This is a genomic window from Moritella sp. JT01 (genome assembly GCF_001574435.1).
Lineage (GTDB): Bacteria > Pseudomonadota > Gammaproteobacteria > Enterobacterales > Moritellaceae > Moritella.
Genome location: NZ_LOCN01000040.1, coordinates 1 through 43,653 on the forward strand (window position 1 = coordinate 1; position 43,653 = coordinate 43,653).

Consider the following 43,653-nt stretch of genomic DNA (forward strand, 5'->3'; position numbering starts at 1 on the left):
TAAGCCGTTGACGACAAGAATCCCCTTCCTTCCCCGACTTGTCGGGCGCGAAGCGAGGTAGGGGAGCTTCAAAATCGATTTTGGTTATTATTTTTAGTTATAGATGTCGTGATATGAACATCGTTTATGCGTTATAACTGGTTGAATGTAGCGGTGAAAATAATTATGAAATCACTTATTAGCATAATGCTTTGTTTTTCTATTAAGTGGTAGTTTACGGTTGCTGAATACTCGATTTAATTTAGAATACTTAATGTGATTTAACATTTATTTCACATTTTTTTGGATTAATTAGTTAGCTGGAGGTACACATGAAAAATTTAAATCTTGTTCAATATGTTTGTGTATCTTTTGATCATACCAGTCTCATGATGGCCGTTCATCACGCCTTCGTGATCTGTTCCGATCGAAATCCGGGCACCAATAACTAACGAATCCGTACCCTTAAAGGCTGCGGGAAAATGGCAGCTTGATAGGGTGATAACCTCATTAAAATCTCTAGATAGCCGAATCACTTCACGCCATTTTTCCCAGTATTTTTATATATCAAAACTATATGCTGGAGAATTATTATGCGTCACTCACTTTATTTACACCTTGCTGTTTTTTTTGTTCGAGCCGATATACGTCGTGAAGAACGCGTGTGGCTAGCAAAAGTTCGTCGTACGACTAAAGAGATTCCATTGGGTAATGCTTATCTGTTAAAGGATATTGGACTTAATGCCGATGGTCGTCCACTTTGCAGTGCGGAACCACGTAATGTAACCGCTAAACGTCAAGTGCGTCATCTACGCCGCGCTTGCCGATTGAAAAGAGCAACGTAATGATAGGGGCTAGGCTGTGTGTGCAGTTTAGCCCCGCACCTTTATTGAAGATTTACTTCGAATAGAAATAACAAAATATAATTTATTGAGGCCTGTTAGTGTTCAATCGCTGCCGAACCATCTTCGTTGATATACAGTTTTGCTTTACACTGATTTATTAACTGTGCGGCATAAGAAGGTGAAACTGAGCGTAAGCTGCCTTTTCCTGTGTGGAATGAAGGTTCCCAAACTCTGTCCTTGTATCGACCTGTTTCCATAAACTCCACTACTACTTTCATAACGTACCTCTATATTGTTGGTCTTACTGGTTCCCAATTACGAAGCGATTATCGTCTGGTAATGGTTACTCAGATAACTAGTAATATAATAAATACGCGAAAACTTCAAATATAATTAGCTCTTATTTCAAATGAAACTAATGGCTTTTTTCTTATACTTTTATTGATATATACAGTCGTCATTATTTTATATTAATGACGGAAATAATTATGTTGTCATTACAACTCGCTAGCCTCTGCTGACTGACACAAGAGAAATTAGCAACTAAACTATTAGAAATATACCCATTACGATCACAATTTACCGTTCCTGATACGTGTTAATGCAACACATTCGGGAGGAGGGTTAGTATGAGAGATAATTCTGCCATCGAAGCGTATCGTAAAGACCATGGACTGGAAAAACTCACTTATCACACGGTTGAAGAGATTCAGTCAGGGCATTTTGACTTAGACAAAGCGCAAGCTTTTCTGGCCTTTCAATCCCGTATCAACAACGAATTACTTAATCACAAAGTCATTATTGCAAATCCCTATACTCAGTGGTTTTGCGATGCGTCACTCAATGATGCACAGATTAAACAGTTAATCGTGCAATTCTCGGTTTTTTCCAATCAGTTTTTGGTCGCACAACTGGAAAAAATGCTGAATGCCGAAACCATTGAAGAGATGCGAGCCTCGAAAGAAATTTTAGCCAATGAAATTGGGGTTGTGTATAAAAATCCAAAGCGAAACCGGGCTACGAAATTAACGCAGGATGAACGTGATTTTGGTGATATCGAAGGCAGTATTGATGGTGGCGCTTTCCATTTTAAAGCCGCGCATTTTGAGCTGTTAAATCAATTAGCTGATTATTTTGGTATCGCTTTTAATCAAATTGGACGACGCCAGTTTGGTTCTGCCAAGACTTTATTCTTTTGTGATGAATTGGTGCGACTTTACGGTTCGGCAAGTTACGCCACGTCAACGGCCGCTTCTTATGCGGTAGAGAACTGGGCTGCAGCAGGGTTTTGGGATGAACTGGTCTCTGGGTTTAATCATTATCGCCAAACGAGAAACTTGAAAGGTTTACCGCTGACCTTTTTTACCTGGCATGCAAAACTTGAAGCCAATCATGCCAATCATACTCAGGAGGAACTCGAGGCTTATTACTTTAATAATGACGTTGATGAAGACCATTTTATCGTTAGTGGTAACGAAATGCTTGATGGTGTGTATACGTTTTGGCAAGGACTTGATGAAGAAAGAAAACGTATTCATTAAGGCGTCTAATTTGGACGTTAGTCTGCGTCGGGCTATTTGTCTGCATCAGGCTGTAGTTCTGGCGCGGCGTCGCTAAATGCAGGCAATTGAATACAGTGCTGATAGATACGGTTGATTGCGGGATAGGGTGCCATATCAAGTTTAAAACGCTGTGCATTGTAAACTTGGGGTATCAAATAGACATCTGCCATGGTGATTTGGTCGTTGTAGCAATAGTGAGTACTATCTTTTTTTGTTAGTAATGTTTCGACGGCTGCGAATCCTTTTGCCAACCAGTGATGATACCAAGTCATTTTTTCTGAACCATCGCAGTCGAAAGTGTTCTCGATATACTGTAATACCCGCAAGTTATTCAGTGGGTGCATATCGCAAGCAATTATCTGCATCAATGTACGCACATAGGCCCGTTCTATTGGGCTTGTTGGTAACAAAGCTGGTTGCGGAAAAGACTCTTCCAGATATTCGATAATGGCTCCTGACTGGGTGATTATTTGTGATTTATGTTCTGCCTCCGCGATATCAAGGCTTGGAACCAGACCTTGTGGATTAATATTAAGATATTCGGCTGAGTGCTGCTCTCCACCATGACGAACTAAATGGATAGGCACAGTGGTATAACTAATTTTCTTTAAATTTAATACGATCCTAACGCGGTAAGCTGCAGATGAACGGAAATAGCTATAAAGCTTCATCTTGCCTCACCACCATTTGTTCTATTGCGCCGAAAATGGATTGCCCGGCCTGATCACGCATTTCAATTTTTACTCTGTCGCCATTCTGTAGAAAGGGGGTGGTGATTTCACCTGTGGTTATTTTTTCCAGCATTCTTTTTTCTGCTAGGCAGGATGATCCTACCGTTCGGTCACAATTAGACACGGTGCCCGAACCAATAATAGTTCCCGCTGTTAAGGTTCTGGTTTTTGCTGCGTGAGCAATTAAACGGGGGAAATCAAATGTCATATCCGTGCCCGCATCGGGCGAGCCGAATAATGCATCATTGAGATAAGTGTACAAAGGTAAATGTAACTTGGCCCCGTCCCAAGCATCGCCGAGTTCATCAGGGGTAACTGCAACGGGAGAAAATGCGGTGGAGGGCTTGCTGTGAAAAAATCCAAACCCCTTAGCTAATTCACTGGGGATCAAGTTACGCAGTGATACATCGTTGACTAAAGTAATTAATAAAATGGTATTACTGGCCGCGGAGGTATTTACGCCCATGTCCACGTCGCTAGTGATCACCGCTACCTCACCTTCAAAATCCAATCCCCAAGCAGGGTCTATCAGTGGGATATTGTCATTGGGGCCTAAAAAACTGTCGCTGCCGCCTTGGTACATTAACGGATCAGACCAAAACGATGCCGGCATTTCAGCCCCTCTGGCTTTACGCACTAACTCGACATGATTGACGTAAGCGCTGCCGTCAATCCACTGATATGCTCTGGGCAATGGCGATTCTAATGGGCAATTTGAGAACCGAATAATATCGTCTAATACCCTGTTATTTAATCGCGTATATTGTGCTTGCAGTTGGGGCTCGACAGCTGGCCAGTTTTCTAACGCCCATTGTAAATTTGTCGCTATCGATGAAATACACACCGCAGTTTGTAAGTCTTTACTTACTAGGTGTAGGCTGCCATCTCTAGTTCCATCTCTTAATGTTGCTAATTTCATCCCTGCCTCTCGCTAATGTGTTCGCTAAATTTTTAATTTTTTATAACGTTATTCTTTCCAGCTATCGATATAACCGTGCCATTCTACATCTTGCATCAGAGAGCCAATATCTAAACCATCGCGAGTATCAATCATCACTGCTACTTCATCTGTTTCTTTTCGCTGAGTCTTACAACCTGCGCGATAGGCTTTGGGGTGAGGGCCGTGGGTAAAACCACAAGGGTGGAAGGTCAACATGCCTGGTTCAATATTGTCGCGGCTAAAGAACTCGCCTTGGTGGTAAAAGATAACTTCATCAAAGTCATCATTACTGTGGTAAAAGGGCACTTTCAATGCGCCAGGATCGCTTTCCATCGGTCTGGGCACGAAAGTACAAACAACAAACCGGCTGGAAACAAAAGTCGAATGCGCGGAGGGTGGCAGGTGATAACGGTGGCTCATTAACGGGCGAATATCTTGCCAATTAACCCTGACGACGGAGACATCACCGTGCCAGCCCACCACATCGAGGGGGTTGAAAGGGTACTCAATAATCGACAGTTCATTAAAACGTTTAAGCACCACTTGCCACGAATCTTCATTTTGTTGTTGCAGGTAGGCGGCGTCTATTTCTGGGGTATCCAGTACCGCTTGATCAAATATAGCATGCTGGCCGACGATAGTTTTATCAGGTAAACCATAATAATCATTGGTGGCTTCGATCATCAGTAATGTGATGGGTTCGGCAGGTTCTAAACGCCATAAGCAAGCGCGCGGAATTAATATGTAATCGCCTTGTTTGACACTTAAATGACCGTAATCACAAAACAATTCGCCGTGGCCTTGGTGGATAAATAACAGATCATCACCATCTGCATTTCTGACTAAGGTTTGCATGTTTTCGTTACATTTCCAGAAGCGGATCTGACAATGGGCATTATGTAACAGTAGTGGTGCATCCCAAGGCGATATTTGCGAGTAGGACAGTTTTAATAGGTTATATGCCCTTGGCCTATGATTACCTGACCATGCATTCCAGCCCGTCGGCGGATGTTTATGATGCAGGTGCGTTGCGGGTCCATAGAAACCTTCCCGACTGACTTCTCGCTCAAATATACCTTGTTCAGGCAGGTCTGCATGCGCCTGCCGAGAATAAGTGCCTTTGCGTAGTGGGAAGCTAATTCTACGGATCATATTTTTTCCTCTTGATCTCTGTGTTTATGTACCTTTCGTCGAAAGTACACCGCGTGCGAGCTGGTCTCTTTCAATGGATTCGAACAAGGCTTGAAAATTACCTTCGCCAAATCCTTCATCGCCTTTACGTTGAATAATTTCGAAGAAGATAGGGCCGATTAACGTTTTGGTGAAAATTTGCAGCAGCAGGACTAATTCTCCTGATTCCATATGACCATCAATCAGAATACGATTTTTTCTTAGTTGCTCAATCGCCTCATGATGACCGGGTAAGCGTTCTGCGATCATGTCGTAATAAGTGTCGGGTATATCCATAAACTCGATACCATTCGCTCTTAACATCGAGACAGTTTGATAAATATCATCTGTGCCTAAGGCGATATGCTGGATCCCTTCGCCGTGGTATTCCTGCAAGAACTCTTCAATCTGCGACTTATCATCACTGCTTTCATTGATGGGAATGCGGAGGTTGCCGCAAGGGCTGGTCATGGCACGGCTACGTAAACCCGTCATCGTGCCCTTAATATCAAAATAACGAATTTCTCGAAAGTTAAAGATACGCTCATAAAATTCTGCCCACGGATCCATATGCCCGCAATGCACATTGTGAGTCAGGTGGTCGATATAAGTGAGTCCTGCCGATTTAGATGCATCTTCAGTTTCGCCTGTTAATTTAAATTGTTCCTGATACAGCCGTTTTCGTACATCATCATCGACTAAATACAGCAGGCTTTCGCCAATGCCATAAATTGCAGGTACACCGAACTCGAGAATTTTACGTTTACAAGGTTTGGCTTTACGGCTTAACGCATGTTGATAGGCTTTATCAGCATCAGTGACTTTAAAGCCCATTGCACAGGCGGAAGGACCATGTTGTTTAGCAAATTCAGAGGCGAAACCGCGACCTTCTGTACTGACTAAAAAATGGATATCACCTTGTTTAAACCAAGTTAACGGGCGTGTTTGATGTTGGGCATGAGGATGAAACCCCAACTGCTGGAAAAGCATGGCAAGCTGCTTTGGTTCGGGAGACGAGAATTCGACAAATTCGAAGCCTTCGGTCCCCGCAGGATTACTAAACTGCTGTTTAGTATAATCATACGCGTGGTCCATTTTGACCTCCTTTGCAGACGATAGAGTTGCAAATAAGCCTACAAATTTAAAAGGAACTTAGAGGTAGTATGGACGATTTATCGTGATTTTGCTTTAGTGAGGCCTTAAAAGAAAAGAAAGTTTTCGATTAAGGCATCGCTATATTTATTGAATTGCTTAGGCGGTCGTTGGTGTTGTATTGGCTGTTACTTTTAATAGTTTCGCTGTGTACAGGCTGGTCCAGATAAGACCTAAAATTTGTGAGGGTAAGATAGTAATAATAATATTGGGTGTGCCATTCAAATAATGTGAATAATAACTGACAAATAAGGTAAGTAATAATGGAGTGATAACTGACGCTGGAATCATAATAAATCGCGGCGTTCGTTTACTCGCACAGATCTGGTCCATAATAAACGTCATGAAAAATCCCAGTAAAGCACTACAGATAAACTGCACTGCTGCAGCTTGGGATGCAATTATAATCCCGTCGGCATAATTGGCATATAACGCCCAGCTGCCATATAGCAACCCCGCGATAATACCTGTCACAACCGCTGCTTTTGTGATTCTATTTTTGATTGCATTCATTTTAAAATCCATTTTAAATCCGTCTGTGAATGGAGTACGTGATCAGTGATGTTATTTCTTTTTTGGAATCCATGCCCAAATGAATTCAGCATCAACAGGATTATTACCAGCACTATCTGTAATGACGACTTTTACAGAGGTTTCTCCTTTTTCTGTATTTTTTATATCTGACATTTGCGTTTCCGTTAAGCTTGCAATCGCCTTTAAATCACCATCTGCGCGACGGATATAATTAATATTCATCGATTTTAGTAAAGGAATACGATCATCAGGAACGTGCATGCCAACTAGAAAACCAGTAGCCGATTCGCCCAGTAATGCCGTTGCTGCAGCATGAATGCCACCAATATGATTTTGTACCATTTCGTTATTTTCGAGTCTTAGTACTGCATTGTTAATATTAAGTGATTCAACTTGAATACCTGCTCGGCCAAAAAATTTAATGGTTTCACCAAACATTGACGATAGCTGTAGTGAACTGATTTCTTTTGGTTGTGTAGAAATTTTATTTACAATTGAACTCAAACTGTTAGTAGTCATTGATTCGATTCCTTATTTTTATATCGTTATATGCGTATCAAAATATCAACTGCGCTGGTTAACTTTGTCAGAGGTAATTTAATTAAAATCAGTGGTTTAATCTAATTTCAATTTAAAGGGGAATCAATGTTTATCAATTGCTTGGTATATCGGGTTACACCTATTTAGGGATGCGTTTGATTTGTTGAATTTAATTGTGATGAATGTCTCAAATGAAGTGAACTTGGCATGGATAAACTGATATGCGTATTGGTATGAAGTAGTAACACTCTACATTGCTAAATCCTTAATGAATGATCTTTCAAGTCGTGCAATATTTTCATGGGAGGTCCATAAATTGTATTGATGATTCAGTGATAAAATAATTAATACAACCTGAAAGTTGTTTAAATGATTTTTAACAACTACTATGTTGTATAAGGTTTGATTTACAACGTTGATGTTGTTTGAGGTTATAATGGATAAGATTGAGAATATTACTAAGCTACTTAGCGATAGACGTAAAGAACTCGGTATGGAGCAGGCTGATATGTATATGCGTATTGGTATGAAGCAGCAGCAGTACCAGCGTATTGAAGCAGGCAGTGATATTAAGCTTTCAACATTATTACGTGTATTGGAAGGACTTGATCTTGAACTTTCAATTACTCCGAAGAATAAATCAAAGCACCTTCAGCAAACTAAATTAGAAAATATTGATAGTATTCAGTCATTAGAAGATGATACCGATGATCTAGATTTCTGGTTTGGCTCTGAGGATAACAAATGAGCAAACAAATAGAGCAGGTCGAAGGATTAAATATTAGTTTGCACGGCGTTAATATTGCGGTTATTGCGCATTATGCAGGAGGTAAAAACATCCTCAGTTTTAATCCTGAATTTGTGGCTACATCAGAAAGTGAAAGACCTGTATTTACCTTACGCCAAATGATAGATCCTAATTATTTATCTAAGCTGCAAATTAGAACTGAAAAAATACCACCAGTATTATCAAATTTACTTCCCGAAGGTATTCTACGAGATTTGACGGCTAAGTCGTTAAATTGTCATCCGAATAATGAATTCTCTATTTTAGCCTATTTAGGATTGAACCTACCCGGTGCCATTATCGCTACACCAATCAAAGCTGGTAATTTACCGCATTGGGCATTAGACCATCGTTTGTCTACTGAGCCATTACAAATAGAAGTTAAGCATGCTGATACTAAGTTTTCTTTAGCTGGTGTACAAATGAAGTTTTCCTCATCTCATCTGGATGGTCGTTATCATATTGATAAGGCAATAACGGGTGATATGTGGATCATTAAAACACCTTCTACTATTCATAAAGGTGTGCCCGTTAATGAATATTCATGTATGAAATTGGCTGAGTCTGCCGGTGTAATTGTTTCTGAAATACGGCTAATTAAATTAGATGAATTAGATGGTTTACCTAGTATTCGATTACCTGATGAAGAATTTGCTTATGGTATTAAGCGTTTTGATCGGGGTGATGAGGGGCGAATTCATACTGAAGATTTTGCGCAAGTATTTGGCTTGTACCCATCTGATAAATACCAAAAAGTGAATTGCGAGTTACTAGCTAGTGCTTTATATAAAACGAGTCATGAGCGATTACGTGATATTCAAGAGATGGCTCGCAGGTTGTTGGTTAACATATTATTGGGTAATGGCGATGCACACTTAAAAAACTGGACCATGATTTATCCTGATGGACGTACGCCGCGGTTATCGCCGTTATACGATGTGGTTTTCACTATTCCCTATATTACAGATGATAAGTTAGCGTTAAATATGTCAAGTTCCAAGCAATGGTATGAGATGACGCTAGCGCATTTTGAGCGCTGGGCTAAAGATGCAAAATTACCTTGGTCTGCGATCAAACCGCATTTACTTGAGACGATTAAACTGGCGAGAGCCACATGGCCTGAAATGCTAGACAATTTGCCTATGCAGGATGAGCATAAGGATGCATTGAGGGATCATTGGTTGAATTTACAGCCTGATTTTCGTATTTATAAAAATGAAAAGCCTCGATAGACGAGGCTCAATTTTATTTATATATGCTACTTAGTCAATATCGAATCTATTACTCAATATTTTGTAACTGCTCGCGCATCTGCTCGATTAAAACTTTAAGCTCTACCGCAGACTTAGTGATGTCTGTGCTGATCGATTTAGAACCTAAGGTATTTGATTCGCGATTGAATTCTTGCATCATAAAATCAAGACGACGGCCACAAGCGCCACCTTTCTTCAAGATACTGTGCGTTTCTGTTACGTGGGCATTTAAGCGATCAATTTCTTCGGCAACATCTAATTTCTGTGCCATTAAGATAAGTTCTTGCTCAACGCGGGTTTCATCTAATTCGATTTTCGCATCGGCAAATTTCTTTTGAATGCGCTCACGTTGCCATTCGATGATTTCTGGCATTTTACTGTGCACAAACGCAGCTTGCTCAGTGATACCCGCTAAACGTTGTTCTAGCATTGCTTGCAGTTTTTCACCTTCTGAAGCGCGAGACTCTAAAAATTCACCCAGCGTTTCGTTGAAAAAGCTGAGTAGGTCAGTTGATAATTCGCCCATGTCTTTTTCTGCTGCTTCCATTACGCCAGGCCAGCGTAGAATATCAACCGGATTTAGTTTCGCTTTACCGGCTTTTTTCGATACCCAGTTTGCGCTTTCAATTAATTTTTCGGCTAATGCTTCATTTAATTGTAATGCACCGCTGTTTGTTGCACTTGCTTCAAAACGCAGGTTACATTCAACTTTGCCGCGTTGTAATTGTTTACGGAAACGTTCACGTAATACCGCTTCTAAACCACGAAATTGCTCTGGTAATCGGATGTACGTTTCGAGGTAACGTTGGTTAACCGAACGGATCTCCCATACTGCTGTACCCCAATCGCCTTTAAACTCTTTACGGGCATATGCCGTCATACTATGAATCATGTTAAATCCGTTAATTAAAATAAATTAAGCTAATTATACCTGCAGGTTATTACAACTTGCTATAGCGATAGTTTAGCTTAGCTCATATAATATTGGACTATCATCCTTGAAGAGTAAAAATAATGCGTCCAAGCCAAAGAACTGTAGACCAAGTTCGTCCTGTTACTATCACTCGTAGCTTTACTGCTCATGCAGAAGGTTCTGTATTAGTTGAATTTGGCGACACCAAAGTATTATGTACAGCGACAGTTGAAAATGGTGTGCCACGTTTTTTAAAAGGTAAAGGTCAAGGTTGGATCACTGCTGAATACGGCATGTTACCGCGCTCGACGCACAAACGAATGCATCGTGAAGCGGCACGTGGTAAACAAAGTGGACGCACGATGGAAATTCAACGTCTGATTGCGCGTTCATTACGTGCGTGTGTCGATCTTGAAGCATTAGGTGAACACACGATTTTAATCGATTGTGATGTCATTCAGGCAGACGGTGGTACCCGTACGGCTGCTATTACAGGCGCTTGTGTGGCACTGGCAGATGCGGTTGAATTTCTGATCCGTAAAGGAAAATTAAAAGTTAGCCCAATTAAATTTATGATCGCAGCGGTATCTGTGGGCATCTATAAAGGTGAAGCCGTTTGCGATTTAGATTACCCAGAAGATTCAGATGCTGAAACAGACATGAATGTGGTGATGACTGAAACCGGTAAATTTATCGAGATCCAAGGAACTGCGGAAGGCGAACCGTTTAGTCATGAAGAAATGCTAAGCATGCTCGCATTAGCGAAAAATGGTATCGAGCAGATCATTGTAGAACAAAAGAAAGCACTCGGTGATAGCTTGATTAAAGCGTAAAGCTTGTTAGAATAACGGCGCTTATCGTTAGCCGTTCAACGCTAACAATATTAATTGCCTAATAATATGCCCCATATTATTAGGCTTTTTAGGTGAAGTGGCTTTTAGCTAACAACATTTAATTAATCATAATAGGGGAAAACGATGAAAGATTACCAACGCGAATTTATTGAGTTTGCTTTAGAAAAAGAAGTACTTAAGTTTGGTGAATTCACACTAAAGTCTGGTCGTACTAGCCCTTATTTCTTCAATGCCGGTTTGTTTAACACAGGTCGTGACTTATCACGTCTAGGTCGTTTCTATGCCGCTGCTTTAGTTGATTCTGGTATTGAATACGATGTCGTATTTGGTCCTGCCTATAAAGGTATCCCAATTGCGACAACAACGGTTGTTGCACTGAATGATCATCATGATATTGATGCACCTTATTGCTTTAACCGCAAAGAGAAAAAAGACCACGGTGAAGGTGGTACATTAGTCGGCGCTGCGCTTGAAGGTCGTATTATGTTAGTTGATGACGTGATCACTGCGGGTACGGCAATCCGTGAGTCAATGGATATCATCCAAGCAAATAACGCTGAACTATCGGGTGTGTTAATTGCGCTAGACCGCCAAGAAAAAGGCAAAGGCGAATTATCTGCAATTCAAGAAATCGAACGTGATTATGGCTGTAAAGTATTATCAATCGTGACGTTAGGTGATCTTGTTTCTTTCTTAGCAGATAAGCCAGAAATGCAACAGCACCTTGAAAACGTAAAAACATACCGTGAAAACTACGGTATCTAATTAGCAGTGATAGATATACCGCTGTTATAAAAAATAAAAAGGCTACCTCGGTAGCCTTTTTTGTTTTTACACTTTGAGTAATTAAATATTAACTCTGCAATAGCTGCTTGTGTAAGAAGTTCCACTGTTGATCAAAATTAGTCGTTGGTTTTAATGCAAAGCGGGTGCGCACGTATTGATTAATACGCCCTTCTGCATACGCCAGTAATAAATTGGCTAACGTACCTTCGTCTAAACTAAAACCTGTGCCTTCGCGCATTTTCTTTTCACGTAGTACTTGTTTAAAGTGTGTTTCAATCTTTGCATACAAGGCGCTGATTTGCTCACCGAGACGTTCGTGCTCACCTTGTAGTGCATCGCCAGTCATAATACGGGTGATGCCTGGGTTTCGCTCGGTAAAGACCAACAGCAGATGCAGGATGTGATGACAACGAGTAATGGTATCTTTTTCTTCGTTTAAGATTTGATTAATACCCGCTAATATTGAATCTTCGATAAAGGTAATTAAACCTTCAAACATACGCGCTTTACTTGGGAAGTGACGATAGAGGGCTGCCTCTGAAACGCCGACTTCTTTAGCGAGTTTTGCGGTCGTGATACGTTGACCTGGATGGGTCTCCAGCATATGCGCTAACGCTTGTAAAATTTGTTCTCGACGATTTTTTTTAGTGCTTGTTGACATCTTTTTCATCCTAGAATGGTGTTAACCGTTATTGCTTACCCGAATGGCCAAAGCCACCTTCGCCACGTTCACTGCTATCAAACTCTTCAACGATGGTTAATTGTGCTTGTATTACGGGCACTATCATCATTTGAGCGATACGATCGCCCGGTTGAATACTGAAGCTGTCTTGACCTCGATTCCAACATGAGATCATTAACTCACCTTGATAATCAGAGTCGATTAAACCCACTAAGTTACCCAATACGATACCGTGTTTATGACCTAAGCCTGAACGCGGTAAAATGGTTGCTGCCATCGTAGGGTCTGCAATATGAATGGCAATACCCGTTGGGATCAAATGCGTTTCACCTGGATTAACCGTGAGTGGTTGTTCAAGGCAAGCGCGTAGGTCCAAACCTGCCGAACCTGGCGTTGCATAACTTGGTAATGGGAATTCTTTACCCACGCGTGGATTTAATATTTTTACTTCTATTTGCTTCATTATTTTTTTCACTGAATATATCAATTGATAGATCTACAATGCATTGCGTTAGCGCAAGACAAGGTAGAGTGTTGAATGTAATTTTAGTTATCGTTATGTATTGGCATTGAACTGGGTTGCAATTAACTGCAGTAATTGTGCTGCTACATCTTGCTTGTTAGCTAATGCTATTTGTGCAGTGCCTTGTGGCCAGAATACGGTCAATGCATTGTCTTCGGCATTGAAGCCTTGGCCGGATTGTGACACGTCATTTGCAGCGATCATAGCAAGATTTTTACGTTGCATTTTGTCGCGTGCATAATGCTCAACATTTTGTGTTTCTGCAGCAAAACCGACAGTAAAAGGAGAGTTTTTGAGCGCTGCAACGCTGGCAACGATATCGGGATTCTTGACCATACGAACGATCATTTCGTCGCTATTGGTCTTTTTAATTTTTTGTTCAGCAATAGTTTCAGGGCGATAATCAGCAACGGCTGCACAGGCAATAAAAATATCTTGTTGGTTAATATCAGACATAACGGCATCGTGCATATCAAGTGCGCTGGTGACGTTGACCATATGACAATCTGCGGGTGCTGCTAGTGCAACTGGGCCGCTAACGATGGTGACATTTGCGCCGAGTGAACGAGCTGCTTGGGCGAGGGCATAGCCCATTTTACCTGAACTGTGATTACTGATGTAGCGTACCGGATCAATCGCCTCGCGAGTTGGTCCTGCTGTGATCATGATATTTTTACCCGCGAGCACTTGTGGTTGTGCTGCAGCGGTAAAGAAATCGACAATGGCGGTGACGAGTTCATCGGGATTAACCATTCGACCTGGGCCCACATCACCACAAGCTTGGGCGCCTGAAGCAGGTCCCCATAGTGGTACTGCGCGCTGTTTAAGTGTCGCTAAGTTCGCCTGCGTTGCGGGCGCTTGGTACATGACTTGATTCATCGCTGGTGCAATGGCAATCGGTGCGGGTGTGGCTAAACACACTGTCGAGAGTAAATCATCGGCTATACCGGCAGTGAACTTGGCAATGAAATTAGCGGTTGCTGGGGCGATTAACACCAAGTCGGCCCACTTAGCTAATTCAATGTGACCCATGCCTGCTTCGGCTGCAGGGTCTAATAAACTGTGGGAAACGGGGAATCCAGAGACTGCTTGCAGGGTGAGCGGTGTAATGAACTCTTGCGCTGATTGGGTCATCACGACGCGTACTTCTGCGCCTTGTTCCGTTAAGCGACGCGTTAATTCTGCACATTTATAAGCAGCGATGCCGCCCGTAATACCGAGCAAAATGCGTTTATTGGCAATTACAGTCATTGTGTATTCCACGTTAAAATCTGAAAGGTTATTCTAATAACGTAATAACAATACCATAATTAAATTATCAGATGCTAAGGTTTGTTATTAATTTTATACACGTCATTATCAAATCTATAAATTTGAACTATTTCACTGTTTTATCATTATCTAGCTCTTTTATTCATCGAATTACTAAGCTAACAGGATGTTATGTTAAATGGTGAAACAGATGAAATTAAAAGCATTACCCAGAGATGAGATGCCCCGAGAGAAGTTGGTTAAGTTTGGCCCTCAATCACTATCCGATGCCGAGTTATTGGCTATTTTTCTACGTACTGGTATTAAAGGGACGAATGTGGTGATGTTGGCTCGGCATATTTTAGCTGAATTTGGCACGTTAAGATCCTTGTTTGCTGCGAGTGAACATGAATTCTGTCAAACGAAGGGATTAGGCGTGGCGAAATATGTACAATTACAAGCCACAGTTGAGATGTCTAGGCGCTTTTTAGCCGAAAAATTAGAGCGCGGTGATGCGTTAACGAACCCCCAAGAAAGTCGAGATTATATACGCGCAAAATTACGCGATCAGCCTCATGAAGTCTTTGCGGTATTATTTTTAGACAATAAGCACCGAGTTATTCGCTTTGAAGAGCTGTTTTATGGCACAATAGACAGTGCTAGTGTTTATCCTAGAGTTGTGGTTAAAAAAGCGTTAGAAAGAAATGCTGCGGCAGTAATATTTGCCCATAATCATCCTTCTGGCATTGCTGAACCCAGCCGTGCAGATCGTATGATCACAGATAAACTTATTTCAGCCTTACAATTAATTGATGTTAAAGTCCTCGATCATTTTGTTATAGGTGACAGCGACATAGCGAGCTTTGCAGAGCGAGGGTGGGTATAAATTTGATATTTATCACTACCTGAGAAATATAAAAAGCTTGCTCTATGTTTTAATTTACTGTATAAAATGCCGCCTTTAGCACGCGTCTTGGGCGACGGCCAACAAGACGCTGTATATTTGCTCGAGCAAGAAAATATTTGGAGAAGACGACATGTCTAAAGTATGCCAAGTCACTGGTAAAAAACCAGCTGTTGGTAATAACGTTTCTCACGCAAAAAACCGCACTCGTCGCCGTTTTTTGCCAAACCTACATACACACCGTTTTTGGGTTGAGAGCGAAAACCGCTTTGTAAAGTTACGCCTTACTTGTAAAGGTATGCGTATTATTGATAAAAAGGGTATCGATTCAGTTCTTGCTGAAATGCGTGCCCGTGGTGAGAAGGTTTAAGGAACTCTATTATGCGCGATAAAATTCGTCTGAATTCATCAGCTGGTACTGGTCACTTCTATACCACTACTAAAAACAAAAAAAACATGCCTGAGAAAATGGAGATCAAAAAGTTTGATCCTGTAGTTCGCAAGCACGTTATGTACAAAGAAGGTAAAATCAAGTAATCCTTGGTTTTATGTTCACATATTTAAAACTCAGCTTTTGCTGGGTTTTTTTTTGCCTAAAATTCCTTGTTTCTATCTTGCCCAATCCGACGTTTTCACGTAATTTGCATATACTTATGGCTAAATCAATGACTAGATGAGAAGGGTTAACGTGTGCAGTTATCACGACGAGGTTGGAATAACGTATTGATATTTTCGGTGCTGGCGATGATGCTGGTATTTCAATATTCAGGAAAAAAAATAAAGGGCGATGAGCCTGCTGGTCAATATCAAGCGGCGTTGCCTGCTCATGCTGTGGTATTGTCGATGCAGTTTGATAATATCCAGATCCAGCGTGTCGGTAGCCAACTTACTACATTGCCGGCGTCAGGACTTTCACAACCGCAACTTAAACAAATTATTAAAGCGTGGGAAACTGGCACCTTTAAACCTGTGATTAACGATATTGTGATTGCTAATCTGGCCTATGGCATTAATATATCTTTCGAACTGGCGAACTTATCTGAGCCGATTACACTGATCTTATACCAAATTGATGGCGGCTATCTGCTACAAAATTGGCAGAATAAGTTATTGCAAATCGATGAGTCTGAGTTACAAGTTTTATTACCTCGCTAGCTATCTTGTTTATTTCCCTTTTTTACCATCAACAGATTAAGTTCTCATATACTGGATTTACACATGCCTGAATTACCGGAAGTTGAAGTAAGCCGTCAAGGCATTGCCCCTTATCTCGAAAATGCACAAATCACTAAGATAGTTGTGCGTAATGCACAATTACGTTGGCCAGTGCCAATCGCGATACAGGATGCAGTGGGCTGTACAGTGACAAGCGTACGTCGCCGAGCCAAATATTTATTACTCGAGACTGAAAAAGGCACAATCATCATTCATCTGGGTATGTCTGGTAGCTTAAGGGTGCTTGATTCGACCGTGACAGTCGAAAAACATGATCATGTAGACATAGTGTTGAATTCAGGTAAATGTCTTCGCCTGAACGATCCTAGGCGATTTGGCTCGGTGTTGTGGCAAGTCGGGGATGTGCTTGAGCATAAATTATTAGCCAGTTTAGGACCCGAGCCGTTGACCGATGCGTTTACAGCACAACGTTTATTTGAGCGATCGCGAGCACGAAAAGTGCCGATTAAGTCATTTCTAATGGATAACCATATCGTGGTGGGAGTGGGTAATATTTATGCCAATGAAGCGTTATTTTCTGCTGGGATTAGTCCAAAACGTGCCGCGGGCAAGGTGTCTTTACAGCGTTATAAAGTTCTCGTGGAAGAAGTCAAACAAGTATTAGCGAAAGCCATTGAGCAAGGCGGTACGACACTGAAAGATTTTACTCAGACGGATGGTAAACCGGGTTACTTTGTGCAGGAACTGCAAGTGTATGGTAAGGCTGGGAAGCCGTGCCCGAAATGTGGTGAAGTATTACAAGCGATGAAGATCGGCCAGCGCAACACGATTTATTGTAATCAATGCCAACGCTAACCTAAGCTTTTTAACGGGCTATTTTTCTGCAATTTTATCTAAAATAGCCTGGCAAACAATCGGTGCAACAAACTGTGCGACATCGCCGTTGTGGATGGCTACTTCTTTAACCAGTGTTGAAGAGATAAATGAATTTTCTTCAGACGGTGTTAGGAATACGCTTTCTAAATCAGGACTTAAGCGACGATTCATATTCGCAAGTTGGAATTCATACTCAAAATCAGATACCGCACGTAAGCCTCGAATTAATACGGATGCATTATATTCTTTAGCAAAATCAACTAATAAACCGCTAAATCCTACCACTTCCACATTATTCAAATGTGTTGTTACGGTTTTTGCTAACTGCACGCGTTCATCAAGATTAAAGAACGGCTTTTTGGTTGGGTTAAAGGCCACGCCAACAATAACGTGATCAAACAATTTTGCGGCGCGCTCGATTAGATCCGTATGGCCATTGGTGATGGGATCAAATGTACCTGGGTAAATTACTTTTACTGTCATGATAGTTTCCAGTATCCTAATTTTTTTCTTAATTTCAGTTGGCGTAATAGGTTTAATGGCTTAGCCTTTAATGAGTCAAAAGTGAAGTTATCAACTGCATCTAATACTCTGGCACTTGAATTACCATCTGTATACGCATGAATATATTTTATGTAATCATCAATGTGTCGCATGAGTTCATCTGGCTGTGTTAACGCTTCTGTTAACGCTGATTCAATTTGCTCTGGTGTACTCACATTGATGAGGTGTTCTCCTTGCTGGTTACCTTTAAAAGTAACCACTGGTTTTCTTTGTAGTAAGAACATCAATAATACTGATGACGTATCACAAAGCATCACGTCGGCAGTTTGTAATATCGGAATGACGTTATCGGTCTCAATAAATTGTAAATTATCACTGCCCAATGCTTTATATTTTTCAACAATTTCGCTATCCATTTTAGGATGAAATTGTACTAACCAGCGCCACTTACCTGTTTTTGATAAGCGTGCGATCGTATCATAAACGTGAGGTGCGCAAGTTAAATTACGAGAAAATGTTGAGCATAATAATACAGTCTTACGATTATCGTTGAGAGCGTGATAAGGATTATTGGCTGGTGCTAATGAAAATAGCGGGTCGACAGCTGGCCAGCCCGTATCTGTAATTTTAAAGGTTTGCTCTGATTTAGCCAACTTAGAAAATTGCTGAGTTACTTTATGCCCAAATGTACAATATAAGTCAAAGCATCCTCGGATTTGATAATGATCTTCTTCACCTCGACGATTCAATTTTCCAGCATCAAAGCCATGGAAAATACCCACTTTAATACCCGGTATGAAACTAGGTACAACGTTACCTGGTACAAATACAGCAAAAGGGTTAAAGACTTGTATTGCTTCCACTGTGGTTAACTGTTCTTCATCGGCAGCTAAATAACTCGCGTTCACATTTGGTTCTAGGAACCACTTTACATTACCGCCTAGACGTTTAATCTCGGACTGTAAAGGCCTTAATATTGCGAAACTATAGTTTTGGCTAATGTAAAAAAGATATTTTTTGGGCATGGTCACATGACTCGTATTCAGGTTGTTATTTATGAATAATATAGAAACACGATTGTAGTCCAATATTACTTGAATTTAAATTGTGCTTTTAAAGCCATTTTTGTAGGCTCGACTTTACTTGTTCAACTGAAATATCATTCATTAAGTCAGGTCCTTTCGCGCGTTGTCCCCATTCACTGTTTGGTAAATGTTGATGGTAAACTTCAGCGACATCGTTAAGGTTATTATAAGGCCCTGTACGCCCCGGGTTACTGTGAGCGTATAAGCCAACAACGGGAGTCCCTACAGTGGTACTCATATGCGCAGGACCAGTATCGGGTGCTAATACAAGATCAGCATGTTTTAAAATAGCGAGCAATTGTTTCAAGGATGTTTCACCAACAAGGTTATTAATTGGCGCGGTGGTGAGCTGCATTATATCTTTGGCGAGTTGCTTTTCGCTTTCTGTCGGGCCACCACATATTGATACTTGATAGTCTTGCTCATGCATATAATTGGCTATTTCAGCATACCCTTCTGTCGACCAATTACGTTCTGCTTTACTTGCTGATGGGCAAATAATAAAATTTTTCTTTTCGTGGCTTAATTGTGAATGCGCCCATAAGTTATCTTGGGTTGAAAGTGGGATATCCCATTGTGGAGGTGCAACGGGTACGCCAATCGCTTCGGCAAACGCCATAAAACCATCGAGTACATGGGGTTGTGATTGCGGCTTAATTTTATGATTAGTGAACAACCACTGGCCTTCTTTGGCTCTTGTTTTATCAAATCCCCAGCGCTGTTTGGCTTTAATACATAAACTCGCGACGCTAGCTCGGAGTGCAACTTGCATATGCAGTAATACATCAAACTGACGGTTATTTAATTTTTTGCGTAGGTCTGAATAGCCTTTTAATCCGGCTTTTTTATCAAAAATAATGAATTCAACATTACTGATGTCCCCAACTAACATGGCTTCTATTTTTCCGATCACCCAAGTAATCTTTACATTTGGGTATTGTCGCTGAATTGCTTGTACAACAGAAACAGCATGGCAAACATCACCAATTGCGGAAAAACGTAAAATACAGATACTCTGTGGAGGGGTCATATTCATTATTTCTAGCTGTTGAATGTAAAAGGCTATTATGCAAATCGTTTGAGGTAATGTAAAATTTATCGACGAAGTTTTTTTGGAGATCACATGTTAATAGAGACACAAGGCGCTAGAGTCTTATTTTTTCAGGACGAATTAAAAGGCGAAATCACCCCTGAATATTTTGATGGGACATATTGGCAACGTAATAATGCGATTATTGGTTCAGCGTTTGGTCGCGGTATTACCTGGTTTTTTAAAATAAACGATAATGAATTTGTGTTACGTCATTATCATCGTGGTGGTTTGATTGCGAAGTTAATTAAAGATGCCTATTTTTATACTGGGTTAAAGAATACCCGTGCTTACCAAGAGTTTGTGGTGACTCAGCAACTTGTGGATAAAAACTTACCAGCACCAAAACCGATTGCAGGACAGATTATTAAACAAGGATTGTTTTATCATGCTGATTTGATTACCGAGAAGATTGCAGGTGCCAACGATTTAGTTGCGGTATTAAAAGATCGTGCGTTAAAACCTGATGATTATAGACAAATTGGCGCAATGATAAAACGTTTCCATGATGTTGATTTATGGCATGCGGATTTAAATACCCATAATATTATTCTCGATGGGGAGGGCAAGTGGTGGTTGATCGATTTTGATCGCTGTAAATTCAAACCCGCTGCAGAAGCGTGGAAAAAAGATAATCTAGCACGGTTAAAGCGCTCTTTTGTTAAAGAGCAAACGAAAGATGCGGCGTTCAAATGGCAAGTGACAGATTGGGATTTATTATTCGCGGGTTATCATCATTGAGTGAACATTCTAATAATGAGATATTACACTGTGTCATTTAGCTGTAAATGTGCGAGTATTGCATATTCCATTATAAATCAAAGCGGTCGTTTTCATGAAAACCAGAGATAAGATCATTCATACTGCACTTGAGCTGTTTAATGAATGTGGTGAGCGTAACGTGACCACCAATCATATTGCCGCACATTTAGGTATTAGTCCTGGCAATCTTTATTATCATTTTCGTAATAAAGAAGACATTATTGACTCTATTTTTGATCAATATGTGAATTATTTAGCGGACCATTTCCAACCTCACAGTGAAGGCGACGTGACGTTAGAAGTGATGATGAGTTATTTAGATTCGATGTTTGAAACGATGTGGCGTTTTCGATTTTTGTATTACAGTTTACCGACCCTGTTATCTCGAGATCCAAACTTACATAAAAAATATTTAAAATTCCAAGAAGTGTCAGCACAGCGTGAAGTTGATTTATTATACTCTTTACAGAAAAATAAAGTGGTGAATATTCCAATGGAAGATCTGGATGAATTAGCCAACTCTATTAAGGTTGTGCTTGTGTCTTGGGTAAGCTATCGCACCACAATCAGTAAAGATGCAAAAGTATATAAGACGGATATTTATCGTGGCATTCTAAAATCGCTCTTCATGATGAAACCTTACTTCACTGAACAAGCCCTTGTCGATTATCAGCATATGCGTGAATATTATTTACGTTTAGCGACGGCTGAAACGGTTATTCCTGAGACAAACAGCTAGTTGTATTGATTCTTATTGACGGTGTAGGTATGCAATATGGTTTTTCTTTATCGCTGATCTTTAGTGAACAAGATAAACCATATTGACGATACAGACTATTTTGTATGGGCTTGATCGAGCGTTTGGTCGATGTAAAAGGTTAGTTTTTGCATAATTTTGGTTAATGCGCCTTTGTTCTTTTCCACGACACTCTTTGCTTGTTGTCCCATGACCACTGCAATCTCTGGTTGTGACATCAATTCATTTATCTTATGGGCTAATTCAAGCTCATTACTGACGACCGCAACCCCATCACATGCAAGTAATTGGGCTGTTACGTCCGCAAAATTATAATAACTTGGACCTGTGATACACGCTTTTGATAATGCGGCTGGTTCTAATAAGTTATGTCCACCGACTTTATCTCCAATTAAACTTCCGCCCATAAAGCAAATATCACTGGCGGCAAGTAGTATTGGCATCTCACCCATACAGTCCCCTAAATAAACATCAATGTTACTTAGGTTGTCTGTCGTTTTAGTTTGGCTGCGTCGTTGTGTGTGAGGGAATTTTTCTAAGCAGCGTGTCGCCACATCATCAAAACGTTCTGGATGGCGAGGTACTAGTATTAACAGCGCATTCGTATGTTGTTGTTTTACTATCTCGAATGCCGCGAGCACGATCTCATCTTCACCTTTATGTGTACTTGAGGCGATGACGACAGGACGTTGTTTGCCAAACTGTTGGCGCAGTGATAAACCGTGATTGATGATGGTGTCCGAGAATTGAATATCAAATTTTACGGTACCTGTGACAGAAAGTTGCGATTGCCTTAACCCTAACGTTTTAAAACGACGTAGAGCATTTTCATCCTGACATAAGATATGGGTCAATTTTTGTAACGGCGCTGAAAACAATGATTCAAATCGTTGGTATTTTTGTTGCGATTTTTCAGACAACCGAGCATTGACTACTATGGTGGGAATATTTTCATTTTTACAAATAGTCAGCATATTCGGCCATAACTCGGTTTCCATGATTAAACAAAGTGCTGGTTTCATACGGCTAATAAATTGCTTTACCGCACAAGGGTAATCTGCAGGAAAGTATCTGTGTTCGATGTTACCTGTTAAGGCAGCGACACGCTCTGCACCAGTACTCGTTGTCGTCGTAATGAGTAGCGGTTGTTCAGGATAGTGTTGTTGCAAGGCATTGATAATGGGGGTAGCTGCAATTACCTCTCCCACCGAAACTGCATGGATCCAAATCGGCGGCTGTGATTGCGCTAATTCCGGTGCGATACCTACAAACTCTTTCCAGCGCTGCCCAACAGGTGGCTTACCTTTTTTTGTCTTTAACAGTAGAGAAAATATCAACGGTGAAGTTGCATAAAGTAACGCGGTGTAAAGTGAGCGGCTAAGCATCAGGTATTCCCTTCTGTATCAATATGAGCAATGTGATAATATCATCATAAACTAATAGTTCGTTCGTGAATCATTAAATTCAATCTTTAATGTGGACATCATCGAACGAAAAAAATTATATTTAAGGTGTAGCATGGATAGTTTTAAACATATTTCAATTAATGAGGTCCAACAATTAATCAGCAATAGTACAGGCGTTAAAATTGTCGATATTCGCGATCCTCAATCATTTACAGATGCACATATTGAAGATTCATTGCATCTCACTGACTCAGCGTTAGGTAACTTCATGCAGCAAACGGACTTTGATGTGCCTGTTGTTGTTGTTTGTTACCATGGCCGTAGTAGCCAAGGGGCTGCACAATATTTAGTGGAACAAGGTTTTGAAAACGTGTACAGCATGGACGGCGGGTTTGAAGCTTGGCGTCGAGAATGTGCGTTTGTGACAAAATAGGTAATAGCATGATTGAGATTGGCGTAATTAATAATCCGCGTATGGCGCAGGCTTTTGTGGATTATTTAGCAGTGCAAAAAATTGATGCGAAAGTCGCACAAACAGAAGACGGGTTTGCGATTTGTTTACCCGCGATGACCCATGTTGAAGTTGCATCACAAGAACTCGATATCTTTTTGGCTGACCCTTATCAAGATAAATACCAAGCTGCGTCTTGGGATGTTGCTGATACGCGTACGGTAAATTTCAGTTATGGTTCGGGTAATATGTTGTCCAACTTTTTGATGCATGCAGGTAAAGTGACCCTCACTATTTTTGCCTTGAGTGTGATTGTCTTTGTGGCAATGTACTTTAGCATGTTGACACAAAATGAGTTTATCTATGCTGCGCTGCATTTTCCTTTTGATTTAAGTGTTACATCTCTGAGTGAGGTTTGGCGTTTATTTACCCCTGCGATTATTCATTTTTCAGTTTTACACCTGGTCTTTAATTTATTATGGTGGTGGTATCTTGGCGGCCAAATTGAAAATAAGCTGGGCAGTAAAAAGTTATTACTGTTGTTTTTAGTTGCTGCGTTAATACCCAATATCGGTCAGTTTTTATTAACCGGGCCTAACTTCGGTGGTTTATCGGGTGTGGTTTATGCCTTGGTCGGTTATATTTGGTGGACAGGTTGGTTAGCGCCAACACAGGGTATTAGTTTACCCAAGCCTTATGTTGGTTTTATGCTGGTTTGGCTTGTGCTCGGCTTTTTCCCAATATTTGGTCTCAATGTTGCTAACGCTGCACATGTACTTGGTTTAATGGTTGGTTGTGGCCAAGCATTTTTAGACTATAAATTTAAATCTTCTAATTAGAAGTTATCGAGAGAATAATGGAAATCATTTTACCTGACTTTAACAATGCAAAAATATTAGTCGTTGGCGATGTAATGTTAGATCGTTATTGGACGGGCGATTCGAGTCGTATTTCTCCAGAGGCACCAGTCCCAATTGTTAAAGTGAACAATGTTGAAGATCGCCCTGGTGGCGCCGCTAACGTTGCGCTTAACCTTGCGGCTTTAGGCGCGAGTGCAAAACTTTTAGGCTTAACGGGTAATGATGAAGCTGCACAAGCGCTATGCGGTAAAATGAATGCTGTCGATGTTATTTGTGATTTTTTGCAATTAGATGATTACCCAACAATCACTAAATTACGTGTATTAAGCCGTGGCCAGCAAGTGATTAGATTAGATTTTGAAGAATCTGTTGCGGCAGTAGATACCCAACCTTTAGTAGTCAAAACGATTGATAATTTTTCGGATTATTCAGTCATGATCGTATCTGACTATAACAAAGGCGCCTTGGTTGAAGTGCAACAAATGATCCAAGCAGCAAAACAACAAGGCGTTAAAGTTTTTGTTGATCCAAAAGGCTGTGATTTTGAAAAATACCGTGGTGCGACCTTGTTAACGCCAAATTTATCGGAGTTTGAAGCGGTTGTTGGACATTGCAAGAATGAACAAGACCTGATTGATAAAGGTCGAAAATTAATTGTTGAATATGATCTCGAAGCATTATTAGTTACGCGTAGTGAAAAAGGCATGACCTTAATTCGAGTGGAACAAGAGGAATTTCATCTTCCAGCATTAGCACAAGAAGTGTATGACGTGACCGGTGCGGGTGATACGGTTATTTCTGTATTAGCGGCGGCTGTATCAGCGGGTTCATTACTCGAAGAAGCTTGCGCATTGGCTAACGCGGGAGCAAGTGTTGTGGTCGCTAAAATTGGTACGTCGACGGTAAGCCCGATGGAATTAGCGAACTCTGTCTACGGCTCTCATGAAAGCGGGTTTGGTGTATTAAGCGAAGAACAGTTAAAAATTGCGGTTAAATCGGCTAAGTTACGTGGTGAAGAGATTGTCATGACTAATGGTTGTTTTGATATTCTGCATGCGGGCCACGTGTCTTATTTAAATTCGGCACGTAAATTAGGGCAACGTTTAATTTTGGCGGTGAATTCGGATGCTTCTGTACGTGGGTTGAAAGGCTCAGGCCGTCCGATTAATACTTGTGACCGCCGTATGACGGTACTTGCTGCCTTAGGTGCAGTTGATTGGGTTGTGGAGTTTGTTGAAGAAACACCAGAGCGTTTAATCTCTGAATTGCTACCTGATGTATTAGTTAAAGGTGGCGATTACAAAGTGGAAGAGATCGCTGGGCATAAACAAGTTCTGGCGAATGGTGGCAAGGTTAATATCTTACAATTTGAAGATGGTTGTTCCACGACGGCGATCATTAATGCGATTAAACGTTAATGCTATTAAGATAATGAGTGACTAGCTGATTGTATTAGTGATGTGAATTGATAAAGGAGTAGGCTTAGCGGCTTACTCCTTTTTTTGATTACATTAATATATATTTGGTAAATAATAGGTTCTCAATAACGGCTTCACCACTTTCTTGTTTGAGTAAGCCGTTCACTTCATTTTGGATCATTTTTCTGACTTCTTCGCGGCCAGTGAGAGAGCGTAAATGTTGTGGTGATTGCTGACCGAGTAATGAAATTATTTTATCTCTGATCAAGGGCTCGTGTTTTTCTATCACCGCTAAGCTTTTTTTATCTGCCAGCATAAATTCTATAGAGACACTGATGAAACCAATTTTGTTTGTTTCACTGGTATAGTTGGTAATAATATCCGGCTCTAAGCCGAAATAAATATACACAGGCTTGTGGTCGTTAGCAGATACGGCAGTGGAAGAGACTGAGGCCGTGATCATACACAAGAGCCAGAATAATTTTTTCATTTACCGTATCCTTAGTTAAATGAGTCGTTAAAGTAGGTTGGTTGTGAGTCAGTATACTCACTTTCAAATGATTAATTAAATAAATCAGTTAACAACTTGTGTCCCTGCTTACAATCTTGGTCTGAATAGCAGATAATTATGCCTGATTCCGTTGTTGAAAAAGTAATTTATAATATGTCAGATAATATAAATAATACGCGTACTAGTGAGCAGACATTACCAAGCTATCCCATAGGCTGTGATTCGAAGTGGTTGTGGCCAACTATATTAGAAGAAAAATTATCTGCGAATCTTTATGATTGGCTCGTTGATACGGGGTCATTAACAGCTAGATTGAAGCAGCATTGTCAGACATTTACGGTTGAAATATTAGCGGAAGGCCATTATCAATTATCCGATGATGAAAAGATAAAATTAAACCTAACGGATAACTTAGGGTTTGTTCGTGAAGTACTATTAAAACTTGATGGCGTACCTTGGGTCTTTGCGCGTAGCGTTATACCGTTAAATACGCTAACTGCACCAGGCGGTGAACTGGAAAAACTGGGGAACCGTTCATTAGGTAGCGTATTGTTTAACGCACCTGATATGCAACGTAGTGAAATTGAAATTGCTGAATTTTATTCACACAGTAAAGTATATTCATTATCTCATCTGTTCTCATCAGCCCCTAAAGCATCGTTGTTCGGGCGTCGCTCGTGTTTTCTATTAGGCGGGCAGTCATTACTTGTTTCTGAAGTGTTTTTACCTGATGCCTTAGCGTATAAATAATAAAAGGACGTTAACTCTATGTCGTTCATGACATCAAAAATGAAAGATTACATACAGCTTACTCGTATGGATAAGCCTATTGGCACCTTGCTGTTATTGTGGCCAACACTGTGGGCGCTGTGGATTGCTGCTGAAGGGGTCCCTAAATTAGATGTACTCCTCGTTTTTACATTAGGGGTTATTTTAATGCGTGCGGCGGGATGTGTGATTAATGATTTTGCTGACCGTCATGTTGATGGGCATGTAAAACGCACTGAAAATAGGCCTCTGGCTGCAGGGCGTATATCAAGTCGTGCCGCGTTGACGTTTTTCTTTGGTTTAACTTTGTTAGCATTTTTACTGGTGTTAACCATGAATACATTAACGATACTATTATCGTTTGTTGCTGTTGGTCTTGCTGCATGCTATCCCTTTATGAAGCGTTATACTCATCTACCGCAAGTGGTATTAGGGATGGCGTTTGGTTGGGCTATTCCGATGGGATTTGCAGCGCAATTAGATACAGTACCGAGTTATGCATGGTTATTATTTGTGGCTAACATCTTATGGACCGTGGCTTATGACACCTTATATGCCATGGTTGATCGGGACGATGATGTAAAAATTGGTATTAAATCAACGGCTATTTTATTTGGTGAGAAAGATAAGTTGATCGTGGGATTACTGCAGTTAGCGTCGTTGTTGTGCCTCGTTATATTAGGTTGGTTACTTGTATTACCAAGTGTGTACTTTATTGGCCTAATCATTGTTGCAGGGTTATTTGTGTATCAACAAATCTTGATTAAGGATCGTGATAGAGACGCTTGTTTTAAAGCGTTTTTACATAATAATTATGTTGGTATGGTTATTTTTGCGAGCCTATTTTTAAGTTATGTATAAATACTGAATGGATGTCATTCACAAGTAATAAAAAAGGAGCGTTAGCTCCTTTTTTATTACTTCCAATGTGTAATGCCCGGAAGGCAATATCATTATAGTAACGACATCACCTCAAGTATGATGCTACTTGTTGTCACTAGACTGCTGACTAAGCATTACATCCGAGATTGTTTGCTTCACTTCAAGCGTGGTTAAGCTTCTGACTATATTCGCTAACTGACTAATTTTATCGGATTTAGCTGTGCCTGTATCAGATAAGTAATGCAGATCTTGGAGTTTATTAATAAAGATAGCGAGCACTTTCTTATCAAAAAACTCTGGCGCACTCACCCCGTTTAGCGATGATAAACGTTCGGCAATTAACTGACTACGATCTTCGAGTTGGCTTTTTTCAATGACTTGGTTATGCTCTAATACGGTCAGTACAATCGCATAACGTTGTAGTGTTTCTTGGATGCTTGCAGCAAGTAGTCTCAGTGACATTAAGTGTTCGTTAACCGGTATAATGACACTGTCACTGTTGACGATTAATCCCTGTGTTTGCATCTCAGTTAACGTGTCAGTGATACAATCATCTAACTCATCGTCTGAATATTTCAAGAACAGTTCCGCTTGAATTAACGGATAAAGCTGGCGAACTTTGGCGTTAATGTCTTCTACATTTGTTTGTGGTTTTTCTGTTACGATTGCCGCAATTAATGACGGTAGTGCAAACAGGTGTAAAATATTATTACGGTAGAAGGTTAATAGTACAGCTTGTTCATATGACATCGATAGCATTTGCCCTAAGCTATCTTCACGCACGGTGAATTTTTTCAGTGAGATCGCTTGGTCTAGAATTTCTTCTGCACTGTTCTCAGGTAAGGTACTAAATTCACTATACGGATTGTTACGAAGTAATTTTAAGTAACTATCAATTTGCTTCACCAAAATTTCTCGGCTCAGTGCTTTATGTGGCGCGGCGTGTAAAATTACTGCGCAAATCGTTAAGGCATTTACCGCAGCTGCACTATTGATATTTATCATCACTTGATTCGCAAGATCGCGGGTCGTTTGGTTTAGCCATTTAGGCTGTTCTTCAACCGGCATATTCATGTCATCACGCCAGTTTTTAACGTGTTTATTTAAATATTGATTAAGATTGATCGGTTCACCAAAGTTAACAAATGCTTGGCCATAATTTTTAAGCTTTTTGGCGATCCCAAATACTTGGAATACACTTTCCTTTTTCTTATTAGCCCCTGATAACTCTTTTACGTAGGTACTCACTTCCATCACATGATCGTAGCCTAGATATACTGGCACTAATGTAATTGGTCGGCTTTGTTCTCTTAACATCGCTTGTAATGTCATGTTAAGCATACCGGTCTTTGGTGGTAATAAACGTCCGGTACGGCTTCGGCCACCCTCAGCAAAGAATTCAACAGAATATCCTTTTGAGAATAATAAGCTTAGGTATTCTCTGAAGACGGTTGCATAAAGTTTATTGCCTTTAAACGTACGGCGTAAAAAGAATGCGCCGCCACGACGGAACATAGGGCCTGCAGGGAAGAAGTTAAGATTAATACCAGCGGCTATATGTGGTGGGATCAAACCTTCATTGTAAATAACATAAGAAATAAGTAAGTAATCCATGTGGCTACGATGGCAAGGCATAAATACAATTTCATGACCATCGGCGGCAAGTTTACGCACTTGTTCGGCGTTATTAACTTTGATACCGCTGTAGATCTTATTCCATAACCAGCTCATAAAATTACTGGTGTTTTTTACGAGTTTATACGAAAAATCACTGGCAATTTCATCGATGTAATCATTGGCTCGCTTTTCCGCTTTTTTCGCTGAAATATTATGCTCAGCGATCTCAACTTGAATGGCTTTTTTAACTTCTGGATTACGCAGTAGTTGTTCAACAAGTTGGTAGCGGTTAGGTAGTTTGGGACCTGATGCGGCTAATTTTTGACGACTGAAATGGATCTTAGCAACACGAATTAATTTCTGTACAATTTTTTCATCGGTGCCGTGCTGATCGGCCATGAAACGCAGTGATACCGGTTTGTTAAAACGAACTAAGTTATCTTTACGGTTAAGACCCACAATGATTGTTTTACGTAAACGGCTTGGTGAAATACTGTTTGCTAATGACAGAAGTGGTATTTGACCTTCTTTACCGGGTGCGCGACCCCAAAATAATGCGACTGGCATTAATTGAATATCAAGGGCTTTATCATCTTTATGTAAGCGTAGTAGCTGTTGGAATTCGTTAAAAAATACGTCGGTATCTTTTACTCGGCCGAAGAGGGGCGCTGGATTATCTAAGCAAACATAACTGGGAATGATTACCCCGTTCACTTTTATTGGTGTAAGTGGGTCGGGTAAGCCTCGTTCTTTACACGCTCGCTGTAATGCAACGAGATCAGTCATCGATTTAGTTTTTAAAGCGTAAACAATTGGACGCGTTAAATCTAACTTTAGCGCATCAATTGGGTTATCTGGTACGTACTGAGATTTAACTAAGCCGTTAACGAAACTGCGACTTAACATTGACGGTGTTTGTTGCATAGGTGTTATCATTCTGTTGTTTAAAGTGCAAGAGTGCTTACTCCAATAATATCAGATGTATAACTATAAATCTGTGTTTAAGCACCTGCAAACGATTAATTCATTATTATCCAGATATAGCCAAGGCTTATATTGCAAACTTGATAATACTGTATATAATTACAAGAAACTGTATATAAAACCAGTTAGGGTTCATGATGAAAGCATTGACACAAAGACAAGCAGAAGTATTTGAATTAGTTAAACAACATATTAAAAATACAGGTATGCCACCGACCCGAGCTGAAATTGCTAAGGAACTTGGCTTCCGTTCGCCTAATGCTGCAGAAGAGCATTTAAAGGCATTAGCACGAAAGGGCCATATCGAAATTCTTGCGGGTACGTCACGTGGTATTCGTTTGTTGGTTGATGCTGACCTTACCAGTGGTTTACCTTTAATTGGGCAGGTTGCCGCCGGTGAGCCAATTTTAGCGCAAGAACATATTGAAGCACACTATAATGTTGACCCTTCAATGTTTACACCAACGGCAGATTTTTTACTGCGTGTACGTGGCGAAAGTATGCGTAATATTGGGATTATGGATGGTGATTTATTAGCTGTACATAAAACTAAAAATATCAGTAAAGGCCAAGTTATTGTTGCGCGTGTCGACGATGAAGTAACGGTTAAGCGCTTTGAACAGCAGGGCAATGAAATATTACTGCATCCTGAGAATGATGAAATGAGCACAATTCGTGTTGATTTAAATTTCCAAAGTTTTGATATTGAAGGTGTCGCTGTCGGCATTATTCGTAATACTGATTGGATGTAATCACCCCTTCTTACGCCATCGAGCCTGAAGATAGATAGTAAATAATCCTATTGTTGACTATCTATCGTTATATTTCTTTTTTCCTTTCTTACTCCCCCATCTTTAAATTTAAAAATCGTTTTCAAATCTTGCTTTAATATCACAGTTCTGATCATCTTCTGCTTATTTATTAATCCTTTTCTATATTCATGATTTTTTAGAAAAATAATCAAGTTTGTTTGATGATGCGTGTCGCGATCCCGATATGATTGATTTAAAAATATTCATTGAATCAACACACCAGTTTTTAAATAATTGTTCTGATTTAATGATGGAGATTACCGAGCAAAGTAATGAAGCAGTTAATAAAATTGCGGTAATGGAAAGTCAGATTCTCAATATTAATGCGCTGGTTGATAAGCTAAAAGTGGCCGCTGAACAGTTAAAACAGCAATCACTGAAAGTACAAAACAAGACGATTAGTACGGGGTCGATGGATGAAGGTGAAATAGAGTTGTTTTAATTTTCGATAGGTAATACTTTGTTTCATAATTGAAGTTAGATAGACTCTGGCCTCTTTTGTTTCCCTCTACAAAGTTGAATTCGTCTATGTGGTTATCCATCCCTCCCTCGGTGCATCGAAATATCATCGCGTTGGCATTGCCAATGATCTTGTCAAATATCAGTATTCCACTATTAGGTTTGGTGTTTTGTATTTGATGGTTTATCACTTGCTTGGTTGTTATATCCTTCGCTACAAGAGAAGATCATGTAATGAAATCCTATCGACTATACTGAAGAGGTTTAAGCCTTCCTGATAATATAGCACTGTTATCAAGCTCGTTATTAACGAAAAGGAAAGATGAAATTACCGCGGTATTTTTGATTTTCTTTTTATTGTTACACCTGGGTAAAAGTAATTTGTGTTTCAAGGGTATTATCATTTCTGTGCAAATGAATATAATGAGCGCCATACAGTATGACTGGCCGAATACATAGATAGGTATTACGGCATATTAATTTTATCCCAATGGAGATGAACATGACTGACAAATTTATTAAATCTAAAGCAGCTATTGCTTGGGGTCCAAACCAACCACTATCCATCGAAGAAGTGGATGTAATGTTACCAAGAAAAGGTGAAGTGTTGGTTAAGGTTATCGCTTCAGGCGTCTGTCATACCGATGCATTCACATTGTCGGGTGATGATCCAGAGGGTATCTTCCCCGTAATTCTAGGTCATGAAGGTGGCGGTATTGTAGAACAAATCGGTGAAGGTGTGACTAGCGTGCAAGTTGGCGATCATGTTATTCCTTTATATACACCAGAATGTGGCGAATGTAAGTTCTGTAAATCAGGTAAAACTAACCTTTGCCAACAGATCCGTGAAACACAGGGCAAAGGTTTAATGCCTGATGGCACGACGCGTTTCTATAAAGACGGTCAACCAATCTTCCATTATATGGGTTGTTCAACATTCTCTGAATACACAGTATTACCAGAAATCTCGTTAGCGAAAGTGAACAAAGAAGCCCCGCTTGAAGAAGTATGTCTACTTGGTTGTGGTGTCACAACAGGTATGGGCGCGGTAATGAACACGGCTAAAGTTGAAGAAGGCGCAACCGTTGCTATCTTCGGTTTAGGTGGTATCGGTCTTTCTGCTGTTATCGGCGCGACGATGGCGAAAGCGAGTCGTATTATTGCTATCGATATTAACGAAAGTAAATTCGAATTAGCGAAAAAATTGGGTGCAACAGACTTCATCAATCCAAAAGATTATGACAAGCCAATTCAAGACGTTATTGTTGAACTAACAGACGGTGGTGTCGATTACTCGTTCGAATGTATTGGTAACGTTAACTTAATGCGTTCTGCATTAGAATGTTGTCATAAAGGTTGGGGTGAATCAATCATAATTGGTGTGGCTGGTGCAGGTCAAGAGATCTCAACGCGTCCATTCCAACTTGTAACTGGTCGTGTATGGCGTGGTTCTGCATTCGGTGGTGTTAAAGGCCGTACAGAGCTACCTGATTACGTTGAACGTTACCTACAAGGTGAATTCAAATTAAGTGATTTCATTACCCATACTATGGGTCTTGAAGATATCAACGAAGCATTTGATTTAATGCACCGTGGTGAAAGTATTCGCAGCGTTATCCACTTCGATAAATAATTAAAATATGCCCCGCTATTGAGCATCTAAATAGCGGGGCGACTAGTAAAGGTTTGTCATGTCTATAGAAGTTGTTAGTAGTAATAAAATGTTTGGCGGTTGGCAGCATCAATATAATCATGCGTCGAGCGTATTAAATTGTCAGATGCGTTTTGCAGTGTATTTACCACCGCAAGCATCAAATATGCGTAAAGTACCTGTGATGTATTGGTTGTCTGGCCTGACGTGTACTGATGAAAACTTTATGCAAAAAGCCGGCGCTCAGCGTATTGCTGCAGAACTGGGTATTGCGATCGTGGCACCGGATACTAGTCCGCGTGGTGAAGGTGTCCCTGATGATGTTGACCAAGCGTATGATTTTGGCCTAGGTGCCGGATTCTATGTGAATGCCACACAAGCACCGTGGAACACACATTATCAAATGTATGACTATGTGCTCAATGAATTACCAGCATTAATTGAAGCTAATTTCCCGGTGACACAAGAGCGTGTGATCAGTGGCCATTCGATGGGTGGACATGGTGCATTAGTGATGGCATTGCGCAATCCAGAACGCTATCGCTCCGTGACGGCATTTAGTCCGATTAGTAATCCAATCAATTGTCCTTGGGGACAAAAAGCATTACAAAATTATCTCGGTAAAGATAAAGCAACGTGGCAACAATACGATGCGAGTTTATTGATGGCGAAAGCGGATAAATTTGTACCTGCGATGGTTGAGCAAGGCAAAGATGATTCATTTTTGGGTGAGCAACTTAAGCCGAATATGCTGACTGCTGCGGCTGAGCTAAAGGGTTATCCTCTCACGCTAGAAATGCATGATGGTTATGATCATAGTTACTATTTTATCGCCACGTTTATTGAAAAACATATGCGTTTTCATGCGGCTAATTTAGCGAAATAAGTATTACAAATAATCTTATTCTAAGGGTGATAGAGCTTGTTTCTATCACCCTTTCTTTTATTTTGAACCTGCAAAATCCAACTGGCGCCAGCTTTCATAGATAAAAACAGATACCGCGTTCGATAGATTCATACTGCGACTTTCTGGTAGCATCGGAATTCTTACCTTTTGCTCTTGTGGTAATGTATCGAGTACTTCTGGCGGTAGACCGCGTGTTTCAGGTCCAAATAATAAAACATCACCTGCTTGATATTGCGCTTCATGATGGTATTTCGTGCCTTTGGTTGTACATGCAAAAATACGAGCATCCCCCACACAATCTAAAAATGCTTGATAATTAGCATGACGTTTTACGTCTGCAAATTCATGATAATCCAGTCCCGCACGTTTTACCCTTTTATCATCCCACTCAAAACCAAGCGGTTCGATTAAATGCAATTTGAAACCAGAGTTGGCACAAAGGCGAATGATATTACCTGTATTTGGTGGGATTTCAGGTTCAAATAGTGCTACTTGTAACATAATAAAGTCTCAGTTCAGGGTTATATAACGTAGGTACTTTGCGTAGAATAGCAAATTTAACAACCTAATGGTAAAAGTGATGAAAAAGCGTAGTACTTTGATCGTAGCAGGCTTGATTATATTAAGCGCGCTCCCTTTTTGCTTGAATATTCTGATTAATATGTTTTTTGCAGATCTGGATACAGAAATATATGAGAAGAAAAAAGCACGAGTGGAACAGCGTCGACAAATAGAAAAAATGTTTCCCGAGTTAAATACGACTAACCCATTACGCCCACAGGTTACAACGAATAAAGCCGCAGAAGATAAATAATAATCAACTTCTGCGGTTCTTCAATTTCTATAGTTGCGGTTAGCTCATTGGTATAGTAATAGTGATCTGTAAGCCTTGTGTGTCTCTATTACTTGCCCGTATTACCCCATGATGTTGACGGACCGCATTTTCAGTAATTGCGAGCCCTAAACCGGCACCGCCAGATTCACGGTCTCGGGCTTGTGATACACGATAAAAAGGTTTGAAAATCTGCTCAATTTCGTCTTCTGGTACGCCTGGACCATCATCTGTGATCACAAAAGTTATCTTATCGGTGTCGCTGGTGATAGCTAAATGAACCTGCTGGTTGGCATAGCGTAATGCGTTACGAATCACGTTCTCTATGGCACTGCCGAAGAGTGCTGGAAAGCCTTTGATATTCAAATCTGGAATTGGTTGATGGCTGAAACTTTTGTCTAACTGCTCAGCCTCGAAAATGGCATCCTCGCAAATAGGTTGTAACAGTGAGTCAAGATTAAATGATTCTTTGGTTGTGGCATTTAACTGTGTTTTCGATAAGTTTAATAGCGCTGAGATCATTTCTTCTAAGCGTTGTGATTCATTATCGATACGCAGGATCTCTTTCGTCTCACCATAGTGGCGTTTAGATAATGCAACGGACATTTTTAACCGTGTTAAGGGCGATCTCAACTAATGAGAAATATCACTCAATAAACGATGTTGAAGTGAAATATGCTCACGAATAGAGAACATCATGGTGCGTAAACTTCGCGCTAATTCACCAATTTCATCTTGTCTTTGAGTCGCAGGCACTACAGCATCTAAATTACCATCAGTGATCTCGGATGCAGTTCTTTGTAACTTCTGCAATGGTTTCGAAATATGCCATGCGAGTGATGCACATAATGGCATACTGACAAACATCGTAATGAAAAGTAATAGAAATGGTCTATCTAATACATTAATTAACCATATATTGTGCTCTGCCGGTAGCTGTTGTGCGGCATACAATTGAAATTTTTCACCACGTAGCTTTATTGGGATCGGTCCGGTCATTAACCAGTTTTTATATTGTTTTACTTTCGGTTGTGGAAATTCTTCACTTTGCAAAATAAAGCGGCGAATAGCCTTAGAAGCTTTGCTACTTGAAATGATATCGCCATTCATACGGACTAAATAAAAATGTTTTGTTTGTGCTTCTTTAGGGGTTATTAACACTTGTAATGGGATGTTCGAATAGCGATCAGCAGAGCTAGAAATATTATGTGCAATGGTATTTAAAATACTGACTGAGCGCGGATCGAGTTGTCTCATGATTCGGCTATCTAATGTTGGTAGTGCTATAACGACGGCAACAACGAGTAGTAGCATACACCAAAACCAGACAAAAATTTTAACGAACAGTTGATTCAATTTGCGACTCAGCACGTGTTAATAACCTTATTTCAAAAATGATAGAAGTGTGTAAGAGGGGCCGATTATGTATCTAGCCACATATAACCACGGCCACGAAGTGTGCGAATTCGCATTTTTTCATCTTTTCTTTCTGGTAATTTTTTACGTAAGTTACTTAAATGCATATCAATACTACGGTCAAACGGCGTCAGTTTTTTACCCAGTACTTGCTCGCTTAAATCGGCTTTGGTTAGGATCGTACCTGGCGATGAGATGAGTGTTTCTAATAACATCAGTTCGGTACTGGTTAAATCAAGCAGAATGCTTTGACACCACGCCTCTTGGGTTCGGCTGTTTATCTCAATGTCTAAGTGCGTCAACAATTCTGTTTTTTTAGTGGATGTCGGCGGCTCTATACGACGTAATACAGCTCTAATTCGTGCTAATAATTCACGTTCACTGAACGGTTTTGGTAAATAATCATCGGCCCCCATTTCTAAGCCAAGAACACGATCAATCTCATCGCCTTTCGCGGTTAACATTAAGACCGGCGTGCTGTTATCTACGCGAAGTTTTTTTAATACTTCAAAACCGTTTAACTTTGGCATCATGACATCTAAAAGGACCATATCATATTGACTACTTCTTATTGCGGCCAAACCGGCTTCACCATCATGTACCATATCGACATCGAAATCTTCGAGACTTAGAAACTCAGCGAGTAATTCGGCTAGCTCTTTATCGTCATCAATTAATAATAATTTAGTCATATTGGGTACTCTGTTAATTGTTTTTATTGTATTAGGATACTGGGTTAAGCAGTAAATAATTCTAAGATTTACTTTGTTTTACATTTTTATTTCGGCATAGTAAAAAATGGTGATACCTAGTCAGTTTAACTAAGATGGCGCAATAAACAATGCTATCCTCAATTAAAGAGCTGGAGATTGTGATGTGCTACGTAATTGCTTTATTTACGATAATGGCGTTAATGACACAGTATTTATTACTATTTTTTTAGATGAACGAACTAGAGTGGATGCCTTATTTATATCTATATGTTGCAGCTATCCTAAAATAACAACAGAATATTTTTATTGTTTCTATTTTCTTTGATTTGTAGGTTGTTTAGATGAATAACTTCACGTTGTTTTTCTACTTCCTCCGTTTATAATAACGCATAGATTATATAAAAGGTAACCCTGTGATAGATTCTGATCATGAACAATTAATTAAACGTGCCAGTTATGCTTCTGTTGTTACTGCCGTCATTTTATTATGCAGCAAATTGTTTGTGTGGTTTGCCACGGGATCAGCATCGATATTGGCGTCATTGACGGATTCATTTCTAGATATTGGTGCATCCATTATTAATTTGTTTGCCATTAAATATGCCTTAGAGCCAGCGGATGATGCGCATCGTTTTGGTCATGGTAAAGCAGAATCTTTAGCAGGATTAGTACAATCAGCATTAATTGTGGGTTCATCAATTTTATTAATGTTGCATGGTATTAGTGCATTATTAGATCCGCAGCCGATTGTACGTTCAGAACTTGGTATCGCGGTATCCATTTTTGCATTATTGGTCACTTTTATTTTGATTCGTTATCAAACGCATGTTGTGGCTACAACTGGGAGTATTGCGATCAAAGCTGATTCACTCCATTACAAATCAGATTTATGGCTTAATGCGACAGTACTTATCGCGCTTAGTTTATCTGCGTATGGTTTTTATTGGGTTGATGGATTAGCGACAATCTTGATATCCTGCTACATATTATACAGTGCGTATGAGATCGGTATGGAGTCAATTCAGACATTGTTGGATCATGAATTGCCCGCTGAAGATATTGATAAAATAACAGAGATTGTGGCAAATACGAATAATGTACTCGGACTACATGAGTTACGAACGCGACAATCAGGGTATATGCGTTTTATTCAATTGCATATAGAATTGGATGATCACCTTACTTTGTTTGAGGCACATGCTATTGCCGATAATGTTGAAACTAATTTACTCTGTGAATTTGCAAATACGGAAGTGCTTATTCACCAAGATCCAATCTCAATTGTAAAGACGAAAAATGATTAATATAAACGTGAACTCTAAATGTTGTAAAGGAATAAACATGGAAGATAAACTTTCAATGTCTTGGCTTAGAATTAGAGATGAAGCTAAATTATTGGTTGAGCAGGAACCGATGCTCGCTAGCTTCTTCCATTCAACAATACTAAATCACGATAGTTTAAAATGCTCATTGAGTTTCCAATTAGCAAATAAGCTCGGTAGTGCGACAATGCCTGCTATTTTATTACGTGAAGTAATTGAAGAAGCATTAAAAGCAGAACCTACCATCTTACATGCGGTAGCTGCAGATTTATGTGCAGTACAAGAGCGAGATCCAGCGGTTGAATATTTCTCGACACCGTTATTATATTTGAAAGGTTTTCTCGCATTACAGTCTTATCGAATTGCCCATTGGCTGTGGAAGCAAAAGCGTGAAGCATTAGCGATTTATTTACAAAACCAAATATCAGTGGTGTTTGCTGTTGATATTCATCCAGCGGCTAGAATTGGCAAAGGTATTATGCTTGATCATGCGACCGGTATTGTGATTGGTGAAACGGCGATTGTAGAAGACGACGTGTCAATTTTACAAAGTGTTACGCTAGGTGGTACAGGTAAAGAAAGTGGTGACCGTCACCCGAAAATTAGAGCGGGTGTAATGATTGGTGCTGGTGCTAAAGTGCTGGGTAATATTGAAGTCGGCAGAGGAGCCAAAGTCGGTGCGGGTAGTGTCGTGCTCGATCATGTACCTGAGCATACGACCGTTGCAGGGGTTCCTGCCAAAGTTGTTGGTAGACCTGATTCTGAGATGCCTTCACTAGCGATGAATCAAACAATTTGATGTATTAATGTCAGTGCTCACAAACAAAAAGTTAATTCTGCTCAAGTGCATCATAATTTGACTAATAAGACTTGTTGTAGATTGACTAGCGTTGTATTCTTCTAGCAAGGGATAAGCCCTCTCAGCACAATATTGAATTCTTAAATTATGGGTGAAAAAATGAATTTTGACGTATTAGATAAATTAGAAAGTAAAGTACAAACAGCAGTTGATACCATTTCCCTATTACAAATGGAATTAGAAGAGCTAAAAGAAGAAAACAACGAACTATTAGCGAATAACTCTGAACTTAAAAGTCAGCAAGATGTATGGCAAGATCGTTTACGTTCTTTGCTAGGCAGAATGGATGAAGTTCAAGAGCTAGAAGAGTTAGAAGAAGAAGCATAATTTGATTCAGAGGTATGGTTATGACTAACTTATACCTCTGTTTCTATATGTTTTTGCGTGTTACTCAATATCTAGCGCATCTGCAGATAGAATAATACCAGTGCTGTCGGCATAAACATGATCATCAGGTAAGAATGTCACACCGCCAAAATTAACCGCGACATCTAATTCGCCTGTTCTATTATCATCTGCACCAACAGGAATGGAAGCAAGACTCTGAATTCCAATATTAATATCATCGAGCTGATCGACTTCTCGAATACTACCGTAAACAATAATGCCTTCCCATTCATTCTCGAATGCCAGTTGGGCAATATCAGAATCAATTAATGCTCTTCTTAATGAACCGCCACCATCAATGAGTAGTACTCTACCCAGTCCGGCTTGTTGAACTGTTTCAGTAATCAGTCCTAAACTTTCAAAGCATTTAATTGTGGTTATTTGACCACCGAACGATAACTTTCCACCGAAATTCATGAACATCGGTTCAACAACATCAATCATATCTGTATAAATGTCGCATAGTTCAGAAGTATTGTATTCCATGAGCAGCACCTTTTAATAAAGAAAGTTAGGTCATTAGCAATAAATCATAGCACTGTTAGCATATAAATTAAGCCTTTATTATCATTAGATAAATCAAAATTTGGCTTGCGACATAAAAATATAAGCAGTGTTCAGTAAATATCTCTCTAATCCCAAATAGTACGATGTGATGGTCTATTCTTATGATAATAGAGTAGATTGTCGATGAGGGGATCGTTATGGCGATTATTAATGCGTTAACTATTAATGTGGAAGATTATTTTCAAGCCCCCGCTTTTCAATACTGTATTAAGGAAAAAGATTGGGGTCTACTCTCACCTCGCATTGAATATGCAGTAGATAAAATTTTATTATTATTAAATGATCATAATGTGACTGCCACATTTTTTGTTTACGGTTGGACGATTATTCAATTTCCTTCGATGTTAAAAAAAATAGCAGAGCAGGGACATGAACTTGCATATCGACATTATAGCCTTCCTGATACGCAGCATTTTAATCAGCGTAAAATTATTGAAGATTTAAACCGTTATAAAGATCTGTTAGCACAAGTCATTGGCCATCGTATCATTGGTTATCGGAGTGATACAAAATTATGCAGTGCGACCTCGGAGTGGTTAGAAGACGAATTAATCTTGGCTGGCTATGAATATAGCTGTGCTAATCGGGCTCGAAGCGTGGATGTACAAGCGGAGCCTATTGAGTCTGCCTTTAAGGGTTTTCAACATTTAAATGTATCAACCCATAAAGTCTTCACTAAGCGATATGAGATTATTAATACCAATAGTATCCGTTTCAGAAAATATGAATCAAGTTGTAAGCTAGTCAGCCAGTTTATGGAAGAAACGAAAACACCAGTGCTAGGGTGTATTTCAACTTGGGTCATGGACAACCAACAACCGAACATTAGAGCAGATAACTTATTTAAAAAATGGTTACACGATTATCACCTTCGTGAGACGCCCCTTCTTCTACACCAACTATTTTCTGATTATGGTTGGCAAACAATCAGTGATATATATCTGCGAAAAGTATTACAACTGAACAGTATAAAAAAAAGGAAAGGACGCTGTGTAAGTTAATGATAAGGATATTATGAGAATGAAAATTTTACACGTGATCGAAAGTGGTGGTTTTTATGGTGCTGAAAGAGTTTTAATTGAATTAATGCTAGGTTTGAAGGTACTGGGCCATGAAGCGGCTTTGCTTAGCTTTGGCTATAAAGGACAGGCAGAAAAAGAGTTTGAAATTATTTGTCGCCGATACGGCATAACGGTCAATTTAATTCGGGTAAATAAACTCGAATATTTTTGTATCAGTCATTATATAAAAAAATTTGCAGAGAAAAATAGGTTTGATATTGTCCATTCTCACGGCTATAAATTCAATATACTGTTTAGTTTAATGCTGAAACGAAATCGCTTTAAATGCTTTTGTTCAACCATACATGGTTATGTATCCGCACCTAGATTTAGTAAAATGGCATTTTATCAATATTTGGATAAGTATTCATTAAAGCAATTAAATCGAGTTTTTCTTGTTAGTCAGCACATGACTAATCTACCAAGTGTTCAAGGGTTAGAAGCAAACCAATATACGGTTATTGAGAATGGTATCGGTGGTTACATGCCGATGTGTGAGATTGAAGAACGGTTAATTACTTTTCTGCATAATAAAACGACACGACTCATGGCTGTCGGTCGTCTTGCAGTTGAAAAAAATTTCGATACGCTTATCGACGCATTACCTAAGTTGATAGAAAATGATCCTAATACTGTACTTGTTATATTTGGTGCGGGAAGTGAGGAGTATCGATTACGAGAAAAAATCAAGCAATTGGGTTTAGATGAGTATGTCCTATTATTTGGTTTTGTAGAATCACTACCAAGCTATTTTAGTCATTTTGATGTTTTCGTTATGCCTTCTATTACAGAAGGTACACCTATCGCGTTACTCGAAGCTATGCAGGCTCGGATACCTTGTGTTGTGACTAATGTTGGCGGCATGCCACATATGCTTGCGTATGGTAGTGGCGGATGGATAGTTCCGCCTAAAGATCCCGATGCTTTACAGGCTGCAATAACTACAAGCTTAATTCATAGTCAAAGCCAAGTTAAAACTACCTTGGCTTATGACCGTGTTATGCATGAATTTAATTACCTTCATATGAGTCGACAATATTTAAATGCATATCAAAATTTGCTGACCAGCCTCTCTTAATACAATTGACCTTACATCAACTGGAATGTTTATCATTATTGTCTTTGATTTAGGATCTTCTGATGACATTTATTACTAAGCTTTTAAAGCCAGTCTTACTCACGAGTAGTTTAATTGGCAGTGTTGCATTGGCAGAAGAGATGACTGTATATAAATCGCAGTATTGTGGTTGCTGTACTGAGTGGGCCGAACAAATGGAAGATGCAGGATTTTCATTAACGGTTATTAACAATGAATATATGAGTGATGTAAAGAATCAATATGGTGTACCTAATAACCTACGATCTTGTCATACAGCAATAGTTAATGATTATATTATCGAAGGCCATGTTCCTGCCGCTGATATCAAGAAGCTTTTAGCTCAGAATAAAAGAGTCACAGGCATTGCGACTCCCGGTATGCCACAAAGTGCACCAGGTATGGATGTACCCGGCGCGAGTGATACATATCAAGTTGTAGCCTTTAATAAAGCGGGTATGCAGTATGTTTATAATGAATACAATTCAAAGTAGACTACTTATTATACGTTAAGGTGTGTTTAACAGCTTGGTAACGCGGTTTTTTGGTTTTTAGTGACTAATTAGTTAAATCGCTTGCTTGAAGTCATTAGATCTCTATAATGCGACCTCACTGACACGGCAACAGCCGCTAAGTAAAAGGTGTTTATCAGTATCGAAAGTTACTTTTTAAACCTCCTGAAATAAAGTGCAAATATGTGCTTGACTTCGAAATTGGTTTGCGTAGAATACGCAGCCTGACTACGACGGATAACGTCAAGGTCAATGCTCTTTAACAATTTATTCAAGCAATCTGTGTGAGCACTTGCAGAGATATAATGACCAAATATTATATCAATGTAATTGTGAACATTAAATTAAATCGAAAGATTTGGTTTTATAAACAATAGAACTTCGGTTTTATTGTTGAAGTACAGAATTCATTGAGCCGACTTGATACTCATCATCAGTAATGATTTTGGTAATCAGTCAAAAACTTTTAATTGAAGAGTTTGATCATGGCTCAGATTGAACGCTGG

Annotated in this window: 51 protein-coding genes; 29 read left to right on the forward strand and 22 right to left on the reverse strand. The window is 39.8% G+C overall.

What is annotated here, in order from left to right; translation table 11 throughout:
- Positions 1–572: 572 nt before the first annotated feature.
- Positions 573–824, forward strand: a complete 252-nt coding sequence (locus tag AKG98_RS21330) for a hypothetical protein (RefSeq protein WP_067051028.1) — start codon at positions 573–575, stop codon at positions 822–824.
- A gap of 95 nt (positions 825–919) precedes the next feature.
- On the opposite strand, the gene AKG98_RS21335 is transcribed toward AKG98_RS21330, so the two are convergent.
- Positions 920–1,102: a hypothetical protein gene (locus AKG98_RS21335; RefSeq protein WP_067051031.1), complete on the reverse strand. Its 183-nt coding sequence runs from the start codon at positions 1,100–1,102 to the stop codon at positions 920–922.
- A gap of 351 nt (positions 1,103–1,453) precedes the next feature.
- On the opposite strand from AKG98_RS21335, the gene AKG98_RS21340 reads away from it, so the two are divergent.
- Positions 1,454–2,365, forward strand: a complete 912-nt coding sequence (locus AKG98_RS21340; RefSeq protein ID WP_067051034.1) for a hypothetical protein — start codon at positions 1,454–1,456, stop codon at positions 2,363–2,365.
- Positions 2,366–2,397: 32 nt separating this feature from the next.
- Here AKG98_RS21340 and maiA read toward each other — a convergent pair whose 3' ends face one another.
- From maiA to AKG98_RS21370, 6 genes are all read right to left on the reverse strand, one after another.
- Positions 2,398–3,057, reverse strand: a complete 660-nt coding sequence (maiA, locus tag AKG98_RS21345) for a maleylacetoacetate isomerase (protein WP_067051037.1) — start codon at positions 3,055–3,057, stop codon at positions 2,398–2,400.
- A complete protein-coding gene (locus AKG98_RS21350; RefSeq protein ID WP_067051040.1) occupies positions 3,044–4,036 on the reverse strand; it encodes a fumarylacetoacetate hydrolase family protein in 993 nt (330 codons plus the stop codon). The genes maiA and AKG98_RS21350 overlap by 14 nt, the downstream gene beginning before the upstream one ends.
- A gap of 48 nt (positions 4,037–4,084) precedes the next feature.
- Entirely contained in the window at positions 4,085–5,209 is a 1,125-nt protein-coding gene (locus AKG98_RS21355; RefSeq protein ID WP_067051043.1) for a homogentisate 1,2-dioxygenase, read from the reverse strand.
- A 24-nt stretch (positions 5,210–5,233) separates the two neighbouring features.
- Positions 5,234–6,322: a 4-hydroxyphenylpyruvate dioxygenase gene (gene hppD / locus AKG98_RS21360; protein WP_067051046.1), complete on the reverse strand. Its 1,089-nt coding sequence runs from the start codon at positions 6,320–6,322 to the stop codon at positions 5,234–5,236.
- A gap of 156 nt (positions 6,323–6,478) precedes the next feature.
- A complete protein-coding gene (locus AKG98_RS21365) occupies positions 6,479–6,904 on the reverse strand; it encodes a hypothetical protein (RefSeq protein WP_067051049.1) in 426 nt (141 codons plus the stop codon).
- A 39-nt stretch (positions 6,905–6,943) separates the two neighbouring features.
- Positions 6,944–7,432 carry a DUF4442 domain-containing protein gene (locus tag AKG98_RS21370; RefSeq protein ID WP_067051052.1) on the reverse strand — a complete coding sequence of 163 codons (489 nt, stop codon included), beginning with the start codon at positions 7,430–7,432 and terminating at the stop codon, positions 6,944–6,946.
- Positions 7,433–7,889: 457 nt separating this feature from the next.
- On the opposite strand from AKG98_RS21370, the gene AKG98_RS21375 reads away from it, so the two are divergent.
- Together AKG98_RS21375 and AKG98_RS21380 are read left to right on the forward strand one after the other, a co-directional pair.
- Positions 7,890–8,201 (forward strand): helix-turn-helix domain-containing protein, encoded by a 312-nt coding sequence (locus AKG98_RS21375; protein ID WP_067051055.1) that lies wholly within the window; start codon positions 7,890–7,892, stop codon positions 8,199–8,201.
- Positions 8,198–9,472 carry a type II toxin-antitoxin system HipA family toxin gene (locus tag AKG98_RS21380; RefSeq protein ID WP_067051058.1) on the forward strand — a complete coding sequence of 425 codons (1,275 nt, stop codon included), beginning with the start codon at positions 8,198–8,200 and terminating at the stop codon, positions 9,470–9,472. Before AKG98_RS21375 ends, AKG98_RS21380 begins: the two co-directional genes overlap by 4 nt.
- 49 nt (positions 9,473–9,521) lie before the next feature.
- Here AKG98_RS21380 and AKG98_RS21385 read toward each other — a convergent pair whose 3' ends face one another.
- Positions 9,522–10,385 (reverse strand): YicC/YloC family endoribonuclease, encoded by an 864-nt coding sequence (locus tag AKG98_RS21385; RefSeq protein WP_067051061.1) that lies wholly within the window; start codon positions 10,383–10,385, stop codon positions 9,522–9,524.
- Positions 10,386–10,507: 122 nt separating this feature from the next.
- On the opposite strand from AKG98_RS21385, the gene rph reads away from it, so the two are divergent.
- Both rph and pyrE read left to right on the forward strand, forming a co-directional pair.
- Positions 10,508–11,239 carry a ribonuclease PH gene (gene rph / locus AKG98_RS21390; RefSeq protein ID WP_067051064.1) on the forward strand — a complete coding sequence of 244 codons (732 nt, stop codon included), beginning with the start codon at positions 10,508–10,510 and terminating at the stop codon, positions 11,237–11,239.
- 144 nt (positions 11,240–11,383) lie between these two features.
- Entirely contained in the window at positions 11,384–12,025 is a 642-nt protein-coding gene (pyrE, locus tag AKG98_RS21395) for an orotate phosphoribosyltransferase (RefSeq protein ID WP_067051067.1), read from the forward strand.
- An 88-nt stretch (positions 12,026–12,113) separates the two neighbouring features.
- On the opposite strand, the gene slmA is transcribed toward pyrE, so the two are convergent.
- The 3 genes from slmA to coaBC all read right to left on the reverse strand — a co-directional run bounded on the left by slmA (position 12,114) and on the right by coaBC (position 14,502).
- Positions 12,114–12,707, reverse strand: a complete 594-nt coding sequence (gene slmA, locus AKG98_RS21400) for a nucleoid occlusion factor SlmA (RefSeq protein ID WP_067051069.1) — start codon at positions 12,705–12,707, stop codon at positions 12,114–12,116.
- Positions 12,708–12,735: 28 nt separating this feature from the next.
- The gene (gene dut, locus AKG98_RS21405; protein ID WP_198155594.1) at positions 12,736–13,194 is read right to left on the reverse strand and encodes a dUTP diphosphatase; all 459 of its coding nucleotides are present in this window, start codon (positions 13,192–13,194) and stop codon (positions 12,736–12,738) included.
- Positions 13,195–13,284: 90 nt separating this feature from the next.
- On the reverse strand, positions 13,285–14,502 hold the full coding sequence (gene coaBC, locus AKG98_RS21410; RefSeq protein ID WP_067051073.1) for a bifunctional phosphopantothenoylcysteine decarboxylase/phosphopantothenate--cysteine ligase CoaBC: 1,218 nt from the start codon (positions 14,500–14,502) through the stop codon (positions 13,285–13,287).
- 211 nt (positions 14,503–14,713) lie between these two features.
- Here coaBC and radC point away from each other — a divergent pair, with 211 nt between their 5' ends.
- The 5 genes from radC to mutM all read left to right on the forward strand — a co-directional run bounded on the left by radC (position 14,714) and on the right by mutM (position 17,437).
- Positions 14,714–15,388, forward strand: coding sequence for a DNA repair protein RadC (gene radC, locus AKG98_RS21415; RefSeq protein ID WP_045108635.1), 675 nt, complete (start codon positions 14,714–14,716; stop codon positions 15,386–15,388).
- A gap of 151 nt (positions 15,389–15,539) precedes the next feature.
- The gene (rpmB, locus tag AKG98_RS21420; protein ID WP_006030956.1) at positions 15,540–15,776 is read left to right on the forward strand and encodes a 50S ribosomal protein L28; all 237 of its coding nucleotides are present in this window, start codon (positions 15,540–15,542) and stop codon (positions 15,774–15,776) included.
- Positions 15,777–15,787: 11 nt separating this feature from the next.
- Positions 15,788–15,943 carry a 50S ribosomal protein L33 gene (gene rpmG / locus AKG98_RS21425; RefSeq protein WP_006030957.1) on the forward strand — a complete coding sequence of 52 codons (156 nt, stop codon included), beginning with the start codon at positions 15,788–15,790 and terminating at the stop codon, positions 15,941–15,943.
- A gap of 153 nt (positions 15,944–16,096) precedes the next feature.
- Positions 16,097–16,561, forward strand: coding sequence for a hypothetical protein (locus AKG98_RS21430; protein ID WP_067051076.1), 465 nt, complete (start codon positions 16,097–16,099; stop codon positions 16,559–16,561).
- Between the two features lie 63 nt (positions 16,562–16,624).
- A complete protein-coding gene (mutM, locus tag AKG98_RS21435; protein WP_067051080.1) occupies positions 16,625–17,437 on the forward strand; it encodes a bifunctional DNA-formamidopyrimidine glycosylase/DNA-(apurinic or apyrimidinic site) lyase in 813 nt (270 codons plus the stop codon).
- Positions 17,438–17,455: 18 nt separating this feature from the next.
- Here mutM and coaD read toward each other — a convergent pair whose 3' ends face one another.
- From coaD to AKG98_RS21450, 3 genes are all read right to left on the reverse strand, one after another.
- Complete coding sequence (gene coaD, locus AKG98_RS21440) at positions 17,456–17,941, reverse strand: pantetheine-phosphate adenylyltransferase (RefSeq protein ID WP_067051083.1); 486 nt, start codon at positions 17,939–17,941, stop codon at positions 17,456–17,458.
- On the reverse strand, positions 17,938–18,987 hold the full coding sequence (locus AKG98_RS21445; RefSeq protein ID WP_067051086.1) for a CDP-glycerol glycerophosphotransferase family protein: 1,050 nt from the start codon (positions 18,985–18,987) through the stop codon (positions 17,938–17,940). Before AKG98_RS21445 ends, coaD begins: the two co-directional genes overlap by 4 nt.
- Positions 18,988–19,075: 88 nt before the next feature.
- Positions 19,076–20,077, reverse strand: coding sequence for a glycosyltransferase family 9 protein (locus AKG98_RS21450; protein WP_067051150.1), 1,002 nt, complete (start codon positions 20,075–20,077; stop codon positions 19,076–19,078).
- Between the two features lie 93 nt (positions 20,078–20,170).
- Here AKG98_RS21450 and AKG98_RS21455 point away from each other — a divergent pair, with 93 nt between their 5' ends.
- Positions 20,171–20,878, forward strand: coding sequence for a 3-deoxy-D-manno-octulosonic acid kinase (locus AKG98_RS21455; RefSeq protein ID WP_067051089.1), 708 nt, complete (start codon positions 20,171–20,173; stop codon positions 20,876–20,878).
- A gap of 94 nt (positions 20,879–20,972) precedes the next feature.
- Positions 20,973–21,638 carry a TetR/AcrR family transcriptional regulator gene (locus AKG98_RS21460; RefSeq protein WP_067051092.1) on the forward strand — a complete coding sequence of 222 codons (666 nt, stop codon included), beginning with the start codon at positions 20,973–20,975 and terminating at the stop codon, positions 21,636–21,638.
- Positions 21,639–21,733: 95 nt separating this feature from the next.
- Here AKG98_RS21460 and waaA read toward each other — a convergent pair whose 3' ends face one another.
- Positions 21,734–23,041, reverse strand: coding sequence for a lipid IV(A) 3-deoxy-D-manno-octulosonic acid transferase (gene waaA / locus AKG98_RS21465; protein ID WP_067051095.1), 1,308 nt, complete (start codon positions 23,039–23,041; stop codon positions 21,734–21,736).
- 133 nt (positions 23,042–23,174) lie between these two features.
- Here waaA and glpE point away from each other — a divergent pair, with 133 nt between their 5' ends.
- The 3 genes from glpE to hldE are packed head-to-tail and all read left to right on the forward strand — an operon-like array spanning position 23,175 to position 25,791.
- Entirely contained in the window at positions 23,175–23,495 is a 321-nt protein-coding gene (glpE, locus tag AKG98_RS21470) for a thiosulfate sulfurtransferase GlpE (RefSeq protein ID WP_067051098.1), read from the forward strand.
- 8 nt (positions 23,496–23,503) lie between these two features.
- A complete protein-coding gene (glpG, locus tag AKG98_RS21475) occupies positions 23,504–24,352 on the forward strand; it encodes a rhomboid family intramembrane serine protease GlpG (protein ID WP_067051101.1) in 849 nt (282 codons plus the stop codon).
- A gap of 17 nt (positions 24,353–24,369) precedes the next feature.
- Positions 24,370–25,791: a bifunctional D-glycero-beta-D-manno-heptose-7-phosphate kinase/D-glycero-beta-D-manno-heptose 1-phosphate adenylyltransferase HldE gene (gene hldE, locus AKG98_RS21480; protein WP_067051104.1), complete on the forward strand. Its 1,422-nt coding sequence runs from the start codon at positions 24,370–24,372 to the stop codon at positions 25,789–25,791.
- Positions 25,792–25,879: 88 nt separating this feature from the next.
- Here hldE and AKG98_RS21485 read toward each other — a convergent pair whose 3' ends face one another.
- The gene (locus AKG98_RS21485; protein WP_067051107.1) at positions 25,880–26,281 is read right to left on the reverse strand and encodes a flagellar basal body-associated FliL family protein; all 402 of its coding nucleotides are present in this window, start codon (positions 26,279–26,281) and stop codon (positions 25,880–25,882) included.
- Between the two features lie 138 nt (positions 26,282–26,419).
- Here AKG98_RS21485 and AKG98_RS21490 point away from each other — a divergent pair, with 138 nt between their 5' ends.
- Both AKG98_RS21490 and ubiA read left to right on the forward strand, forming a co-directional pair.
- A complete protein-coding gene (locus AKG98_RS21490) occupies positions 26,420–27,052 on the forward strand; it encodes a chorismate lyase (RefSeq protein WP_228140388.1) in 633 nt (210 codons plus the stop codon).
- An 18-nt stretch (positions 27,053–27,070) separates the two neighbouring features.
- Positions 27,071–27,931 carry a 4-hydroxybenzoate octaprenyltransferase gene (gene ubiA / locus AKG98_RS21495; protein ID WP_067051109.1) on the forward strand — a complete coding sequence of 287 codons (861 nt, stop codon included), beginning with the start codon at positions 27,071–27,073 and terminating at the stop codon, positions 27,929–27,931.
- Positions 27,932–28,054: 123 nt separating this feature from the next.
- Here ubiA and plsB read toward each other — a convergent pair whose 3' ends face one another.
- Positions 28,055–30,493, reverse strand: coding sequence for a glycerol-3-phosphate 1-O-acyltransferase PlsB (gene plsB, locus AKG98_RS21500; protein ID WP_067051113.1), 2,439 nt, complete (start codon positions 30,491–30,493; stop codon positions 28,055–28,057).
- Between the two features lie 197 nt (positions 30,494–30,690).
- On the opposite strand from plsB, the gene lexA reads away from it, so the two are divergent.
- From lexA to fghA, 4 genes are all read left to right on the forward strand, one after another.
- Positions 30,691–31,305 carry a transcriptional repressor LexA gene (gene lexA / locus AKG98_RS21505; protein WP_067051117.1) on the forward strand — a complete coding sequence of 205 codons (615 nt, stop codon included), beginning with the start codon at positions 30,691–30,693 and terminating at the stop codon, positions 31,303–31,305.
- A 244-nt stretch (positions 31,306–31,549) separates the two neighbouring features.
- Positions 31,550–31,807 (forward strand): hypothetical protein, encoded by a 258-nt coding sequence (locus AKG98_RS22805; protein ID WP_228140389.1) that lies wholly within the window; start codon positions 31,550–31,552, stop codon positions 31,805–31,807.
- Between the two features lie 519 nt (positions 31,808–32,326).
- Entirely contained in the window at positions 32,327–33,457 is a 1,131-nt protein-coding gene (locus AKG98_RS21515) for an S-(hydroxymethyl)glutathione dehydrogenase/class III alcohol dehydrogenase (protein WP_067051121.1), read from the forward strand.
- A gap of 58 nt (positions 33,458–33,515) precedes the next feature.
- Entirely contained in the window at positions 33,516–34,361 is an 846-nt protein-coding gene (gene fghA, locus AKG98_RS21520) for an S-formylglutathione hydrolase (protein ID WP_067051124.1), read from the forward strand.
- A 57-nt stretch (positions 34,362–34,418) separates the two neighbouring features.
- On the opposite strand, the gene trmL is transcribed toward fghA, so the two are convergent.
- Positions 34,419–34,883, reverse strand: a complete 465-nt coding sequence (trmL, locus tag AKG98_RS21525; RefSeq protein ID WP_045108657.1) for a tRNA (uridine(34)/cytosine(34)/5-carboxymethylaminomethyluridine(34)-2'-O)-methyltransferase TrmL — start codon at positions 34,881–34,883, stop codon at positions 34,419–34,421.
- 79 nt (positions 34,884–34,962) lie between these two features.
- Here trmL and AKG98_RS21530 point away from each other — a divergent pair, with 79 nt between their 5' ends.
- Positions 34,963–35,196 carry a hypothetical protein gene (locus tag AKG98_RS21530; protein ID WP_067051126.1) on the forward strand — a complete coding sequence of 78 codons (234 nt, stop codon included), beginning with the start codon at positions 34,963–34,965 and terminating at the stop codon, positions 35,194–35,196.
- Positions 35,197–35,235: 39 nt separating this feature from the next.
- Here AKG98_RS21530 and AKG98_RS22810 read toward each other — a convergent pair whose 3' ends face one another.
- The 3 genes from AKG98_RS22810 to AKG98_RS21540 form a co-directional block, all read right to left on the reverse strand.
- Entirely contained in the window at positions 35,236–35,820 is a 585-nt protein-coding gene (locus AKG98_RS22810; RefSeq protein ID WP_228140390.1) for an ATP-binding protein, read from the reverse strand.
- Between the two features lie 27 nt (positions 35,821–35,847).
- Positions 35,848–36,528, reverse strand: coding sequence for a HAMP domain-containing protein (locus AKG98_RS22815; RefSeq protein ID WP_228140391.1), 681 nt, complete (start codon positions 36,526–36,528; stop codon positions 35,848–35,850).
- 107 nt (positions 36,529–36,635) lie between these two features.
- The gene (locus AKG98_RS21540) at positions 36,636–37,322 is read right to left on the reverse strand and encodes a response regulator (protein WP_067051129.1); all 687 of its coding nucleotides are present in this window, start codon (positions 37,320–37,322) and stop codon (positions 36,636–36,638) included.
- Between the two features lie 434 nt (positions 37,323–37,756).
- On the opposite strand from AKG98_RS21540, the gene AKG98_RS21545 reads away from it, so the two are divergent.
- From AKG98_RS21545 to AKG98_RS21555, 3 genes are all read left to right on the forward strand, one after another.
- Positions 37,757–38,647, forward strand: coding sequence for a cation diffusion facilitator family transporter (locus tag AKG98_RS21545; protein WP_067051132.1), 891 nt, complete (start codon positions 37,757–37,759; stop codon positions 38,645–38,647).
- A gap of 55 nt (positions 38,648–38,702) precedes the next feature.
- A complete protein-coding gene (gene cysE / locus AKG98_RS21550) occupies positions 38,703–39,464 on the forward strand; it encodes a serine O-acetyltransferase (RefSeq protein WP_369814946.1) in 762 nt (253 codons plus the stop codon).
- Between the two features lie 159 nt (positions 39,465–39,623).
- Positions 39,624–39,851: a cell division protein ZapB gene (locus tag AKG98_RS21555; protein ID WP_045112353.1), complete on the forward strand. Its 228-nt coding sequence runs from the start codon at positions 39,624–39,626 to the stop codon at positions 39,849–39,851.
- Between the two features lie 60 nt (positions 39,852–39,911).
- On the opposite strand, the gene rraA is transcribed toward AKG98_RS21555, so the two are convergent.
- Positions 39,912–40,397, reverse strand: a complete 486-nt coding sequence (gene rraA / locus AKG98_RS21560) for a ribonuclease E activity regulator RraA (RefSeq protein ID WP_067051137.1) — start codon at positions 40,395–40,397, stop codon at positions 39,912–39,914.
- Between the two features lie 218 nt (positions 40,398–40,615).
- Between rraA and AKG98_RS21565 the strand changes: the two genes are divergently transcribed.
- The 3 genes from AKG98_RS21565 to AKG98_RS21575 all read left to right on the forward strand — a co-directional run bounded on the left by AKG98_RS21565 (position 40,616) and on the right by AKG98_RS21575 (position 43,129).
- Positions 40,616–41,479: a polysaccharide deacetylase family protein gene (locus AKG98_RS21565; RefSeq protein ID WP_067051141.1), complete on the forward strand. Its 864-nt coding sequence runs from the start codon at positions 40,616–40,618 to the stop codon at positions 41,477–41,479.
- 19 nt (positions 41,480–41,498) lie between these two features.
- Positions 41,499–42,617 carry a glycosyltransferase gene (locus tag AKG98_RS21570; protein ID WP_067051144.1) on the forward strand — a complete coding sequence of 373 codons (1,119 nt, stop codon included), beginning with the start codon at positions 41,499–41,501 and terminating at the stop codon, positions 42,615–42,617.
- A 62-nt stretch (positions 42,618–42,679) separates the two neighbouring features.
- Positions 42,680–43,129 (forward strand): DUF411 domain-containing protein, encoded by a 450-nt coding sequence (locus AKG98_RS21575; RefSeq protein ID WP_067051147.1) that lies wholly within the window; start codon positions 42,680–42,682, stop codon positions 43,127–43,129.
- The last annotated feature ends 524 nt before the right edge of the window (positions 43,130–43,653 follow it).

What these genes read in the sequence shown, in the direction of transcription:
- AKG98_RS21565 (WP_067051141.1), top strand. Translation starts at nt 40,616, where the DNA reads ATGGCGATTATTAATGCGTTAACTATTAATGTGGAAGATTATTTTCAA.
- radC (WP_045108635.1), top strand. Translation starts at nt 14,714, where the DNA reads ATGAAATTAAAAGCATTACCCAGAGATGAGATGCCCCGAGAGAAGTTG.
- AKG98_RS21445 (WP_067051086.1), bottom strand. Translation starts at nt 18,987, where the DNA reads ATGCCCAAAAAATATCTTTTTTACATTAGCCAAAACTATAGTTTCGCA.
- AKG98_RS21460 (WP_067051092.1), top strand. Translation starts at nt 20,973, where the DNA reads ATGAAAACCAGAGATAAGATCATTCATACTGCACTTGAGCTGTTTAAT.
- rraA (WP_067051137.1), bottom strand. Translation starts at nt 40,397, where the DNA reads ATGGAATACAATACTTCTGAACTATGCGACATTTATACAGATATGATT.
- AKG98_RS22805 (WP_228140389.1), top strand. Translation starts at nt 31,550, where the DNA reads ATGATTGATTTAAAAATATTCATTGAATCAACACACCAGTTTTTAAAT.
- hldE (WP_067051104.1), top strand. Translation starts at nt 24,370, where the DNA reads ATGGAAATCATTTTACCTGACTTTAACAATGCAAAAATATTAGTCGTT.
- AKG98_RS21555 (WP_045112353.1), top strand. Translation starts at nt 39,624, where the DNA reads ATGAATTTTGACGTATTAGATAAATTAGAAAGTAAAGTACAAACAGCA.
- AKG98_RS21385 (WP_067051061.1), bottom strand. Translation starts at nt 10,385, where the DNA reads ATGATTCATAGTATGACGGCATATGCCCGTAAAGAGTTTAAAGGCGAT.
- hppD (WP_067051046.1), bottom strand. Translation starts at nt 6,322, where the DNA reads ATGGACCACGCGTATGATTATACTAAACAGCAGTTTAGTAATCCTGCG.
- pyrE (WP_067051067.1), top strand. Translation starts at nt 11,384, where the DNA reads ATGAAAGATTACCAACGCGAATTTATTGAGTTTGCTTTAGAAAAAGAA.
- rpmG (WP_006030957.1), top strand. Translation starts at nt 15,788, where the DNA reads ATGCGCGATAAAATTCGTCTGAATTCATCAGCTGGTACTGGTCACTTC.
- AKG98_RS21340 (WP_067051034.1), top strand. Translation starts at nt 1,454, where the DNA reads ATGAGAGATAATTCTGCCATCGAAGCGTATCGTAAAGACCATGGACTG.
- mutM (WP_067051080.1), top strand. Translation starts at nt 16,625, where the DNA reads ATGCCTGAATTACCGGAAGTTGAAGTAAGCCGTCAAGGCATTGCCCCT.
- trmL (WP_045108657.1), bottom strand. Translation starts at nt 34,883, where the DNA reads ATGTTACAAGTAGCACTATTTGAACCTGAAATCCCACCAAATACAGGT.
- AKG98_RS21450 (WP_067051150.1), bottom strand. Translation starts at nt 20,077, where the DNA reads ATGACCCCTCCACAGAGTATCTGTATTTTACGTTTTTCCGCAATTGGT.
- waaA (WP_067051095.1), bottom strand. Translation starts at nt 23,041, where the DNA reads ATGCTTAGCCGCTCACTTTACACCGCGTTACTTTATGCAACTTCACCG.
- AKG98_RS22815 (WP_228140391.1), bottom strand. Translation starts at nt 36,528, where the DNA reads ATGCTACTACTCGTTGTTGCCGTCGTTATAGCACTACCAACATTAGAT.
- coaBC (WP_067051073.1), bottom strand. Translation starts at nt 14,502, where the DNA reads ATGACTGTAATTGCCAATAAACGCATTTTGCTCGGTATTACGGGCGGC.
- glpE (WP_067051098.1), top strand. Translation starts at nt 23,175, where the DNA reads ATGGATAGTTTTAAACATATTTCAATTAATGAGGTCCAACAATTAATC.
- AKG98_RS21540 (WP_067051129.1), bottom strand. Translation starts at nt 37,322, where the DNA reads ATGACTAAATTATTATTAATTGATGACGATAAAGAGCTAGCCGAATTA.
- AKG98_RS21515 (WP_067051121.1), top strand. Translation starts at nt 32,327, where the DNA reads ATGACTGACAAATTTATTAAATCTAAAGCAGCTATTGCTTGGGGTCCA.
- AKG98_RS21350 (WP_067051040.1), bottom strand. Translation starts at nt 4,036, where the DNA reads ATGAAATTAGCAACATTAAGAGATGGAACTAGAGATGGCAGCCTACAC.
- AKG98_RS21335 (WP_067051031.1), bottom strand. Translation starts at nt 1,102, where the DNA reads ATGAAAGTAGTAGTGGAGTTTATGGAAACAGGTCGATACAAGGACAGA.
- maiA (WP_067051037.1), bottom strand. Translation starts at nt 3,057, where the DNA reads ATGAAGCTTTATAGCTATTTCCGTTCATCTGCAGCTTACCGCGTTAGG.
- AKG98_RS21530 (WP_067051126.1), top strand. Translation starts at nt 34,963, where the DNA reads ATGAAAAAGCGTAGTACTTTGATCGTAGCAGGCTTGATTATATTAAGC.
- AKG98_RS21380 (WP_067051058.1), top strand. Translation starts at nt 8,198, where the DNA reads ATGAGCAAACAAATAGAGCAGGTCGAAGGATTAAATATTAGTTTGCAC.
- AKG98_RS21365 (WP_067051049.1), bottom strand. Translation starts at nt 6,904, where the DNA reads ATGGATTTTAAAATGAATGCAATCAAAAATAGAATCACAAAAGCAGCG.
- AKG98_RS21570 (WP_067051144.1), top strand. Translation starts at nt 41,499, where the DNA reads ATGAAAATTTTACACGTGATCGAAAGTGGTGGTTTTTATGGTGCTGAA.
- ubiA (WP_067051109.1), top strand. Translation starts at nt 27,071, where the DNA reads ATGTCGTTCATGACATCAAAAATGAAAGATTACATACAGCTTACTCGT.
- AKG98_RS22810 (WP_228140390.1), bottom strand. Translation starts at nt 35,820, where the DNA reads ATGTCCGTTGCATTATCTAAACGCCACTATGGTGAGACGAAAGAGATC.
- cysE (WP_369814946.1), top strand. Translation starts at nt 38,703, where the DNA reads ATGTCTTGGCTTAGAATTAGAGATGAAGCTAAATTATTGGTTGAGCAG.
- AKG98_RS21355 (WP_067051043.1), bottom strand. Translation starts at nt 5,209, where the DNA reads ATGATCCGTAGAATTAGCTTCCCACTACGCAAAGGCACTTATTCTCGG.
- AKG98_RS21490 (WP_228140388.1), top strand. Translation starts at nt 26,420, where the DNA reads ATGCCTGATTCCGTTGTTGAAAAAGTAATTTATAATATGTCAGATAAT.
- lexA (WP_067051117.1), top strand. Translation starts at nt 30,691, where the DNA reads ATGAAAGCATTGACACAAAGACAAGCAGAAGTATTTGAATTAGTTAAA.
- plsB (WP_067051113.1), bottom strand. Translation starts at nt 30,493, where the DNA reads ATGCAACAAACACCGTCAATGTTAAGTCGCAGTTTCGTTAACGGCTTA.
- fghA (WP_067051124.1), top strand. Translation starts at nt 33,516, where the DNA reads ATGTCTATAGAAGTTGTTAGTAGTAATAAAATGTTTGGCGGTTGGCAG.
- glpG (WP_067051101.1), top strand. Translation starts at nt 23,504, where the DNA reads ATGATTGAGATTGGCGTAATTAATAATCCGCGTATGGCGCAGGCTTTT.
- AKG98_RS21575 (WP_067051147.1), top strand. Translation starts at nt 42,680, where the DNA reads ATGACATTTATTACTAAGCTTTTAAAGCCAGTCTTACTCACGAGTAGT.
- AKG98_RS21370 (WP_067051052.1), bottom strand. Translation starts at nt 7,432, where the DNA reads ATGACTACTAACAGTTTGAGTTCAATTGTAAATAAAATTTCTACACAA.
- rph (WP_067051064.1), top strand. Translation starts at nt 10,508, where the DNA reads ATGCGTCCAAGCCAAAGAACTGTAGACCAAGTTCGTCCTGTTACTATC.
- AKG98_RS21455 (WP_067051089.1), top strand. Translation starts at nt 20,171, where the DNA reads ATGTTAATAGAGACACAAGGCGCTAGAGTCTTATTTTTTCAGGACGAA.
- AKG98_RS21485 (WP_067051107.1), bottom strand. Translation starts at nt 26,281, where the DNA reads ATGAAAAAATTATTCTGGCTCTTGTGTATGATCACGGCCTCAGTCTCT.
- slmA (WP_067051069.1), bottom strand. Translation starts at nt 12,707, where the DNA reads ATGTCAACAAGCACTAAAAAAAATCGTCGAGAACAAATTTTACAAGCG.
- coaD (WP_067051083.1), bottom strand. Translation starts at nt 17,941, where the DNA reads ATGACAGTAAAAGTAATTTACCCAGGTACATTTGATCCCATCACCAAT.
- AKG98_RS21375 (WP_067051055.1), top strand. Translation starts at nt 7,890, where the DNA reads ATGGATAAGATTGAGAATATTACTAAGCTACTTAGCGATAGACGTAAA.
- AKG98_RS21330 (WP_067051028.1), top strand. Translation starts at nt 573, where the DNA reads ATGCGTCACTCACTTTATTTACACCTTGCTGTTTTTTTTGTTCGAGCC.
- rpmB (WP_006030956.1), top strand. Translation starts at nt 15,540, where the DNA reads ATGTCTAAAGTATGCCAAGTCACTGGTAAAAAACCAGCTGTTGGTAAT.